At 72.2% G+C, this 56695-nt stretch carries 49 protein-coding genes and 1 pseudogene (1 of these 50 cut by a window edge); 27 read left to right on the top strand and 23 right to left on the bottom strand.

Annotated elements, in window-relative coordinates; all coding sequences use genetic code 11:
* Positions 1-251 precede the first annotated feature (251 nt).
* Positions 252-1325, top strand: coding sequence for a hypothetical protein (locus tag ACFYNO_RS37950; protein ID WP_388022485.1), 1074 nt, complete (start codon positions 252-254; stop codon positions 1323-1325).
* A gap of 125 nt (positions 1326-1450) precedes the next feature.
* Here ACFYNO_RS37950 and ACFYNO_RS37955 read toward each other — a convergent pair whose 3' ends face one another.
* Positions 1451-2005 carry a carboxymuconolactone decarboxylase family protein gene (locus ACFYNO_RS37955; RefSeq protein ID WP_388022622.1) on the bottom strand — a complete coding sequence of 185 codons (555 nt, stop codon included), beginning with the start codon at positions 2003-2005 and terminating at the stop codon, positions 1451-1453.
* A gap of 91 nt (positions 2006-2096) precedes the next feature.
* Between ACFYNO_RS37955 and ACFYNO_RS37960 the strand changes: the two genes are divergently transcribed.
* The 11 genes from ACFYNO_RS37960 (at position 2097) to ACFYNO_RS38010 (ending at position 15148) form a co-directional block, all read left to right on the top strand.
* Positions 2097-2570 (top strand): MarR family winged helix-turn-helix transcriptional regulator, encoded by a 474-nt coding sequence (locus ACFYNO_RS37960; RefSeq protein WP_388022487.1) that lies wholly within the window; start codon positions 2097-2099, stop codon positions 2568-2570.
* Positions 2571-3142: 572 nt separating this feature from the next.
* Positions 3143-3616 carry a hypothetical protein gene (locus ACFYNO_RS37965; protein WP_388022490.1) on the top strand — a complete coding sequence of 158 codons (474 nt, stop codon included), beginning with the start codon at positions 3143-3145 and terminating at the stop codon, positions 3614-3616.
* Positions 3609-4022, top strand: a complete 414-nt coding sequence (locus ACFYNO_RS37970; RefSeq protein WP_388022493.1) for a hypothetical protein — start codon at positions 3609-3611, stop codon at positions 4020-4022. The genes ACFYNO_RS37965 and ACFYNO_RS37970 overlap by 8 nt, the downstream gene beginning before the upstream one ends.
* Positions 4023-4330: 308 nt before the next feature.
* Positions 4331-5410, top strand: a complete 1080-nt coding sequence (locus tag ACFYNO_RS37975; protein WP_388022496.1) for a substrate-binding domain-containing protein — start codon at positions 4331-4333, stop codon at positions 5408-5410.
* A gap of 152 nt (positions 5411-5562) precedes the next feature.
* On the top strand, positions 5563-6153 hold the full coding sequence (locus ACFYNO_RS37980) for a hypothetical protein (protein ID WP_388022499.1): 591 nt from the start codon (positions 5563-5565) through the stop codon (positions 6151-6153).
* Between the two features lie 165 nt (positions 6154-6318).
* Positions 6319-9048 carry a hypothetical protein gene (locus ACFYNO_RS37985; protein ID WP_388022501.1) on the top strand — a complete coding sequence of 910 codons (2730 nt, stop codon included), beginning with the start codon at positions 6319-6321 and terminating at the stop codon, positions 9046-9048.
* 98 nt (positions 9049-9146) lie between these two features.
* Positions 9147-10154, top strand: a complete 1008-nt coding sequence (gene pstC, locus ACFYNO_RS37990) for a phosphate ABC transporter permease subunit PstC (protein WP_388022504.1) — start codon at positions 9147-9149, stop codon at positions 10152-10154.
* A gap of 39 nt (positions 10155-10193) precedes the next feature.
* Positions 10194-11351, top strand: coding sequence for a phosphate ABC transporter permease PstA (gene pstA / locus ACFYNO_RS37995; RefSeq protein ID WP_388022506.1), 1158 nt, complete (start codon positions 10194-10196; stop codon positions 11349-11351).
* 122 nt (positions 11352-11473) lie between these two features.
* Positions 11474-13372 carry a substrate-binding domain-containing protein gene (locus ACFYNO_RS38000; RefSeq protein WP_388022509.1) on the top strand — a complete coding sequence of 633 codons (1899 nt, stop codon included), beginning with the start codon at positions 11474-11476 and terminating at the stop codon, positions 13370-13372.
* Entirely contained in the window at positions 13369-14280 is a 912-nt protein-coding gene (locus ACFYNO_RS38005; RefSeq protein ID WP_388022511.1) for a sortase, read from the top strand. The genes ACFYNO_RS38000 and ACFYNO_RS38005 overlap by 4 nt, the downstream gene beginning before the upstream one ends.
* A 46-nt stretch (positions 14281-14326) precedes the next feature.
* A complete protein-coding gene (locus ACFYNO_RS38010; RefSeq protein ID WP_388022513.1) occupies positions 14327-15148 on the top strand; it encodes a phosphate ABC transporter ATP-binding protein in 822 nt (273 codons plus the stop codon).
* Between the two features lie 81 nt (positions 15149-15229).
* On the opposite strand, the gene ACFYNO_RS38015 is transcribed toward ACFYNO_RS38010, so the two are convergent.
* Positions 15230-16051 carry an HAD family hydrolase gene (locus ACFYNO_RS38015; RefSeq protein ID WP_388022515.1) on the bottom strand — a complete coding sequence of 274 codons (822 nt, stop codon included), beginning with the start codon at positions 16049-16051 and terminating at the stop codon, positions 15230-15232.
* Between the two features lie 348 nt (positions 16052-16399).
* Here ACFYNO_RS38015 and ACFYNO_RS38020 point away from each other — a divergent pair, with 348 nt between their 5' ends.
* The 3 genes from ACFYNO_RS38020 to ACFYNO_RS38030 all read left to right on the top strand — a co-directional run bounded on the left by ACFYNO_RS38020 (position 16400) and on the right by ACFYNO_RS38030 (position 18962).
* Positions 16400-16978 (top strand): helix-turn-helix domain-containing protein, encoded by a 579-nt coding sequence (locus ACFYNO_RS38020; RefSeq protein ID WP_388022517.1) that lies wholly within the window; start codon positions 16400-16402, stop codon positions 16976-16978.
* A gap of 203 nt (positions 16979-17181) precedes the next feature.
* On the top strand, positions 17182-17784 hold the full coding sequence (locus tag ACFYNO_RS38025) for a hypothetical protein (protein WP_388022520.1): 603 nt from the start codon (positions 17182-17184) through the stop codon (positions 17782-17784).
* The gene (locus ACFYNO_RS38030) at positions 17784-18962 is read left to right on the top strand and encodes an MAB_1171c family putative transporter (protein WP_388022522.1); all 1179 of its coding nucleotides are present in this window, start codon (positions 17784-17786) and stop codon (positions 18960-18962) included. The genes ACFYNO_RS38025 and ACFYNO_RS38030 overlap by 1 nt, the downstream gene beginning before the upstream one ends.
* Positions 18963-19022: 60 nt before the next feature.
* On the opposite strand, the gene ACFYNO_RS38035 is transcribed toward ACFYNO_RS38030, so the two are convergent.
* Together ACFYNO_RS38035 and ACFYNO_RS38040 are read right to left on the bottom strand one after the other, a co-directional pair.
* A complete protein-coding gene (locus tag ACFYNO_RS38035; RefSeq protein ID WP_388022524.1) occupies positions 19023-19415 on the bottom strand; it encodes a DUF4267 domain-containing protein in 393 nt (130 codons plus the stop codon).
* A gap of 54 nt (positions 19416-19469) precedes the next feature.
* Positions 19470-20147 carry a hemerythrin domain-containing protein gene (locus ACFYNO_RS38040; protein WP_388022526.1) on the bottom strand — a complete coding sequence of 226 codons (678 nt, stop codon included), beginning with the start codon at positions 20145-20147 and terminating at the stop codon, positions 19470-19472.
* Between the two features lie 82 nt (positions 20148-20229).
* On the opposite strand from ACFYNO_RS38040, the gene ACFYNO_RS38045 reads away from it, so the two are divergent.
* Positions 20230-23598, top strand: a complete 3369-nt coding sequence (locus ACFYNO_RS38045) for a BTAD domain-containing putative transcriptional regulator (RefSeq protein WP_388022625.1) — start codon at positions 20230-20232, stop codon at positions 23596-23598.
* A 137-nt stretch (positions 23599-23735) separates the two neighbouring features.
* Here ACFYNO_RS38045 and ACFYNO_RS38050 read toward each other — a convergent pair whose 3' ends face one another.
* Positions 23736-26408, bottom strand: coding sequence for an RICIN domain-containing protein (locus tag ACFYNO_RS38050; RefSeq protein WP_388022529.1), 2673 nt, complete (start codon positions 26406-26408; stop codon positions 23736-23738).
* A 234-nt stretch (positions 26409-26642) separates the two neighbouring features.
* On the opposite strand from ACFYNO_RS38050, the pseudogene ACFYNO_RS38055 reads away from it, so the two are divergent.
* Positions 26643-26882 (top strand): annotated as a pseudogene (locus ACFYNO_RS38055) (LLM class flavin-dependent oxidoreductase); the annotation flags it as partial.
* 83 nt (positions 26883-26965) lie between these two features.
* On the opposite strand, the gene ACFYNO_RS38060 reads toward ACFYNO_RS38055, so the two are convergent.
* From ACFYNO_RS38060 to ACFYNO_RS38070, 3 genes are all read right to left on the bottom strand, one after another.
* Complete coding sequence (locus ACFYNO_RS38060; RefSeq protein ID WP_388022532.1) at positions 26966-28336, bottom strand: hypothetical protein; 1371 nt, start codon at positions 28334-28336, stop codon at positions 26966-26968.
* A 222-nt stretch (positions 28337-28558) separates the two neighbouring features.
* Positions 28559-28960, bottom strand: a complete 402-nt coding sequence (locus ACFYNO_RS38065; protein ID WP_388022534.1) for a DNA-binding protein — start codon at positions 28958-28960, stop codon at positions 28559-28561.
* Positions 28957-29205 carry a hypothetical protein gene (locus ACFYNO_RS38070; protein WP_388022537.1) on the bottom strand — a complete coding sequence of 83 codons (249 nt, stop codon included), beginning with the start codon at positions 29203-29205 and terminating at the stop codon, positions 28957-28959. The genes ACFYNO_RS38065 and ACFYNO_RS38070 overlap by 4 nt, the downstream gene beginning before the upstream one ends.
* A 61-nt stretch (positions 29206-29266) precedes the next feature.
* On the opposite strand from ACFYNO_RS38070, the gene ACFYNO_RS38075 reads away from it, so the two are divergent.
* Entirely contained in the window at positions 29267-30154 is an 888-nt protein-coding gene (locus ACFYNO_RS38075; RefSeq protein ID WP_388022539.1) for an LLM class flavin-dependent oxidoreductase, read from the top strand.
* A gap of 54 nt (positions 30155-30208) precedes the next feature.
* On the opposite strand, the gene ACFYNO_RS38080 is transcribed toward ACFYNO_RS38075, so the two are convergent.
* Positions 30209-31195 (bottom strand): NAD-dependent epimerase/dehydratase family protein, encoded by a 987-nt coding sequence (locus tag ACFYNO_RS38080; RefSeq protein WP_388022542.1) that lies wholly within the window; start codon positions 31193-31195, stop codon positions 30209-30211.
* Between the two features lie 259 nt (positions 31196-31454).
* Between ACFYNO_RS38080 and ACFYNO_RS38085 the strand changes: the two genes are divergently transcribed.
* The 5 genes from ACFYNO_RS38085 (at position 31455) to ACFYNO_RS38105 (ending at position 35900) form a co-directional block, all read left to right on the top strand.
* Positions 31455-32264, top strand: a complete 810-nt coding sequence (locus tag ACFYNO_RS38085; RefSeq protein ID WP_388022627.1) for a putative hydro-lyase — start codon at positions 31455-31457, stop codon at positions 32262-32264.
* Positions 32265-32490: 226 nt separating this feature from the next.
* On the top strand, positions 32491-33216 hold the full coding sequence (locus ACFYNO_RS38090) for a hypothetical protein (RefSeq protein WP_388022544.1): 726 nt from the start codon (positions 32491-32493) through the stop codon (positions 33214-33216).
* 109 nt (positions 33217-33325) lie between these two features.
* Entirely contained in the window at positions 33326-34069 is a 744-nt protein-coding gene (locus tag ACFYNO_RS38095; protein ID WP_388022546.1) for a hypothetical protein, read from the top strand.
* Positions 34066-34968: a hypothetical protein gene (locus ACFYNO_RS38100; RefSeq protein WP_388022548.1), complete on the top strand. Its 903-nt coding sequence runs from the start codon at positions 34066-34068 to the stop codon at positions 34966-34968. Before ACFYNO_RS38095 ends, ACFYNO_RS38100 begins: the two co-directional genes overlap by 4 nt.
* Positions 34965-35900, top strand: a complete 936-nt coding sequence (locus tag ACFYNO_RS38105; protein ID WP_388022550.1) for a hypothetical protein — start codon at positions 34965-34967, stop codon at positions 35898-35900. The genes ACFYNO_RS38100 and ACFYNO_RS38105 overlap by 4 nt, the downstream gene beginning before the upstream one ends.
* Before the next feature lie 163 nt (positions 35901-36063).
* On the opposite strand, the gene ACFYNO_RS38110 is transcribed toward ACFYNO_RS38105, so the two are convergent.
* Positions 36064-37302 (bottom strand): CynX/NimT family MFS transporter, encoded by a 1239-nt coding sequence (locus tag ACFYNO_RS38110; protein ID WP_388022552.1) that lies wholly within the window; start codon positions 37300-37302, stop codon positions 36064-36066.
* 109 nt (positions 37303-37411) lie between these two features.
* The gene (locus ACFYNO_RS38115) at positions 37412-38146 is read right to left on the bottom strand and encodes a FadR/GntR family transcriptional regulator (RefSeq protein WP_388022554.1); all 735 of its coding nucleotides are present in this window, start codon (positions 38144-38146) and stop codon (positions 37412-37414) included.
* 491 nt (positions 38147-38637) lie between these two features.
* On the opposite strand from ACFYNO_RS38115, the gene ACFYNO_RS38120 reads away from it, so the two are divergent.
* Positions 38638-38880, top strand: coding sequence for a hypothetical protein (locus tag ACFYNO_RS38120; protein ID WP_388022556.1), 243 nt, complete (start codon positions 38638-38640; stop codon positions 38878-38880).
* Here the strand turns inward: ACFYNO_RS38120 and ACFYNO_RS38125 are convergent.
* Positions 38859-39764 (bottom strand): TniQ family protein, encoded by a 906-nt coding sequence (locus ACFYNO_RS38125; protein WP_388022558.1) that lies wholly within the window; start codon positions 39762-39764, stop codon positions 38859-38861. The genes ACFYNO_RS38120 and ACFYNO_RS38125 overlap by 22 nt on opposite strands.
* A gap of 715 nt (positions 39765-40479) precedes the next feature.
* Between ACFYNO_RS38125 and ACFYNO_RS38130 the strand changes: the two genes are divergently transcribed.
* From ACFYNO_RS38130 to ACFYNO_RS38140, 3 genes are all read left to right on the top strand, one after another.
* Positions 40480-40812: a hypothetical protein gene (locus tag ACFYNO_RS38130; protein ID WP_388022561.1), complete on the top strand. Its 333-nt coding sequence runs from the start codon at positions 40480-40482 to the stop codon at positions 40810-40812.
* 87 nt (positions 40813-40899) lie between these two features.
* Positions 40900-41619, top strand: a complete 720-nt coding sequence (locus ACFYNO_RS38135) for an ABC transporter ATP-binding protein (RefSeq protein ID WP_388022568.1) — start codon at positions 40900-40902, stop codon at positions 41617-41619.
* The gene (locus ACFYNO_RS38140; protein WP_388022569.1) at positions 41619-44225 is read left to right on the top strand and encodes an FtsX-like permease family protein; all 2607 of its coding nucleotides are present in this window, start codon (positions 41619-41621) and stop codon (positions 44223-44225) included. The genes ACFYNO_RS38135 and ACFYNO_RS38140 overlap by 1 nt, the downstream gene beginning before the upstream one ends.
* Positions 44226-44448: 223 nt before the next feature.
* On the opposite strand, the gene ACFYNO_RS38145 is transcribed toward ACFYNO_RS38140, so the two are convergent.
* The 11 genes from ACFYNO_RS38145 to ACFYNO_RS38195 all read right to left on the bottom strand — a co-directional run.
* Positions 44449-46143 (bottom strand): LCP family protein, encoded by a 1695-nt coding sequence (locus tag ACFYNO_RS38145; protein ID WP_388022571.1) that lies wholly within the window; start codon positions 46141-46143, stop codon positions 44449-44451.
* A complete protein-coding gene (locus tag ACFYNO_RS38150) occupies positions 46136-46747 on the bottom strand; it encodes a DUF6542 domain-containing protein (protein ID WP_388022572.1) in 612 nt (203 codons plus the stop codon). Before ACFYNO_RS38150 ends, ACFYNO_RS38145 begins: the two co-directional genes overlap by 8 nt.
* Before the next feature lie 423 nt (positions 46748-47170).
* Positions 47171-47974: an HAD family hydrolase gene (locus tag ACFYNO_RS38155; protein ID WP_388022574.1), complete on the bottom strand. Its 804-nt coding sequence runs from the start codon at positions 47972-47974 to the stop codon at positions 47171-47173.
* Positions 47971-49245, bottom strand: coding sequence for a serine--tRNA ligase (gene serS, locus ACFYNO_RS38160; protein WP_388022575.1), 1275 nt, complete (start codon positions 49243-49245; stop codon positions 47971-47973). Before serS ends, ACFYNO_RS38155 begins: the two co-directional genes overlap by 4 nt.
* Before the next feature lie 456 nt (positions 49246-49701).
* Positions 49702-50637 carry a prephenate dehydratase gene (pheA, locus tag ACFYNO_RS38165; RefSeq protein WP_388022576.1) on the bottom strand — a complete coding sequence of 312 codons (936 nt, stop codon included), beginning with the start codon at positions 50635-50637 and terminating at the stop codon, positions 49702-49704.
* Between the two features lie 147 nt (positions 50638-50784).
* Complete coding sequence (gene efeB / locus ACFYNO_RS38170) at positions 50785-51993, bottom strand: iron uptake transporter deferrochelatase/peroxidase subunit (RefSeq protein ID WP_388022578.1); 1209 nt, start codon at positions 51991-51993, stop codon at positions 50785-50787.
* A 34-nt stretch (positions 51994-52027) separates the two neighbouring features.
* Complete coding sequence (locus tag ACFYNO_RS38175; protein WP_388022580.1) at positions 52028-54001, bottom strand: copper resistance CopC/CopD family protein; 1974 nt, start codon at positions 53999-54001, stop codon at positions 52028-52030.
* A 7-nt stretch (positions 54002-54008) separates the two neighbouring features.
* A complete protein-coding gene (locus ACFYNO_RS38180; RefSeq protein ID WP_388022581.1) occupies positions 54009-54485 on the bottom strand; it encodes a copper chaperone PCu(A)C in 477 nt (158 codons plus the stop codon).
* Complete coding sequence (locus tag ACFYNO_RS38185) at positions 54485-55162, bottom strand: SCO family protein (protein ID WP_388022583.1); 678 nt, start codon at positions 55160-55162, stop codon at positions 54485-54487. The genes ACFYNO_RS38180 and ACFYNO_RS38185 overlap by 1 nt, the downstream gene beginning before the upstream one ends.
* Positions 55163-55249: 87 nt before the next feature.
* Positions 55250-55984, bottom strand: coding sequence for a YcnI family protein (locus ACFYNO_RS38190; RefSeq protein ID WP_388022585.1), 735 nt, complete (start codon positions 55982-55984; stop codon positions 55250-55252).
* Between the two features lie 107 nt (positions 55985-56091).
* A protein-coding gene (locus ACFYNO_RS38195; protein ID WP_388022588.1) for a hypothetical protein crosses the window boundary here: on the bottom strand, positions 56092-56695 show its 3' portion. The gene runs 224 nt beyond the window's last position; the window shows 604 of its 828 coding nt (coding positions 225-828); its start codon lies beyond the right edge, outside the window; the stop codon is at positions 56092-56094.

The raw sequence follows: 56695 nt of genomic DNA on the forward strand, positions 1-56695 counted from the left end.
ACACGGACCCGACCGCCACGAGATCCTGGAATCGAGTCCGTGCTACCTCGATCAAAGCCGGACAGTTGGGGGGAATCCCCTATCGAACACCCTCTGAGGCCGCCGGCGGCGCCGAGCTCTCGGACGAGGGGGCGTACGGGGCAGAACATCTTGACCAATTCACTTGGCAAAGCTGTCAGTTGACCTAGCGGGCTGGCTAGCGTGCTGGGTGCGGGCAACCCACTGGCCCGCCCCACCGGAGGTGACGCACCATGCGCAGCACCCTCGTCCGGATCCTCGCCCTCGCCACCGCCGTCACGGCGCTGGTCCTGCCCGCCGCCGCCCCGGCGGGCGCCGAACCGCCACCGGGCACCGTGCCGCAGGCGCACGACGTGGTCGGCGTGGGCGCGCCGCTCACCGGGACGCTCTTCGACCAGGCCTCCACCGACTACGACGCCTACGTGCTCAACAGCGGCACGGGCTACGGCTCGCCGCTGCTGTACAGCTGGGACAGCTGGGGCCTGACCGGCAGCTACCCGTTCACCGCGAAGAGCGGCGCCTACGCCATCCAGCGCCCCTCCAGCACCGACCAGGGGATCGCCGCGCTGAACAGCAGCACCTCGGCCGAGTTCGACTACGTCCGCGCCGAGCGCTCACTGCTGCCGACCGACCCGGCCACCGACTACTTCGTCAACCTGGCCGAGGATTCCGTCGGTTGGGCGGCCAACAGCAACGGGAACGCCCCGGCGGGCCTGAGTTCGGCGGACCTGGTCGGCATCTACACCTGCTCCATCCTCAGCTGGAACCAGATCACCGACGTCCCCGGCTACAGCGGCCTGAACGTCCCCATCGACCCGATGCTGCCGCAGCCGGGCCTCGAACTGCGGACCACCTTCCTCCGTCTCCTCGGCTTCACCGGCCCGGCCACCCCGGGCGCCTGCGTCAACACCAGTGACCGGGAGGACGAGGGCACCGGCCCGGTCATCGCCGGGAACCCGAACGCGATCGTCCCGTACTCGGTCGCCCACTGGATCGGGCAGGTCTACCGGGGCCGCGGCACCGGGCTCGACAACGCCGGCCGGCTGGTCCTCGGCAGCCTCGACGGCATCAGCCCGGTCGGCGCCGACCACGCGATGAACCCGGCCTACGTGAGGACCCGGTACGGCTACCTCGTCTCCGACGTGGTCCGCGCCGCCGACTGGAACGGCGGCACCCCGGCCCTGCAGAACGTCTTCGGCCCGCACGGATGGTTCTGCGCCAACCCCCTCGGCGAGGCCGACCTGGCCGCCTTCGGCTTCGCGCCGCTGCTGCCAGGTGTGTCCTGCGGCGCCGCCAGGCACAACTGACGGAACGTCATATCGACTGGAGGTGAGGCACCATGCGCAGCGGCCCGGCGCTGCGGGCCGTCCTCTCCCGCACCGGCCGGCTCCGCGGCAATGCCACCGCCAGGGCCGACCCGGCGAGCCACGCCTCACTCGAACGCGGCCACCTGCTCGTCCACCGGCGCCCCCGTCATCCGGTTGGCGAAGGTCGAGATGGTGTACACGCCGATCCCCAGCACCACCTCCAGCGCGTTCCGCGCCGTGTAGCCGTGGCCCAGGAAGGCCTCCATCGCCTCCGGGGCCACGGCGCCGCTGGTCGCCAGCACCTCCAGGGTGAAGAGCCGCAGGCCCTCCAGCCGCTCGTCCGGCAGCGGCGCCTGGGCGCGGAGGGCGGTGATCAGCGCGGCATCGGCGCCCTGGGCGGTCAGGGTGGCGGTGTGCATGGCGACGCAGAGGTGACACTGGTTGCGGGTGGCGATGGTGAGCACCACGACCTCGCGGGCGAGCGCGTCGAGGCTGGAGGCGGTGAAGGCGGCGTTGGCCTTCTGGAAGCCCTCCAGGGTCTGCGGGGAGGTGGCCATCCGGGCGACGGCGGCCGGCAGGTAGCCGAAGTGGCGGGTGACGCCGTTCATCGTCGGGCGGGCCGCCTCGGGGGCGGTCTCCGGGGTGTGGTCGGGGAAGTGGTACGACGCGGCGGTGGGCATGGCGGACATGGTCGGGTCCTTCTCGCTAGGATGGACAACGCGGTTGACCAAAAAGGTAAACCAGGTTGTCGATCCATGCAAGAGGTGACCCATGACCGACCCGAGGGAGAGCCAGGGCTTCGAGCTGCCCCTGCTGCTGTTCGCCGGCTTCCGCTCGATCATCGACGAGCTGCACGCCGAACTCGCCCGTCAGGGTCACCCGGAGGCGCGGCCGGCGCACGGCTTCGCGCTCCAGGCGATCGGACCGGACGGCGCCACCGCGAGCGAGGTCGGCCGCCGGCTCGGCATCTCCAAGCAGGCCGCCGGCAAGACCGTGGACCGGCTGCTCCAGCTCGGCTACGTCGAGCGGGTGGACGACCCCGCCGACGCCCGCCGCAAGCTCGTCCGGCTCTCCCCGTCCGGCCTCGACATGCTGGCCCGGTCCGCCGCGATCTTCGACCGGGTGCGCGGGGAATGGAAGGCCGCGCTCGGCGCCGACCGGGTGCGGGCGATGGAGGAGGACCTGCGGACCATGGTCCCGCAGGCGTTCTTCCGACTGGACGTGGCGGGATGGTTCGGAAGTTGACCAGTATTGAGCAACTTTGATCACTCAGGGTGTGGGGCGCGGCCAGAAATGGGAGCCGAATTCGTGCCGGATTGCCGGAGTGATGCCCTGTCCATTGTCAAGGCCTGATCGGCCGGAACTGTCCGGCGGACCGTCCGCACGCGGCCCGCGCGCGCCTTTCCGGGCCGTTGCGGTGCCTACGAAGCCATTGATCAGCCACGTTGCCGGGCGCTCGGGCGGGCCTGTGCGGCCGGGCCCGACGGCTCGCCGCGGTGAGCCCGAATCATGTTTGTACAACTGGGAGTTGGGAGCAAACCGGCCGCCGGTAGCGGACCGTGACGAGCCTGCGGAGGTGTTGCTCCGGGGGGTGCTGGGCACGCCTGTGCTGAGGCACCGTCAGGTCGCGTCAGCTCAGATTAACGAGGGGGAACTTCCCGGCCAATAGACCCGCTGATGGTCCCATCGGCACTATCAGTATCCACTTCTGCACACATACGGTTGACCCGCTCAAGTGCCGAGCACGAGATCTCTACGCGACACCCACGTGTCCCCGCCGTCGTGCCGGGCCGCGCCGGGGTCGGGGAGTGGGATGGGTGGGCCTGGTGGGTCAGGTGGGTGGGGGCCGGGCTGGGGCGGAGGCGGTCCGCGGCGGCTTCCAGATCGAGCGGGCGGCCAACGGGCGCTATCAGTGGCAGCTGAAGGCGCCGAACGGCCGGATCGTGGCGATCTCCTCGCCGGTCTTCGAGACCGTGCTGGAGGTCGGCCGCGCCTTCGACGCGCTCCGCGACGAGGCCGGTGAGCTGACCGCGCGGATCACGCACGTCCGCGACGGCATCGGCTGGATCTGGGTGGTCCCGGGACCACGGGGACTGCCGGAGGCGCGCAGCAGCCGCGCCTACGAGCGCTACGCCACGTGCCAGAACGCGTTCCGTCGGTTCGTCGCCCTGATGGAGCGCCAGCCGCCCTTGCCGGCGGACGAGTCACTGCTGCCCGAGTTACCCGTGCGGGAGCGCTCCCTGGCAGACCTGGTGGAGCCGGCCGTGCCGCGATCCGCCGACGATGACTGACCGCCCGCCAACGTCCCGAGGCCCCCGGCTGCTCGCCGTGCAGGGCGCCGGGCGGCTGGTCGGCTGGTCGCTCGCGGCCGGCAACGGCCGCCAACTCGCCGTCTCCGCACGGCTCTACCGCAACGAGGCCGAACTCGTCGCAGCCCTGCGCGAGCTGCTGATCGAACGCGGCTCGCTGCGCTATGCCTTCGGCCAGGACCAGTCCCGCGCCTGGAGCTGGGCAGCCTTCCTGCCCCCGCGCAGCACCCGGCCCGACCCGGCCGCCGAGGAGCCGGTGGCACGCAGTGCCAGAGGCTACCTCCGGCGCGACCAGTGCCGCCAGGGTGTTGCCGGCTTTCGTGCCGGACTCAACTCCCTGGAAAGGGAGTTGCGCACGTCAGGACGCGAGGGCCGGTGGCCCTGGTGACCTGGAGGTAGCCGAGTACGACCCGAATCGCCACCGCGAGAAGAACAGCAGGCGGCGCACGCTCCCACGGAACGGATGAACAGGTGTGCGAACCAGTGCTGCGGGCCAGCAGCTAAACCATCAAGTCGACAAAACTCCGAAGTTCACTCGACCCGCGGTCGCGGATCTCGGTCCTTCCGAGTCGGGCGCGGCCCGGACAGGATCGGTCCCGCCGCCAGGGCCGAGCGCAACGCAGGCCCGGGGCAAGCGGGTTCGAGTCCGTTCCCGCAGACGCCATGCAAAACCTCTCCCACCGGAGGAAGAAGCAAATGCGTACCGCTGGCAAGTTGTTCGCCGCTCTGGCGATCGCCGCGTCCCTCACCACCGTCGCCGCCGGTTCGGCCCTCGCCGACCCGCCGTCGGGCGTGACCCCGGCCTCCACCGACATCGTGGGCGTCGGCTCGGACACCACCCAGGCCGTCCTGGACCAGTTCTCGACGGACTACAACACCTTCCTGGGCACCTCCACCGCGCCGCACCTGTACAGCTGGGACGCGACCGGCAGCTCCCCGATCACCACCAAGTCGGGTGCCACCTCCATCGCGCGTCCGAACGGCTCGAGCGCCGGCATCACCGCGCTGAACAACTACACCAACGCGACCGTGAACTTCGCCCGCTCCTCGCGTGGCCCGCAGGCCTCGACCCCCACCGTCCCCGGTGACCCGAGCAGCGACGACTTCGTGGCCTTCGCCAAGGACGGCGTCTCCTGGTCGGCCCTGAGCGGCGGCAACGCCCCGGCGAACCTGACCACCGCCGACCTGCTGGCCATCTACACCTGCTCCAAGACCAACTGGAACCAGATCACCGACATCCCGGGCTACACCGGCCCGAACGCCACCATCGACGCCTACCTGCCGCAGCTCAGCTCCGGCACCCGCTCCTTCTTCCTGAAGGCGATCAACGGCGGCAGCACCGCGGCCACCCCGGGCACCTGCGTCGAGTCCTACCTGCCGGAGGAGAACGAGGGCACCGACTCGGTCTTCGCCTCGGACGCCAACGCCGTCTTCCCGTACTCCGCCGCGCACTACATCGGCCAGGTCTACGGTGGCCACCACACCAGCTCGTCCGACTACCCGGGCAGCCTGACCCTGCGCAACATCAACGGGGTCAACCCGATCAGCACCACCAACACCCTGAACCCGTCGTTCACCCGGACCGCCTACGGCCGCCTGGTCTACAACGTGGTCCGCGACTCCGAGTGGACCGCGAACGGCGGCAGCAACGCCCTGCAGAACATCTTCGGCACCTCCGGCTGGATCTGCACCAACACCACCGCCGCGGCCGACATCACCTCCTACGGCTTCCAGACCCTGCCGGCCGGCGCCTGCGGTGGCGTGAGCCACACCTGAGCCGTCTCCCAGCACCACCCGCACCACCCGCACCATCCGCACCACCCGTAGGACCCGCACCTGAGTAACGCCCGCAGCACCCCGGCGGCCAGGGATCATCCCTGGCCGCCGGGTCGCTCTCAGCCCAAGCCCGTGCACGAAGGAGATCAACCGTGAACCGCACCACCGTCCGCCTGGCCGCCGCCCTCACCGCCGTCGCCGCCCTCTCGCTGACCGCCCTGAGCGACTCCGCGACCGCCGCCACCACCGGCCCCTCCGGCAGCATGGTGATCCAGGAGGACAGCACCTTCCTGCAGAACGCTCTGCAGAACGGCGTCGTCGCCGTGGCCCTGCCCGCCGCCAGCGTCGCCTACAACAGCAGCACCGGCTTCTCCGGCACCTTCCCGGTCACGGGCGGCTCGGGCAGCCTGCCCCAGTACTACGGCAACATCACGGTCGGCGGCAGCCTGCTGCTGGTCGACGTGTTCACGGGCAAGACGGTGGTCTTCAACAACCTGGCCTTCGACGTGGACGACTTCGTCATCACCGGTGTTCCGCTGGGCTCCAGCACCCCGGTCAACATCTTCGACCCGCTGGGCACCGTCGACAACACGGTCAGCAACGGGACCCAGACGCTGACCGCGACCGACCTGCGGATCGACGCGGCCGGCGCCCAGTACGCGGACACCGCTCTGAACACCAAGTTCTTCGTGGCGGGCCAGCACACGGGTTCCTTCGCCTTCACCTACACCCCGGCCAGCTGAGCATCCTGAACTACGGGCGTCGGGGCCCAGTTGGGGTCTCGTACACCTGATCCGACATCAACTGTCATGTGGTCATGGGCGAATGGGCCCACGGGAATCCGTGGGTCCATTCGCATGCCCGTAGTCATCGCGCATCCGCACCGTGCACTGCCGGAGGTATCCCTGATGAAAGTCCGAGACCGGAGCCCGAGAGGCCTGGGGTGGTGGACCCGGGCCTGGCTGGCCGCAGTAGCCGCCTGGTCCGTGCCGGCCGTGCTGGCCGTGCTGCCGCTGGCAGCGGGCACGGTGCCCCAGGCGCACGCAGACACGGACTCCGTCACGGTGCAGGGGCCGTTGATCTTCAATCCGTCGACCAACACCACGGGTCCCACCCATGGTTCCGTCACCGCGTCGCCGGTGTCCAACCTGTCCGACCAGGTGGTGCACGTCTCCTGGAGCGGCTTCACCTCCACCGTTGACTTCAACGGGGTCCAGCAGACCTACACGCAGCCGAACAACCCCAACAACAACTACGCGGTGCGGGTGTACGAGTGCCGGGGTACCGATCCGGCGATCACCGACTGCTACGGCTCCTCGCAGTACAACGGCGACCCGGGCAAGGGTTTCCTGCAGGTGCCGAAGGCCGGTCAGACCACTCCCGACCTGCCGAGCAACGGCCTGATCGCGGTGACCGACGCGAGCGGCAACGGTTCGGCCGACATCGAGGTCTGGACCGCGCAGCAGAGCCCGAGCCTGGGCTGCGACGCGGCGCACCCCTGCTCCATCGTGGTGGAGCCCAACTACGGTGGAGACGCGCTCGGGGTCTACGCGCTGAGCCGGGGCGACAAGAGCGGTGCGCCGTCCTGCAACGACCACGACTACGACAACGACGGCATCTACGACGAGGCGGCCGACTCGGTCCTGCTGTCGCAGAACTACAGCGACTCGAGGAGCGTCTCCGGCGAGGCCTGCGCCTGGACCCAGCGCACCGTGATCCCGCTCACCTTCGCCGCGACCCCGAACAGCTGCCCCTTCGCCGCCAACGACTTCAGCACGGCCGGCGCACCGATGGCCGAGCGCATGATCCAGCAGTGGCGGGCAGGCGCCTGCCTCAGCAACAGCTCCCCGCTGAACGTGGGTTACAGCAGCGACTCCGAGACGTCGGTCCGCAACGAGTTCCTGCAGGGCGGTGGAGCCGACGTGGCCCTGGTCAGCCGCCCGGACACCGGTCAGGCCCCGCGCCCCTACGTCTACACACCGCTCGCCGACACCGGGATCTCGGTCGTCTACTGGGCCGACGACACGAACACCGGCAAGCCGATCGGCGGGCTGAAGCTGAACGCCCGGCTGCTGGCCAAGGAACTGACCCAGTCCTACGCCCAGAACCCGGCCGGCTTCGTGCCGGACTCGGTGAAGGGCAACCCGCAGTGCATCTTCGCCGATCCCGAGTTCCTGAGCCTCAACGATCCCAAGACCATCGCCCCGTCCGTCTGGCCGACCTGCGACGGCAGCACCCCCAACACCCTTCCGATCGTGTGGGGCGGCGGTACCGACCTGTCCTACCAGCTCACCCAGTGGATCGCCGCGGACCCGGAGGCCAGCAGCTTCCTGCACGGCCAGCCGGACCAGTGGGGCATGAAGATCGACCCCTTCTTCCAGCAGCCCACCTTCGCGGGCTACCCGACCGACATCCTGGCGCCCAACGACAGCACCGGCTTCCCGAAGGTCGACCAGAACAGCGGCAAGATCGTCAACCTGCACGAGAAGCAGTACGAGTGGAACCCGGTGACCAGCAGCCTGGACGACGCGATGCGCAAGTTCCAGCTGCTCACGCCGGAGTGCCTCTCCACGCAGGTCACCGCCACCGGGACGCACCCGGGCTGCTCGGCCGAAGCCGTCGGCCAGCGCCAGCTGTTCGCCATCATGGACACCGCCGACGCCAAGGCCTGGAGCCTGCCGGAAGCGGCCCTGCTCAACCCGGCCGGCACCTTCGTCACGCCGTCGCTCAGCAGCATGCAGTCGGCCGTCGACGACATGCCGGTCGACCCGGTCACCGGGACCCAGCAGCTGCCCTACACGGCGCCGACCAACGCGTACAGCAACGACCGGAACGCCTACCCGCTCACCGACGTGCAGTACGCGATGACGCCGACGGCCGGCCTGGGCAGCGCCAAGGCGACCGCCGTCAGCCAGTTCCTCCAGCAGGTCACCACCAGCGGGCAGAACTACGGGCGGTCCCCCGGGGCCCTGCCGCCCGGCTTCCTGGCCCTGACCCAGAGCCAGACCGCCCAGGCGCGGGCGGCGATCGCCCACGTGACCGCCCAGGACAGTGCGCTGCCGGGCAACCAGGTGGCGCCGCCCACCCAGAGCCCGACTCCGACCCCGGAGCCGAGCACGGCACCGAGCACCGCCCCGCAGGCGCCGAACGTGACCGTGGTGGTCACCCAGGCGGCTCCGAACAACGGCACCGGTGACTCCGGAACCACCGGCACCACGAACACCGGCACCAGCTCGAACAGCGGCAGTACCGGCACCGGCACCAACACGGACTCCGGGACCTCGGGCGGCTCCGGCGGTTCGGGAGGCTCCGGCGGCACGGGCGGCGGCACCGACTCCGGCACCTCGCCCGACCTCCCGGCGGCCACGGCCCCGGCCACCGCGCCGCCTTCGGCCGCCCCGGCCGGTACCCCGAAGCCGAACGCCGCGGGCTCGCCGAACCCGTCCAACCCGCCGATGCAGCAGGCCGCGGTGGGCACCCCCACCAGCGACCGGGCCGGCGCCGCCCGGCTGCTGCTGCCGGTGGTGCTGATCGTCGGCGCGGTCCTGCTCGTCGGCGGTCCGGCGGCGCTCCTGGTGAGCGGTACGGCCGGGGGCGCGCGGGTGCTCACCCGGTTCCGCCGCGGCGGAAAGAGCTGAGCAGGAGTCAGCAAACGGTCCGGGCCCCGTTCTCACGGGGCCCGGCCGTCCGCCCCTTCCGCCCTCATCCCTTCGGCGCCTCGGAGAGCTGACCCACCATGACCTCAGTACTTCCCGCACCTCCGCCACCTTCCGCGCCGGCGGACCAGGACCGGCCGCGATCCATCTCCGCCCCCGCCACCCGCGGTGACACGATCTTCCGCGGCGCGCTCCGGGTCGCCGGCTACTCGGTCTTCGCGATCATGGGACTGATCGCCTTCTTCCTGCTGCGGCGCGGCTACGACGCCCTGCGGGCGGCGGGCTGGCACTTCTTCACCGAGCAGCGCTGGAGCCCGCAAGGGCACCTCTTCGGCATCGCCGCGGTGCTGCCGGACGGCATCCTGATCGCGGTCATCGCGCTTCTCATCGCCGTGCCGGTCTCGCTCGCCGCCGCCCTGTTCATCTCCGAGTTCGCGCCGCAGCGGATCCGTCCCGCGCTGGTCTCCATCGTCGACCTGATGGCGGCCGTGCCCAGCATCATCTACGGCCTCTGGGGCTCCCGCTTCCTCCAGGACCGGATGGTCGGCCTGATCAGCTGGACCGCCCGGCACTTCGGCTTCATCCCGTTCCTCAAGGTGCGCACCGGCGACTACGGCACCTCCTACACCTCGTCGACCTTCCTCGCCGGCCTGGTGGTCTCGCTGATGATCATCCCGATCATCACCTCGCTCAGCCGGGAGGTCTTCTCCCAGGCTCCGCAGGGCGAGCGCGAGGGCGCCTACGCGCTCGGCAGCACGCGCTGGGGGATGGTCCGCTCGGTGGTGCTGCCGTTCGGCCGCGGCGGTGTGATCGGCGCCGTGATGCTCGGCTTCGGCCGCGCGATGGGCGAGACCATCGCCGTGGCGCTGATCATCTCGCCCTCCTTCACCTTCACCAGCCACATCTTCGAGGCCGGGGCCAACTCGATCTCCTCGCTGATCGTGCTGCGGTTCAGCGAGTCCGACGGACTCTCGATCTCCGCGCTGATGGCGGCCGGCCTGATGCTCTTCGCCGTGACCCTGGTGGTCAATCTGCTGGCGGGCATCGTGGTCAGCCGGTCCCGCTCCGGCGCCTCGACGGCGGACTGACGCCATGACCGACTCCGTCAACTCCCAAGGGGGCCACCCGTGACCACCGTCGACCTGACCGCGACCTCGGCGCCGCCGGCGACGGACCAGCCGCCGGCCCACGGTCCCGAGGAGCGCAAGCGCCGGCTCGGCGGGGTGACCTGGGCCGAGGTGGTGTCGCTGCTCGGCGCCCTGGTGGGCTCCTTCGGCCTGGACTGGCTGCTCTACGAGCGGGTGCTCCCGTTCAGCGGGGCGCAGGGCTTCCTGCTCTGCTGGTACCTGCTCTTCCTGGCCTTCAGCTACACCATCGGGGTCACCCAGTGGCCCGCGCTGCACGTGCGGGAGCGGCTGGTCACCCTGGTCGCCTGGTCCTCCGGACTGCTCCTGCTGGGCCTGATCATCGGGCAGCTCGTGTTCATCGCCAACCGCGGCAGCGAGGCCATCCAGCACTCCAACTTCTTCACCCAGACGATGTCCGCCACCTCGGCGGTCTCGCCGATCACCTCGGGCGGCGCGCTGCACGCGATCATCGGCTCGCTGGAGCAGATCGGCCTGGCGACGCTGTTCGCGGTGCCGCTGGGCATCGGCGCGGCGGTCTTCCTCTCCGAGATCGGCGGCCGGACCGCGCGCCCGGTGCGCACCCTGGTGGAGGCGATGACGGCGCTGCCGTCCATCGTCGCGGGCCTGTTCATCTTCGGCGTGGTGATCCTGGGACTGGGCCTGGACGCCTGTGGTTTCGCGGCCTCGCTGGCGCTCACCGTGATGATGATGCCGATCGTCACCCGGGCCGCCGAGGTGGTGATCCGGCTGGTGCCGGGCACCCTGCGGGAGGCCTCGTACGCGCTCGGCGGCAGCCAGTGGCGAACGGTGTGGAGCGTCGTGCTGCCGACCGCCCGGCGCGGCCTGTCCACCGCGGTCATCCTGGGCATGGCGCGCGGCATCGGCGAGACCTCGCCGGTGCTGCTGACCGCCGGCTTCACCGCGGGGATGAACGCCAACCCGTTCAGCGGCCACCAGGTCAGCCTGCCGCTCTACATCTGGAACTACGTGCGCCAGCCCTACGGCCTGATGAACGCCAGGGCGTTCGGTGCGGCGCTGACCCTGATGGCCCTGGTGCTGATCCTCTTCATCAGTGCGCGCCTGATCGGCGGGCGCAAGCCCGGCGAGCTGAGCCGTCGCCAGCGCCGTCGCCTCGCGCAGCAGGCGGCCGCCCGATGAACACACCCCTCTCCCCGCCCCACCGTCCTGGAGGAACCGTCATGTCGTGGGCCGAGGCTCACCGCCCGAGGGCCGGCCGGGGCTTGGCCCTGCTGGTCTCATTCGCCGTCACCCTCTTCGCCGTGACCCTCGGTCAGGCGACCACGGCATCCGCCGCCACCTCCACCCTCAACGCCGACGGCTCCAGCTGGGCCGGCCCGGCGATCGAGAAGTGGCGCACCGACGTGGCCAACCAGGGCATCAACATCAACTTCACCCCCAACGGCTCGGCGGCCGGCCGCAACCAGTGGGAGGTCGGCCAGGACGACTTCACCGCCTCGGACGTCCCGTTCCGCAGCACGCCCGACACCGGCGCCTCGTCGTCGGTCCAGACCAGTGGGAACGCCGGTCTGGAGAACCCGGTCTACGGGTTCTCGTACGTGCCGATCACGGCCGGCGGCACCGCCTTCATGTACAACCTGAAGCTGGCCGGCCGGCAGGTGACCGACCTGCGGCTGTCGCCCGACACCCTGGTGGACATCTTCACCGGGAAGATCAACAACTGGAACAACCCCGAGGTCACCCGGGACTACGGCCAGCAGCTGCCGGACCTCCCGATCGTCCCCGTGGTCCGCTCCGACGGCTCCGGCGCCACCGCCCAGTTCACCCGCTGGATGGAGCACACCCACAAGAGCCAGTGGGACGCCTACTGCAGCAGCATCAACAACGTCTCCTGCGGCGACTACACCGAGTTCTACCCGCCGATGTCGACCGACGACCCGACCCACCACATGATCGCGCAGTCCGGGTCCGACCAGGTCGCGCACTACATCGAGCAGTCCTCGGGCCTCGGCTCGATCGGCTACGACGAGTACGCCTTCGCGCTGACCTCGCACTGGCCGGTGGTCAAGGTGCTCAACCCGGCGGGCTACTACACGCTGCCGACCGCCTCCAACGTGGCCGTCGCCCTCACCGCCGCCCAGATCCGCGGCGTGAACGACAGCACCCCGCCGAGCGACCCGAACTACCTGCAGCAGAACCTGGACGGCGTCTACACCAACAGCGACCCGCGGTCCTACCCGGTCTCCAGCTACAGCTATGTGATCGTGCCCCGGGCCAACGTCCCCAACATGTCGCCGCCGCCGAAGTTCACCAACCAGAAGGGCGCCGCGCTCAGCCAGTACCTGGACTACGTGCTCTGCTCCGGCCAGGCCACCGGGGTGGGCGGCATCGACTCGATCGGCTACTCGCCGATCCCCAAGGGCCTGGTCCACGGCGGTCTGCTCCAGGTGGCGCAGATCCCCGGGTACGCGGGCACCGTCAACCCGGACACCCTGGCCGGCTGCAACAACCCGACCTTCGACTCCAGCGGCCAGCTGATCATCCTGCAGAACGCGCCGCAGCCCAACGCCTGTGACAAGGCGGGTACGCCGCTCACCTGCAACCGCAACAACCCGAGCGCGAGCTCCTCCACCACCGGCAGCGGCACCTCCGGCGGCAGCGGCACGGGCGGCTCGGGCAACGGCACCACGGGCGGCAGCGGCACCACCGGCGGCACCGGCACCAGGGGCACCGGCACCGGGGGCAAGAGCTCCGGCACCACGGGCGGCAGCGGCACCTCCGGCGGTTCCGGCACGTCCGGCGGTTCCGGCACCTCGGGCGGTTCCGGCACCTCGGGCGGCAGCGGCACCACCGGCGGCAGTGGCACCACCGGCGGCTCCGGCACGACCGGCGGCACCGGCAACGGCGGCACCAACACCGACGCCAGCGGCTCGGGCGGCGCCGTCGACCCGCAGACCGGCGAGGTCATCCCGAACGGCTCCGGTGACGGCTCGGGCGACGGTTCCGGCTCGGGCGGCGGCACCGGCACCGGCACCACCCAGGTCGCCGCGAACGTCGTCAACGTCGGCGGGCGCCCGGACAACTGGGTGCTGACCGTGCTCACCGCGGTCGAGCTGCTGGCCGTGGTGGCCGTGCCGCCGGTGCTCGGCGGCTGGCTGCGGCGCCGCCGGGCCGGCGCCACCTCCGGGGGGCCGCGGTGACCGTCACCACCGCCGCCTCGGCCGGCGACGAGACGGTGGTGCTGCCCAAGCCCGCCGCCGAGCCGGAGCCGTCGCCGACGCCCGCCCCGCCCTCCAAGGCGCGCCGGATCGCGGTGCAGGCCGCCTGGGTCGCCACCCTGCTCTCCGGGCTGCTGCTCGGTTTCGTGGTCTTCCTGCTGGCGCTCTCCCCGCTGCAGGAGATGCACTACCAGGCGGCCGCCTACCGCACCTTCCAGGACCGGCTCGCCAACGCCGTCGCCCCGACCGGCTCCGCGCCGGACGGGCAGCCGGTGGCGATCATCGACATCCCGAAGATCGGCCTGCGCCACGAGGTCGTGGTGGAGGGCACCACCGGCCGCGACCTGATGCGCGGCCCGGGCCACCGGCGGGACACCGCGCTGCCCGGACAGGACGGGGTGGCGGTGCTCTTCGGGCGCGGCGCCTCATTCGGCGGCCCGTTCGGGCGGATCAACGAGCTGCGGGTCGGCGACAAGATCCAGGTGACCACCGCCCAGGGGCAGTTCAGCTACACCGTGAACGCCTACGGCACCAGCAGCCACCCGATCAGCGACCCGGACCGGGACCGGATGGTACTCACCACCAGCAACTCCGACTGGGTGCCGAACGGCACCGTGCTGGTCGGGGCCCGGCTGGACGGCGACCCGCAGCCCAACCCCCACGGCCGGGCGGCGATCGTCGCGGCCGACCACGCGCTGGCCCAGGACACCGGGGCGCTGGCCGCCCTGCAGCTCTGGGCGGCGGCGCTGCTGGGCACGGTCGCGCTGGCCACCCTGGCGGTGCGCTACTGGGTGCGGCGGGCCGCCTACCTGGCCTTCGCCCCGGCGCTGGCCGCGCTGCTCTGGGCGGTCTACGAGAACGCCGCCGCCCTGCTCCCGAACCTCTACTGACCTCAGCACAAGGACAACTGACATCACGTCAGGAAGGACCGGCCTGATGACCACCATCGTTCCCCAGCAGAGCGCCGCGGCCCAGCCGCCGCGGCTCTCCGGGCTGGAGACCAAGGACATCTCCGCCTGGTTCGGCTCGCACAAGGTGCTGGAACGCGTCTCGCTGACCATGACGGCCGGCGAGGTCACCGCACTGATCGGGCCGTCCGGCTGCGGCAAGTCCACCTACCTGCGCATCCTCAACCGGATGCACGAGATGGTCCGCGGCGCCCAGCTGGCCGGCGAGGTGCTGCTGGACGGGGAGGACATCTACGAGCACGGCCGCCGCCCGGCGGAGGTGCGGCGCCGGATCGGCATGGTCTTCCAGCGGCCCAACCCGTTCCCGGCGATGTCGATCGCGGACAACGTGGCCAGCGGCCTCAAGCTGGCCGGGATCAAGGTGAGCAGGGAGTACCGGGAGCACCTGATCGAGGACAGCCTGCGGCAGGCCGGCCTGTGGAACGAGGTGAGCAGCCGGCTCGGCACCCCGGGCGGCTCGCTCTCCGGCGGCCAGCAGCAACGCCTGTGCATCGCCCGCTCGTTGGCGGTCGAGCCGGACATCCTGCTGATGGACGAGCCCTGTTCGGCGCTGGACCCGACCTCCACCCGCCGGGTGGAGGAGACCATCGCGGAGCTGCGCGGGCGGCTGACCATCGTCATCGTCACCCACAACATGCAGCAGGCGCAGCGCGTTTCGCAGTCCTGCGCGTTCTTCCTGGCGACCCACGACACGCCGGGCCGGATCGTCGAGACGGGCCCGACCGAGCAGCTCTTCAGCAGCCCGGCCGACCAGCGGACCGCCGACTACGTCAACGGCCGCTTCGGGTAAGGACGGCGGTTCGCACGGGACGAGGCCGGCCGGGGCGATCCGCCCCGGCCGGCCTGCGTCCGTCCGTTCAACCACCCCGGATCACAGTGAACCGACGAGCCGTTCGATCACCCGGGCCACGCCGTCGTCCTCGTTGCTGACGGTGTGCTGGGCCACGGCGGCCAGCACCTCGGGGTGGGCGTTGGCGACGGCGTAGGAGGTGCCGGCCCAGGCCAGCATCTCCAGGTCGTTGGGCATGTCGCCGAAGGCCACCACCTCCTCGCGGGCGATGCCGTGCCCGGCGCACCAGCGGGCCAGCGTGCTGGCCTTGGTGACGCCGGCCGCGCTGACCTCTATCAGCGCGATCGGGCTGGACCGGGTGATCTCGGCCAGCGGGCCGACCGCGGCCCGGGCCCGGGCCAGGAAGTCGTCGGGGGCCAGTTCGGGGTGCTTGGCCAGGATCTTGTAGCAGTCGGCGGCCTCGGCTGCCAGCAGTTCCTCGGCCGGGGCGACGGAGTGCGGCTCGTCGTCGCCCCACATGCCCACCTGGTAGCCGGGCTCCCGGGAGAAGCCCGCCGGGTATTCGAAGGCGAAGGCCGTGCCGGGCAGCGCCGCGCGCACCCGGTCGACCACCTGGGCGGCGGCCGGGGCGGTCAGCGGGAAGCTCTCCAGCAGCCGCTCCTGCCGGACGTCCACGATGGCGCCGCCGTTGGAGCAGATCGCGACGCCGTGGCCGCCGATGTGCTCGCTCAGCAGCTGCATCCAGCGCGGCGGCCGGCCGGTCACGAAGACCACCTGCAGCCCGGCCCGCTCGGCGGCGGCCAGCGCGGCGGCGGTGCGCGGGGAGACGGATCCGCCCTGGCAGAGCAGGGTGCCGTCGAGGTCGGTGGCGATGAGGCGGGGGCGCGGGGCAGGCTGCGTCACCCGTCCATCCTCGCAGGTGCCCCCGGGGCGCCGACCCCGGTGTGCACGGGACGGCCCGGGTGTACGGAGGACCGGCCCCGGAAAAGGCGGACGGCGCGCGGTCAACCCCCGTCTGACCGCGCGCCGTCCTGGCGTCCGTCTATTTTGTTGGACGCTCGAAGCTGAACATACGCTGAACCCTCCCCAGGCTGTCAACCGTGTTAGGGATGGGGGCAGAGCGGTCGGAAGTGACGATTCGGGCAGAAACTTCACGATCTCCTCGATTTATTCGTCTACTTCAGTGGATACTGGATCTACAGCCCGACATGACCGGCCCGCAGGACGAGCCGACGAGACGAGGGAGCGGCGATGCAGTCGGCTGAGCAGACCCCGGCCCGCCGCTCGTTGGCGCAGAAGCTGGACCACCTCTTCCAGGTGATCCACCCCACCGACCGCGGCCCGTTCAGCTACCACGAGGTGGCCCAGGCGATCCGCGAGCAGGCCGGGCCGGACGGGCCGACGGTCTCGCACGGCACCCTGCAGCAGATCCGCACCGGGGCCAAGACCAACCCGACGATCAAGACCCTCGAGGCGATCGCCGCCTTCTTCGGCGTCCCGGCGGCCTACTTCCTCGACGACACCGTGGCCGAGCGGGTGGACGCCCGGCTGGACGAGCTGCGGGCGGCGGCCGAGGGCCGGCCGGGGGAGCGCTCCAAGCAGCCGTCCCGGTCCCGCCGGGAGGCGGAGCCGGCGGCCGACCGGTCCCCGGGAGCCGGGGTCGACGACGAACTCGCCGACGTGCTCGCCGACAGCAACATCCGCGCCGTCGCCTTCCGGCTGGCCGGGCTCTCGCCGCGGGCGCTCAAGGGCCTGCGGGCGATCGTCGACCAGGTCCGCGCGGTCGAGGGCCTGCCGGCGGTCGACCGCCGCAAGCGCCGTGCCGGGTGACCCCTGTCACCCCGCCCCACCTGCACAAACATCGCTCCACCCGCCCCACCTGGCCGATCGGCCGACCGATCGGTCGGTGTGAAGAGCGCCGTGCACGGAACACACCGGACCCGCACCCGCGCGGCCGGAGCCACACGTGACCGGTGTGCGACCGAGCGCTTATGCTGCTTGCTCGAACGTTTAGCGGAGAGGGCAGGGCGGCCATGGGGTGGCGCAGGAACCCGCGCGCCGATCTCGTCGCCCTGGTGGCCCGGATCGACGTCCCGCACCCGTTCCGGCTGGACCGGTTCTGCACCTCGATCGCCGAGCAGCGCGGCCGCCCGCTGCACCTGGTGCCGCTGACCGACGCCGCCGGCCAGGACCTGCCGTGCGGACTCTGGATCGGCCTCCCCGACGCCGACCTGGTCTTCTACGAGTCCGGCGCCGCCCCCATCCTCAAGGCCCAGATCGTGCTGCACGAGGTCTCGCACATGCTGCTCGACCACGGCACCGGCACGGCCACCGTGCCCGCCCAGCGCTCGGCGCGCCCCGCCCGGCCCCGGGACCCCCGGCTGGACGCCGTGGCCCGCAGCGCCGCCGAGGCCGCCACGGCCCGGCTGGCCGACCGGGAACTCGGCCTGGACACCGACCGGGTGCTCGCCCTGCTGGCCCGCAACGGCTACACCGACCGCCAGGAGGCCGACGCGGAGTCGCTGGCCACCCTGCTGCTGGAACGGGCCACCCGGGCCGCCTCCGGCAGCGGGCACGCGGCCCGGGTGCTGGCCCGGCTGGACGACGCCTTCGGCCACCCGACCCGGCTGGGCTGATGGTCCCGCTCGCCCTGCGACTGCCCGGGATCGAGTTCTCGCCGGTCAAACTGCTCATCCTGCTGGCGCTCTGGGGCGTCACGCTCTGGCGCCTGCCCACCGCCCTGCGCACCCCCGGCCAGCGCCCGCTCTGGACCGCCTTCGCCGGAGTGGCCGGCCTCGCCACCCTCGGCCTGCCCGGGGTCGGGCCGTGGCTGGACCGGGCCGCCGGCGTGCACAACCTGGTGGTGCTGCTGGAGCACCTGCTCGGCCTGATCGCCTGCTCGGCCGGCCTGACCTTCTGCGGCCAGACCGCCCGGCCCGAGCTGACCGCCCGGCTGCGCAACCGGCACCGGGCCGCCCTGCTGGCCTCCCAACTCGCCCTGGTGCTCTGCTTCGCCGCGCTGCGCCGGCCGGTCGAGGTGACCGACTTCTACCAGGCCTACCCGCACTCCTGGGCGGCCTGCCTCTACGCGCTGATCGTGGTCGGCTACCTCGGCGCCGCGATGGCCGCCGGCACCGTGCTCTTCGGCACCTACGCCCGCCGGGCCGGCGCCCGCGCGCTGCGGACCGGCCTGGCGGTGCTCGCCCTCGGCACCGGCACCGGCTTCGCCTACGCGGTGCTGCGCGGCTGGCAGATCCTGCTGGAGACGGCCGGCCGGCCGATGTTCCTCAGCGGCCGCTCGCTCTACCGGATCGAGTGGACCGCGACCGCCCTGGTGCTGCTCGGCAGCCTGATCCCGGCCCTCGGCGCCGCCTGCCGCGGCCTGCGCGACCGGCGCACCGTCCGCCGGCTGCGCCCGCTCTGGACCGAGCTGACCGCCGCGGTGCCCGAGGTGGTGCTCGGCGAGCGCCTCGGCCGGGGCCCGCGGCTGCGGCTGCACCGGCTGGTCATCGAGATCCGCGACGCGGCCCTGGTCCTGGCCCCCTACGCGGGCCCCGCCGTCCGCGACCACGCCGCCGCGAAGGCCGCCCGCAGCGCCACCGCCCCCGCCCAGCGCGCGGCCCTCACCGAGGCCTACTGGCTCCGCACCGCCCTGGCCCGCCACGCCGACGGCACCCACCCCGCCGACCCCGCGCCGCCCCCGCCCCCCGACACCTGCGTCGACCTCGACTTCGACCGCGAGACCGAGCGCCTGCTCTCCCTCGCCGCCGCCTTCGCCCGCGCCCGCCCGCTGACCGGGGCCTGCGGGAGGTGAGCCGCGCTCGCGTGGGCGTGGTCCTCCCCGGCCAGGTCCGCGGCCTCGTGCGCGGCTCGTTCAGGCGTCGGCCGGGGTGGGGCGTTCGCGCAGGAGGAGCAGGGCGGTCAGCGCGACCGTCGCGGCGGTGAGGCCGTGGACGCCGAACGCGGTGGCGGTCGAGCCGTGGTTGCTCAGGACCGTCAGCATGTCGGTGAGGGGCGAGACGGCCATCGCCAGCGTCGCCCAGCCGAGGGCCTTGCGGTTCCCGGTCAGCAGGAGTGCGAACGTGATCAGGCCGAACGAGATGTCGCGCCCGCCCTTGACGGTGAGGAAGCCCGTGCCTTCGTGCTGGGGCCAGCTCGGCAGGCCGAAGCCGGACGCGGCCCTCTGCGGGGTGAACAGGTAGAGCAGGCCTACGTAGATGATGAACGCGCCGCCGAGGGCGGCGAGGACGGTGGCGAGACGCTTCATGGCTTTCCTGTCTTTCGGGGAGAAGGGATGGTCCGGGCGGAGCCGGTGAGGTGGTCAGCCGCGGACGCGGCGCGTCCTGCGGGCGTACTGGGGCCGGCCGACGGCGTACCAGAGCAGTCGGGCGGGAAGCGGCATGGCGCCGAGGATCTCCGCGCGTTCGGCCGCGTCGGCCTCCTCCAGGACCATGCCGAGGAAGAACAGCAGCTTGGGCTTGGGCGTGTGGGCCAGGAAGTGCTCGCCCATCGCGTTCCACTCCTCCAACCGCAGATGCTTCGCGGCGAGGGGCAGCAGCGACGTCTCCTCGTCGTCGAAGTGCTCGACGAGAACCGCGCGGTGCTCGGCGAGGGTGGCCACGAGCGCGTCGCGCTCCTCCTCCCCGGCCGCCGACTCCCAGGCGGGAACGGCTGTTTCGGCCGCCGCGAGGGTGGCCGCGATGCGCTCGTGCTGGGCCTCCATCCGCAGGACGACGTCGGCTTCGAGGTCCGCCCGGGCCAGCAGGGGCGGCCAGATGTGCTCGTCCTCACCGTGGTGGTGGTTGTGCAGACCGAGCCGGTAGTCGCGGAAGTGGTCGGCCAGCACCCGGGCACGGGCCGTGTCGCCGGGTGCCACGGCGGCGATCAGTTCGAGGAGCAGCCGGGACTCGCGGCGGATTCCGCGGTGGATGACCACCATGCCGTGGGTATCGGGCCGGGACTGCGTGGTTGCCTGCGTGGTTGCCTTCGTGGTGTTCATGCGAGAAGCCTCGCCGAGGGCTCCTGGAGTGCATTTGGAAACGACTTGGAGGGGGACCAGGGCCTCTACGATGTGCCGGGTGATGGTGTCCCTACGGGTGCTCGGGTCCTTCGCGGCCGGGCGGAACGGCGAGCCCGTCCCGCTCGGTGGCCGACGCCAGCGCGCGGTACTGGCCCTGCTGGTGACGGCGCGCGGCGGGGTCGTGTCGGTCGACCGGATGGTCGAGGAGATCTGGCAAGGAGCGCCGCCCGCACAGGCGGTGACGTCGCTGCAGGCGTACGTGTCGAACCTCCGCCGGCTGCTGGAGCCCCGCAGGGCGCCGCGCACTCCGGCGAAACTCCTGGTCAGCGAGCCACCCGGGTACGCGTTGCGGCTGTCCGACGGCGCCGTCGACGCCTGGCGGTTCGAGCGCCTGCTGCGCGAGGCACGCGAAGTCGCGCAACCGCGGCCGGACACCGCCCGGCGCCTGCTCGGCGAGGCGCTGTCGCTGTGGCAGGGCACGGCGTACGCCGAGTTCGCCGACGACTCCTGGGCCCGGGCCGAGATCGCCCGCCTGGACGAACTGCGGCTGGTCGCGCGGGAACTGAGCGTCGCCGCCGGGCTGAGGTCGACGGATGCCGCCGTGACCGTCCCGGAGGCCGAACTGCTCACCCGTGACGAGCCGTTGCGCGAGGAGGGCTGGCGCCTGCACGCGCTGGCACTGTGGGCGGCGGGCCGGCAGGCGGACGCACTGGCGACGCTGCGCCGTGCCCGCGCGCTGCTCGCCGCCGAGGTCGGTCTCGACCCCGGGCCCGCGCTGAACGAACTCGAAGCGGCCATCCTCGGCCAGCACACCGAACTGCTGCGCAACGCGACGGCCGTTCCCCCGCACCGACCCCCGAGCCCGCCGGCGGGCCGACGGCCTTCCCAGCAGCCTGCCACCGATCAACCTCCTCTTGGTGCGGGCCTGTTCGTGGGCCGCGAGGCCGAACTGGCCCGGCTCCTGGAGAGCGCTCGGCGGGCGGCCGCGGCAGGACCGGGCGTCGCGCTGGTCACCGGCGAGGCGGGCCTGGGGAAGTCGGAGCTGTTGGAACGGCTCCGTGAGCGCCTGCTCGCGGACGGCTGGCTGGTCGCGGTCGGCCGGACCACCGACGACGAGGGCGCGCCGCCCGCCTGGCCCTGGGTGGAGGTGCTGCATACGGTCGCGGCCACCGCGCCTCCCCCGCCCGAGTCGGCCGGGATCCTGGCCGCGCTGCTGGCGGAGGCCCCGCCGTCCCTGGACCGCGCGGCCGGCAAGGAGCTCCCCGCCCGTCAGGACGCGGCGGCCGGCCGCTTCCGGTTGCATCGCGCGGTGTGGCGGTGGCTCGCGGAGGTGGCAGGCGAGCGGCCGTTGGCGGTGCTGCTGGACGACCTGCACTGGGCCGACGACGAAACGCTCGCACTGCTGGCGGGCCTGGCCGAACTGCCCCTGGAGACAGCGGTCCTGGTCGTGGCCGCCTACCGTCCGAACGAGATCGAAGGCCCGCTTGCCGACCAACTCGCCGTGCTCGCACGACGGTCGCCGCTGCGGCTGCCGCTGCAGGGGCTGCCCGCGTCGGCCGTCGCGGAAGTGATCCAGGCGGCAGGCGCCGGGCCGGTGGACGCCGACACGGTCGCCGCGCTCACCGAACGCACCGGCGGCAATCCCTTCTACGTCCGGGAGAGTGCCCGACTGCTGGGCAGCGAAGGCGCATTGGTGGCACTGTCCGAGGTGCCCGAAGGGGTGAGGGACGTGCTGCGCCGCAGGCTCGGCCGCCTCCCCGAAGCCGTGGTGGCACTCCTGCGGCTGGCCGCGGTCGTCGGGCGTGAGGTGGACGTCGAGGCGCTGGTCAGCGCTGCGGACACCGACGAGGACGGAGTCCTGGGCGCGTTGGACGCCGGTCTGGTCGCCGGTCTGCTGACCGAGCCGGCACCGGGCCGAGTCCGGTTCACGCATGCGCTGGTGCGCGACACGCTGCTCGCCGACCTCAGCAGCCTGCGGGCCATGCGGATGCACGGGCGGATCGCGGCCGGCCTGGAGCGGCTCGGCTCGAGTGACGTGTCCGCCCTGGCCCACCACTTCGCGCGGGCGGCGGCTTCGGCGACGGCCGCCAAGGCCGTCCACTACTGCCTGCGCGCCGCCGACCTGGCGGCCGGCCGATACGCCCACGACGCGGCGGCCGATCTGCTCGCCACCGCGCTGGACTGCTTCGACCGGATCCCGGCCGATCCGTCGCAGGACCGGGAGGCGGAACGCATCGACCTGCTGGGGAGGCTGCTGCGCGCCCAGCTGCGGGCCGGGGCGGTCATGGCCGCCCGCGAGACCCGGCAGCGGGCGATCGAGTGCGCGGTCGGCACCGGGCGCAGCGAGCTGCTGATCCGGGTGCTCACCGCGTGGTCCGAGCCCACGCCGTGGCAGACCCGGCCGTACGGCGAGGTCGACGAACCCGTCGTCGCGCTGCTCGGCCGGTCGCTGCACCGCCCGGACCTGGCCCCCGCCGCGCGGTGCGGGCTGCTGCTCGCCTACTGCGCCGAGCTGTCCGACGTACAGGACCCGAGGGCGCGGGCCGCGGCCGAGGAAGCCGTGGGGATCGCAACGGCCCTGGGGGACACCGGCCTTCGCGCGAGGGCGCTCGCGGCGCTGCTCCGCGAGTTCGACATCGAGCGCGAGGAACGCGAACAGCGGGAGCGGAGCGAGGAACTCGTCCGGCTCGCCACCGAGCACGACCTGCCGGCCTTCCGCTGGTTCGGCCTGCTCTGCCTGTCGACTGCTGCCGCTGCCGCCGGCGATGTCGCCGGTGCCTACGGCCACATCGACACCTGCATGGAACTGGCCCGGGCCTACCGGATGCCGGGCCCCGTCGTGGTGGGTCAGACGGCGCTGGCGACCCGGGCCCTGATCGAGGGGCGGAGCGAGGACGCCGAGGATCTGTACGCCGAAGCCACCGCCGCGATGGCCAGGCAGGGCTCTCCGCACGCCGACGGCTTCCTGCAGATCGCGCTGGCGACGATCCGGGCCGCTCAGGGAAGGCTCGGCGAGTTCGTCCCGCAGGCCCGGCAGCTGACCGAGGAGTACGGCCCGCCGATGGCGGACCTGCTCGCGGCAGCCCTGTGCGCCGCCGGGCAGCAGGACGAGGCCCGCGCCGTCCTCGCCCGGGTCGTGCCGCTGCGCACGGACTACCTCCTCAAGGTCTTCGCGACGTTCCGAGCGATGGCCGCGGTGGCACTCGGCGAGCAGGAACGGGCCGACGAGCTGTACACGATCCTGCTCCCCTACCGCGACGCGCCGCCGCCCTCCTCGGGCTTCACCCTGGCGATCCGCCCGGTCGCGTACACGCTCGGCGAACTCGCCCGCCTGCTCGGCCGCGAGGCCGAGGCCACCGCCCACTTCGCGCGCGCGACCGCCATCGCCGACCGGTGGAGCACCACGCTGGGGCGCGGCGGCAACGGCTGACCGGGGTCATGGACGTCCGACGACGTAGTGCCGCGGGTATCCCGCGCCGCCGCCGGAGTGGTGCGGACGCTGGGCGGTCCGTCAACCACGGCGGGGCCGCAGGCCCTTGTGCCTGCGGCCCGCTCAGGGGGTCGGGATCAGGAGGGGTCGCCGTACTGGAGACCGCGACCGTTGGTGCCGATGTACACCCGGCCGTAGGTGTCGGGGTCACCGGTGATGACGCCGAGGCTGCCGATGGCGCCCCACTGGTGGGCGTCGTCGTTGATACGGATCCAGGTGGTGCCCTTGTCGGTGGAGCGGAAGACTCCGGTGACGTTGTTGACGGTGCCGATCAGGTAGAGGGCCTGGTAGTCGGTGCCGGGCTTGGCCTTGCCGAAGCCGAGGGCAGAGGCGGACTTCACCGTGGTGAGGGTGGTGAAGGTGCGGCCGCCGTCGGTGGAGTGGAGCAGTCCCCGGTCGCCGCCGGAGATCCAGAGGTCGCCGCTGATGCCGGGGACAGCCACGAGCCGGCCGGAGGGGAGGTTGGCGGTGCGGGTGGTGAAGGTCGCGCCGCCGTCGGTGCTGGCGCTGAGGGTGCCGTTGTTCAGGGAGTAGAAGGTGTTGGCGGTGGAGCGGTCGGCGAGGACGACGGCGTCGGTGCCCAGGCCGTTGACCTTGGTCCAGTGGGCGCCCTTGTCGGTGGAGCGGTAGGGGGCCTGGCCGTCCTCGGCCCAGATGATGGTGGAGCCGTCGGCGGAGAGGGCGACGTGGCCCATGTTGGCGCTGGGGACGGGCTTGGCGGTGAAGCCGTTCCAGTTGAGGCCGCCGTCGGTGGAGTAGGCGCCGTCCTGAGCGCCGCCACGGCCGACGCGGACCATCACCGAGGGGTTGGACTCGGCGTAGTCGATACTGCTGCTGCTGCTCATCAGCGGGTTCGCGATCCGGCCGGACGGCACCTGGTCGAGGGAGTCGGAGGAGCCGTAGCGGAAGCCGCCCTGGTCACCCATGGAGGTGATGAGGGTGGCGCCGCCGGGCGGGGCGATCGCGGCCGCCAGCGAGGTCTCCTCCAGTCCGCGCGCTCCGGAGACCCAGTGGCTGGTGGCGCCGGAGTCGGAGGCGTTGGCGTCGTTGGTGGTCCAGATGGCGTTGCCGGTGCCGTAGAGGGCGTGGCCGGAGTTGAAGGGGTCGATGGCCAGCGCGGTCATCCAGTGCCCGGTGTGGGTACCGACGTAGGGGGCGCCGGAGGCGTCCCGCTGCGAGGTGTCGGCGAGGGCCTTCCAGGTGGAGCCGCCGTCGGTGGTGCGGTAGATCTCGTCCTGGGGCCACCACTTGTCCAGGGTGGTGACCATCACCGTGGAGGGCTTCTGCGGGTCGACGGCCAGACCGGAGAACCCGTAGCTGCCCTGCGGGGGCGTGATGTTCTTCCACCCGCCGCCGGACGGGGTGTACTTCCAGACCGCGCCGGCCGTCGCGTCCATGGGGCCGATGCTGTTGCTGTAGGACAGGTACAGCGACCCGTCAGCGGTGACCACACCGTGCTGCGGCATCTGCCCGGTGGGCTGCCCCGCGACCGCCTGCCAGCTGCTGCCGCCGTCCGTCGAGCGGTACAGGGGCGTGGAGGTGTCGTTGACACCGACGTAGACGGTGTTGCTGCCGGCCGGGCCGTACGTCACGAAGGAGATACCCGCACCACTGCCCGCCCCGTCCTTCACCGGGAACGCTGAGACCTGACGCCACGTCGAACCGTAGTCGGTGCTGCGCCACAGGCCGTTCTTCCGGCTGCCCAGCAGGAGGTTGGCGTGGTTCGCGGGGTCGATGACGAGCCGCTCGCCCGCTCCGCGGCCGGGTTCGTTGCCGCCCAGCTTGAACGGCAGATCGATCCGCTCGAAGGAACGGCCCTGGTCGGTGGAACGCAGGATCGCCCCGTTGCCCGCCCACTCGTTGGTGTAGGTGCCCGCTGCGAGGTAGAGCCGGTTCGGGTCGGCCGCGTCGGTGGCCAGCGAGTCGATACCCAGCAGGTTCCAGTCCTTCTCACCGAGAAAGTCCGTCAGCGGGATCCACTGCTCCGCCCCGGTGTCCCACCGGTAGGCACCACCCATGTCGGTGCGTGCGTACAGCAGGCCCTTCTCCTTCTGGTTGAACACCAAGCCGGTGACATAACCCCCACCCACCACCTGCGCGTTCTTCCACACATACGGTCCGGAGCCGTCTGCGCCGCCGGACCCGGAACCGGACTCGGGCACCGCCGTGCCGGTGCCGGGCACCTTCACCAGCTTCCACTGCTGGTTGGCACCGCCCCAGCCGGACCACTGGATGATCTGCGTGCCCCGGGCCGTGGAGTCGCCCGTGACGTCAAGGACCTGACCGCTCCTGCGGGAGGTGAAGGTGACGGCGTCGGACCCGCTCACGCTGTCCATGCGCCACTGCTGGGAGGGGGCGGACCGGTCCGTCTGCTGCTCGGCGGCAGCCGCCTGGCTGGTCGAGTCGCCCACGATGCCCAGCACCTTGCCGCTGTTGCGGTTCACCAGCTCGTAGTAGCCGTCCCCGGTGGACTTCAGTTTCCACTGCTGGTTGGCGGTGTTCTGGTCGGTCCACTGCTGGATCCGGGTGCCGTCGGCGGTGGAGAAGGCGTCGACGTCCACCACCTGGCCGCTGTGGACCGAGACCAGCCGGTAGTAGGCACCGGCGTCGACCGTCACGGCGGCCTGGGAGTTTTCGTGGACGAACACGAAGTACGACCCGACGGCGAGGGACACACCGACCGCCAGAGCGGTGACGCTCTGGCGACGGCGGTGACGCCCGCGGCGCCCGCCGTTCGTGGGGTTGCTCATGAGTAGACGTTCTCCTTGCGAACTGTGCACGAGGGGACGGGTGGATCCGGCCACCGGGCCGGCCGGATCCACCCCCTTGTGGTCGCAGGGGCCGCAAAAGGTTGCCGCGAGCCGGGAACCTCCTGACGGGACTTTTCTCCCGCTCACGGCAACCCTTCTGCGCACAGCGGCAATTGGCTCACCATGTGTTGCGAAGGCCGCCTCCCGACGGTGAGTACGCGTAGGGTCGGAGCCATGCGACTGAGCACCGTGATCCTCCCCATCCACCGGTGGAGCGAGGGGCAGAAGATCTGGCGGCGGGCCGAGGATCTCGGATTCCACGCCGCGTACACCTATGACCACCTCTCCTGGCGCTCGTTCCGGGACGCGCCCTGGTTCGGGGCGGTGCCGACCCTCACGGCGGCGGCGACGGCGACCGAGCGCATCCGGCTGGGCACGCTGGTCACCTCGGTCAAGCCTTTTTCACCTCTCACAGCCTGACCTGCGAGAACGCGACGTCGGGGTCGAGAAGACGCGATGAAGGTGGCAGATCGGCTCGCCCTGTATCGGCAGCGCGATCAATGGACGGCGCGGCAGTGTTCGGCAGCCCGGTGGCCGCCCCCGGACACGGTGGCCAGCGTCGCGAGGGCGGCAGCGGTCGCGGTGTCGGGGATGTCCGCCCGCTGGGCGAGGAACCGCACCCATTGCGGCAGCAGCCGCTTGGCCCCGATGGTGGCCGGGTGGTCGGGGATCCAGTCGTTGATCAGGCCGAGTTGGTGCTCGATCCGATGTGGTGACACCGAGTCGGCGGTGTCGGGCAGGGCGCCCTCCAGCCACTCGCCGACCAGTGCGTCCACGGCCTCCGGATCGGTCTCCTCGCCGTGCTCCTGCCGCAGCCAGGTGGAGAACGCCTCCACCGTCGGCGCGACGTCGATGTCCTGGTAGAGGTTGAGGGGTGGCGGCAGTGAGCTGCCGTGTCGCTGCAGGACGTCGGACAGGTCGTGGATGCGCCGCAGGGCACGGAACCACTCGTCCCACACTGCCCGCGACTCCGTCCCGCGGATGGTGATCTCACTCAAGTCCACCTCGATGAGGCAGCGCAGCGCTTCCGTGTGGGCCTTGTCGAGTGGTTGCGGGACGCATTCGGCGGCCGCCGCTCCGACTGCGGTGCGCCAGGCTGCGGCAGCCTGCTGCACATCGTCGAAAGTGCCGCCTCCTGCGAGCACGACGAAACCGCAGGCGTCGATGTCGAAGAGGTAGACAGCAGGGTCGGCGCCGTTCGGGTAGCTGGTGGTTGCGATGACGCCGAGCCGGCTGCCGTACACGTCGCGCATCGTCCACACGTCTCCGGTCATCTGCGGCTTCGCTGCCGAGCTGAGCCAGTCCGGCCAGTCCTCCCCGGTGTCCGTGCTGTGCACGACCGGGTACAGCCGGGACAGTGCGGCATCCGCCATGTGCGCGACTGCGGGGGAGCCGACCGAAGTCAGGCCGTGCAGGAGCAGGTTGGCGGCCCGGCTGCCGGGCGCCCCGGCGATCAGCCGTTCCCGGGCTCGTCGCTCCGTCACGTCGATCAGTTCCTCGACCCAGTTGCCGAGGAAGAGGGAGTGCTCGTCCTGGACGGCCTTGTGGACGTGAGCTCCCAGCAGGCGAGCCGTCATGTCCTCCAGCTGACGCGGGCCTTGGGCGTCGAGCAGCACCTCGGCCTCGTCGAGGATGCCTTCGATGGACGGCTCGAACCAGTCGGGTCGTGCCGACCCCGGGCCCGCGAGCCGCTGCAGGAACGACAGGCCGGACGGATCCCCGAAGGGGTTGCCGGCGAGGAGGCCCGACAGGTTCAGCCGCTCGGGCGGGGTGGGGATGTTCTTCGGGGACTCCGGGTTGCCCGAACGCTTCTTGTTGCCCTGCTGCTTCTTGGTGTTCGACCTGCGGTTGCGGGATACGGGCGACATGGCGGACCTTCGCGGAGAACAGACACCGGTGTACTGCGGGGGCAGGCTATCGCCATCGCCCCGGACAGTGACGGCGGACCAGGAGTACTGCGCTCGATCGGGTTGATCGGTGCGGATTCGGCCACAGGCTGGTGCAGAGCGGCCGGTTGCCAGCGCGCGGGCAGGGCTGTCTCGGGGGCATCCATGCCATCGTGCGGCACGTATCGGTAGCTCCGCCGGCGCTCAGACCGCGATGAGCCGGACGCGGCTGCCGCAGAGTTTGGCCATGTCGTCGACATCCGAAGTCAGCATCGCCACGGGCCCCGGCTGACGAAGTGCCATCTCGGCGACGGTCGCGTCGATCGCGTACTTGTGGCCGTGCAGCCCGGCTTGCTTGAGCAGCTCCGCCGATGCCTTGGCGGCCTGCTCGGTGACCGACATGACCTTGACCCGCGAGAGCGTCCAGCTCAGACGCGGCATGTTCGCACGTGCGTGCGTGACCTCCACGATGGTGTTGGCGCAGACCACCAGATCAGCTGCCATCGAGTGGAAGACCTGAAGCATCGCGAGAACGCCTCGGTCCTGGGCGATCCAAGCGGACAGGCCCTGTGAGTCCAGCACTACCGTCTCGAAGCGGTCACTCACGCGGCGCTCGCCGCACCCTTGGGCTCCGCGGAGCCGAAAATCCTAGCGTGGGCTTCGGACAGCTCCTTATCGGTAAATGTGCCGTGCTCATCCTGGTGCCGGCGCAGGTCGTCACCGAGCAGTTGATGCCGGATCTGACGAGCGACCGCCTCGGCCACGTAGCCGGAGACGTTGTCGGTGAGCTTCTTGAGCTCGGCCACCTGCTCAGTCGGGAGGGTGACCGTGATGCGGGTCGTAGCGGACATAGAGAAAGCATACTGCGGTATGCGCCGAGTGTCCGGCTCTTCGACACGTAGGGTCGGAGCCATGCGACTGAGCACCGTGATCCTCCCCATCCACCGGTGGAGCGAGGGGCAGAAGATCTGGCGGCGGGCCGAGGACCTCGGGTTCCACGCCGCGTACACCTATGACCACCTCTCCTGGCGCTCGTTCCGGGACCAGCCCTGGTTCGGAGCCGTCCCCACCCTGACCGCTGCCGCGGCGGCTACCGAGCGGATCCGGCTGGGCACGCTGGTCACCTCGCCGAACTTCCGGCACCCGGTGACGCTGGCGAAGGAGCTGATCACCGTTGACGACGTGTCGGGCGGACGCCTGACGGTCGGCATCGGCGCCGGCGGGACCGGGTTCGACGCGACGGCGATGGGGCAGGAGGCTTGGCCGCCGAAGGAGCGGGCGGCGCGGTTCGCCGAGTTCCTGCCGCTGCTGGACGAGTTGCTGACCCAGGACGCGACGACCCGGGCGGGCACCTACTACTCGGCGGTGGAGGCACGGAACATCCCCGGGTGCGTGCAGACGCCGCGGGTGCCGTTCTACGTGGCGGCGACCGGGCCGCGCGGGCTGAAGCTGGCGGCGCGGTACGGGCAGGGCTGGGTGACCTACGGCGACCCGAAGGGGCCGGCCGAGGTGCCGGTGGAGCAGGCGCCCGGGGTGGTCGCGCAGCAGCTGGAGAAGCTGACGGCCGCCTGCGAGGCGGCCGGGCGGGACGTGGGCGAGCTGGCGAAGGTGCTGCTGCAGGGGTCCACGGCGGAGAAGCCGCTGCAGTCCGTCGACGCCTTCGTCGACTGGGCCGGCACCTACCGGGAGTTGGGCATCACCGAGCTGGTGGTCCACTGGCCGGTGCCGGACTCGATCTTCGAGAACGACCTCGCGGTCTTCGAGCGGATCGCCACCGAGGGGCTGGCCCAGCTCGGCTGAGGCGCTGCTGAGGCGCTTCACGCCGGTCCGGGCCCGGCCCGTTCGGGCTGCTGCTCACTTCGCGAGCACCGCTGCCTCCACCTCCGGGCTCACGCCGGGGGCCGGGCGGTCGGTGCGCTGCGGGGCGGGGCCGTCGAGGGAGCGCAGCCAGGCCCAGGTGTCGGCGACCGTTGCGGCGATCGGGCGGCAGGCCAGACCGGCGGCGAGGGCCTTGTCCGACCGGCGGCGGTGGGCGAACTCGTGCAGCTCGCCCGGCGGGGCCCAGATCGGCAGCTCGGTCCACGGGGCGATGCCGGCCGCCGCGATCCGCTCGGGGGAGGTCCAGCGCAGCTCCGCGTCCGACCCGGTGGCGGCGACGCAGGCGGTCAGCAGCTCGCCCATGGTGGTGTGGCCGGGGCGGCTGATCAGGTTGTACGGGCCGCTCAGTCCGCGCTCCGCCGCGTCCAGCGCCCAGATCGCGAGGTCGCGGGTGTCGATGAGCTGAAGCGGCAGGTCGCTCGGGCCCGGGGCGAGCACGGGGCCGCCGCGGGCGATCCGGTTCAGCCACCAGGTCAGCCGGCCGACGTCCTCACCCGGGCCGAGGATCAGGCCCGCGCGCAGCAGCAGGGAGCGGTCCGGGCCGAAGGCGGCGGTGGCGGCGAGCTCGCCGCCGCGCTTGGCCTCGGGGTAGGGCACCTCGCCGTCGTCCGGCGAGGCGTCCACGAGGGGGCCGTTCTCGGCGGCTTCGTACGCCGCCGGGTCGGCGTAGACCGAGCAGCTGGAGACGTAGACGTAGCGCCCGACCCGGTCCGCGAGCAGGCCGGCGGCGTCGCGCACGGCGGACGGCCGGGCGGACCAGGTGTCCACCACCAGGTCCCACTCGCCCTCGCCGAGCGCGGCCAGCCCGCCCGGGGCGGTGCGGTCGCCGTGCAGCACGGTGGCGCCGGCGGGCGGGCGGCGGGTGCCGCGGTGCAGCATGGTCACCTCCCAGCCGCGCTCCAGGGCCTCGTCCACCACGGACCGTCCGACGAAGCCGGATCCACCAAGCATCAGAAGTCGCATGTCCGCACTCTGCCCAGGAGGGGGTGGTTCGTGCCACGGTGCTTCGCCAGCGGCGGAACGGTCAGCTGACGGCGGAACGGTCAGCTGACGGCAGAACGGTCAGCTGACGGCGAAACGGCGGTGGGACGGGGCAGCGGTGGCGGGAGCGGTGGCTGACGTCCGGATCCGCCGATTCCCGGGCCGCACGTTGGGCGCTCCGACGACAACGGGTATCAGCAGAGGAGTGGTCGGTAGCCGATACGAGCAGACGGAGGATGCCATGGTGCCGGAGCGGGCGGGGTGGACACCGGAGCGGGCGCGAGCGGCGTTCCGGGACGGGTTGGCGGTGCCGACCGCCGGGGTGGCGCTGGGGTACGCGCAGGCGAACCTCCTGGTGGTGCCGCGCGACTGGGCGGCCGACTTCCGGCTCTTCGCGGAGCGCAATCCGCAGCCGTGCCCGGTGCTCGAGGAGACGGCGCCCGGCGCGTGGCGCAGCCGGCTGGCGCCGGGGGCGGACCTGCGCACCGACCTGCCCGGCTACCAGGTGTGGGTGGACGGCGAGTTGGTGGACGAGCCGGGCTCGGTCGCCGGGCTCGCGCAGGTGCGGGACGGGGTGGGGGAGGGGGAGCTGGTCGCCTTCCTGATCGGGTGCAGCTTCACCTTCGAGGCGGCACTGCTGGCCGCGGGCGTACCGCTGCGCCATGTCGAGCAGGGGCGGAACGTGGCGATGTACGTGACCGACCGCTGGTGCCGGCCGGCGGGGCGGGTGCGCGGCCGGCTGGTGGTGTCGATGCGGCCGGTTCCGGTCGGGCTGGTGGAGACGGCGCGGGAGGTGACCGGGCGGATGACCCGGATGCACGGGGCGCCGGTGCACGTCGGCGACCCGGCGGAGCTCGGCATCGCGGACCTGGACCGGCCCGACTACGGTGACCGGGTGGTGATCGGCCCCGGCGAGGTGCCGGTCTTCTGGGCCTGCGGGGTGACCGGGCAGCAGGCGGTGATCGGGTCGCGGCCGCCGTTCGCGATCACCCACGCGCCCGGTCGGATGTTCATCACCGACTGCCGGGACGAGGACGAGCAACTGCGCTGAAGCACCTGTCCTGAACCGGGCCGTCTCGGTTCGATCACAGCGTGTCCGATTGGTGGAGCAATGGGGGAGTGCGGGAGGAATGCTGGATTGGTTGTCAGGCTGACGATCTCTCATACTTCCTGCTGATCGGTGGTTCACTCGTTGGGGGAGTCCTTTGTCGGTGCCTGACGGCCTTCTTGATCCCGCGCCCGGTGGTGGTCGGCCGTCGCGGGGCGCGACGGTCTCGGTGGCGACCTTCGCCCTGCTCGTCGTCGCGGCCGCGAGCGCGACCGTGACGGTGGCGGTCGGTTCGCCGGACCGCGGGCAGACGGCCACGGCCTCCGCCTCGCCGGCCGGCCCCGCTGCCCCGGCCGCCCCGGCGGCGGTGCCGCCCGCACCGGCCGCGCCCACGTCGGCGCCGCTGCCGACCGTCACGCTCGCCCCGCCGGCGGGCGCCGGACTGCACGGCACGGTGGACGGCGCCACGCACGGCGGCGACCTGCGGTACTTCCTGCTCCCGGTGCCGGACGGCGGTCAGCCCTACGGCTCACCGGACGGCATCGCGATGAGCATCCCCGACCTGGCCAAGCAGTACGACTCCGCGACCGACATCGGCGGCGTCCTCGGGTCGTACGGCTACCAGGAGGCGGCCACCCGCCGGTACCGCACCGCGGACGGTCGGCTCGAGGTCAGCACCCGGCTGATGCGGTTCTCCTCGGAGAGCAACGCCCAGGCCTTCGGCGACGGCGAGACCTTCCACAGCAGCACCCCGGTCGACGTTCCGGGCGACGGCGCGGCGAAGGGCTTCCTGATGAAGCCCGAGCAGCAGGCCTTCACCGGCCACGTGATCGGCATCTCCCACGTGGGCGACGTCGAGTACGAGGTGACGGTGTACGTGAAGGGCGACCCGGACCCGTCGCTCCTGACCGATGTGATGAAGCGTCAACATGATCGGCTGACCAGTGGCGGATGATTCGGTGACTGAACCTGTGAATTCGGTCAATGAACCTGATGGTCCGATGGCCGAACCCGCCGGTGCGGTGAACGAACCTGCCGGTGCGGTGATCGAACCCTCTGGTTCGGTGAACGAACCCGCCGGTGCGGTCACCGAACCGCTGCCGTCCCCCCGCCCGGTCCGGACCTCCCGCACCGTGCTGCTGCTGGTCGCCGCCCTGGTGCTGGGCCCGGCGATCGGCGGCGGCATCGGCTACCGCATCCAGGCCTCCCGGCCGGCCGAGGCGCTGCCGCCGCTGGTCCCCACCGCGCTGCCCGCCTACCCGGTCGGCGCGCTCGACCCGAAGGCCGTCACCACGCCCAAGCCACTCCCGATCGACGGCGACCTGCGCAAGCTGCTGCTGCCGAAGCCGGACGGTGCCCAGGACTGGGACGACTTCAACTATGCCGTCTCGGGCGACTGGGAGACGGTCGGTCAGATCGCCCGTCAGCGGTCGCGCAGCGCGGACAACTTCGAGCAGCTGCTCGGCGCCGGCTTCCGCCGAGCGGCGATCGCGGCCTGGCAGCAGGACGGGGTCAAGTACAAGGTCGAGCTGATCCAGTACGCCTCCGACAGCGCCGACTCGGCCGAGACGATGGCCCAGAGCGCCACCGCAAGCGGCTACACCACCCTGCCGGACGGCCTGGAGGGCGGCTGCCGGGCACCGGACCAGCAGGACAACTACGCCGACGAGACCACCAAGTACTACCCCGGCATCGCCATCACCCGCCGCGGCGACGTGGTCGTCCGCGTCCAGGCCTTCGGCGACCACCGGGTCGACCTGACCACCATCTGCGGCCTGGTCAAGAAGCAGTGGGAGCGGCTGGGATGAGCAGCACCGAAGACCACACCCCGGACACCGTCGAGGCCCCGGGCGGGATCTCCGCCGTGGAGGCCGCCCCGACCGCGCCGCCCGCCCCGTCCGCCCCCACCCCGCCCACTGCCCCCCAGCAGGACCCCACCCCCGAAGCACCTGCCACCACCCGCTGGCTGCCCCGTGCCGCAGCCGCCGCTACCGCCGGTGTCCTGCTCGCCGCCCTCGCCGGCGTCGGCATCGGCTACGGCATCCGCCAGGCGCAGCACGACGACGACCACACCAAGCACGACGCCATCGCAGTCGCCCCCACCCCCGCCGCCCCCGCGCCCGCCCCGAGCGGCAAGCCGGCCACCGGGACGATGAGCGATCTCCTGCTGCCCGTCCCGGCCGGCTTCTCGCTCGGCCTGAACGGCGGCGACCTCGGCGCCGACACCGAGAACGGCCCCGACCTCACCAAGGAGCAGCAGGCCGCCCAGCTGGACGCCGAACTCGACGTGCTCCCGCAGGACCAGCGCGCACACGCAAAGGCACAGCTGCCGGCGGCCGGACCGAAGGCCCTGGGCACCCGCGGCTACCGCTCCGACGACCACCAGTTCGTCGCGACGATCTGGCTTGACCAGTTCGCCTCCCCGGCCGACGCCGCCACCGCGAGCCAGGCGTTCGACGGCGCCTGGAGCGCCGACGCGACCGGCTACCGGGTGGGCCCGGTGGTACCGGGCCACCAGGACGCGGTCTGCGTGCTGCCGCGCTTCCAGCCCGGCGAGCCGATCGACGAGATGGACTGCACCGCCACGGTCGGCGGCCTGCTGGTGGCCATGCGCGTCGAGGGCGTCATCCCGGAGCCCACCAGTGAGGCCGTGTCCCTGTTCCGTCAGCAGCTGGAGCGGCTGGCCCTTCCCGGAGCGTCCGCATGATCGAGCAGCCCGAGCCGACCGACCAGCCCCAGCCGGCCCCCCCATTCGCGCCCGCACTCACCCCTGCCCCCGCACCCGCCGCCTTCAACCCGTGGGCCGTGCCCGGGCAGGAGCAGCACCCGGGCAGCACCGCCTACGCCCCCGACCTGCTCTTCAGCCCCGAGGAGCCCAAGCCCCGCCGCCCCAGGCCGGGCCCCGCCACGGTGCTGCGCTGGACGGCCTTCGCCCTCGTCCTGGCCGCCTCCGCGACCGCCACCGCCTTCGCGGTCACCGCCCTGCCCCGCCACGAACTGCCCGGCCTGGCCACCCCGGGCGACGGACGCTACAGCTTCAACCAGCTGAGCCTGCCCCGGCTGCCCGCCGGCCGCCCGGCCCCGTCGGCCACCGGCGCCGGCAAGCGGCACTACGCGCAGCTGCCCGCGCTGCTGCTCCAGGCCCCGCAACAGGCGCCCGGCGCGGCACCGGCGGCAGCCGCCACCTGCACCGACTACGCGAACCTGCACGAGGACTCGGCCCACCTGCCGGCCGTGCTCGCCACCAACGCCTGCCGCGACGCGGCGAGCCGGGTCTGGACGGCCAAGGACGGCACCCGCACCGAGCTCTGGCTGCTCCGCTTCGGCTCCCAGGACGAGGCCCACCTCTGCTACGCGGCCCTGGGCGCCACCGGCGCGGTCAAGCTGGTGCCGGACGAGATCAGCGGAGTCGACGACTTCACCCTGGCCCCGGACCAGGAGGTCTTCATCCGCACCGCCTCCCCCGCGGCCAGCACCGACAGCGCCACCGACACCGCCACGGGACCCCAGCCGACCGGAAAGGTCGCCTACCTCCTCGCAGGCGACGTCGTGGCCACCATCGTGATGACCAACGCCGCCGGAGTCCCCAGCCAGCCCTTCCACCAGGTGGTCGCACTCCAGTCCGACCTGCTCGGCTGACGACCGAGGGGCCCTGACCACACGTCAGGACCCCTCGATCACGATCACCCGATCACGATCACCCGATCACGACCCCTCGATCACGACCCCTCGATCACGACCACCCGGTCACGACCACCCGGTCACGGCCGCCGCCGCGGCCACGAGCGCCCCCATGCCCTCATCACAGCGTGCGGTTGCGCCCCGCGCCCCACCCGGCCACGGCCACCACCCCGGCCAGCACCAGCAGCACCACCAGCACCGCGGTCCACCCGCCGGTCAGCTGATGCAGCGCCCCGGCGCCCACCGGACCCGCGGCGGCGATCAGGTACCCGATCGCCTGCGACATCCCGCCCAACTGCGCGGCGGCACCCGCCGAGCCGGTGCGCAGCACGATGAACGCCAGGCCGAGGCCGAGCGACCCGCCCTGCGCCACGCCGAGCACGGCCGCCGAGATCCAGGCACCGGAGACCGGTGCGATCAGCAGACCGGCGATGCCGACCGCGTTCAGCCCGGCCATCAGCACGGCGAGCCCGCGCTGCCGGGTCATCCGGCCGGCCAGCAGCGGCACCAGGAACGCGCCGGCCACCTGCACCAGGTTGGAGAACGCGAAAACGAGCCCGGCCTGGTCCCGGCTCATCCCGTGGTCGGCCAGGATCGTCGGCATCCAGGCGACCAGCGTGTAGACCATCAGCGACGAGATGCCCATGAAGAGGCTGATCTGCCACGCCATCGGCATCCGCCACAGCCCGGCGATCGGCTTCGCCGGGGAGCCGGCGGCGACGGCCGGAGCCCCGCCGCCCACCTGACGGGCCCGCAGCACCTGCGGCAGCCAGGCCACCGCCGCCACCAGCGCCAGCAGCGACCAGGCCCCGAGCGAGGCCCGCCACCCACCGCCCAGCGCGTGCTCCAGCGGCACCGAGGTGCCGGCCGCCAGCGTCGCGCCGACCAGCATCGTGGTCGAGTACACGCCGGTCATCGTGGCCGCCCGCTCCGGGAACTCCCGCTTGACCAGCCCGGGCATCGACACGTTCAGCACGGCGATCGCCACCCCGATCACCACGCACCCCAGGTAGAGCGCGGCCACCGAGGGCAGCACCCGCAGCAGCACCCCGGCGCCGAGCACCAGCACCGCGCCGAGCACCACCCGCTCGGTGCCGAACCGCCGGGTCAGCCGCGGGGTGAGCGGCGCGCCGACGCCCTGGAAGAGCACCGGCACGGTGGTGATCAGACCGCTGGCCGTGGCCGACAGGCCGAAGGTGCGCTGGATCTCGCCGACCATCGGCGAGATGGCCGCCAGGCAGGCCCGCATGTTCAGCGCGACCAGCACGATGCCGGTCAGCAGCAGGGCGGGGTGGGCCAGCTTGCTGCGGACCGGGGCGACCGAGACGCCCAGCGACTGCTGGGCCCGGGTGACGGACATGGTGGTGCGGCTTTCTGCGCAAAGGGTGAAGGGCAAAGGCAAGGAGTGGGCGCCCGGCCGAGCCGGGCAGCCGACGAGGAACGAAGAGAGAGGGGACCGCGCCGCCGCACTACTTGCGGGCGGCGAACTCCGCGAGCAACTGCTCGACGGCGGCGGTCGGCTCGGCCAGCAGCGCGCGACAGGCGTGCTCGGCCAGCTCGGGGTCACCGGAGGCGATCGCGTCCACCAGCGCCTGGTGGGTGGCGACCACCACCTCGGGCATGTCGTGGTCGCCGAACGCGGTCCGCATGGCCTCGCGCACGGAGGCGCCGAAGTAGCGGTAGACCTCGGTCAGCGCCGGGTTGTGGGCGGCCTCGACGACGGCGGTGTGGAACTCCAGGTCGTGCTCGACGGTGGCCTCGCGCCCGACCCGCTCGGGGTGGGCGGCGATCACCTCGGCCTCGCGCGCCAGCGCGGCCCGCATCCGCTCCAGGTCCTCGGGAGTGTGCCGGACGGCGGCCAGCCGGGCCGCCTCGGCCTCCAGCGCGGCCCGCACCTCCAGCACGTCACGCACCCCGGAACGCTGCACGCCCCGGAGCACGGCAGCCGGATCACTGGTGCTCCGCACGAAGGTGCCCTCACCCTGCCGGGTGGCGAGCATCCCGGCGTGCACCAGCACCCGCACCGCCTCACGCACCGTGTTGCGCCCGACCCGCAGTTGCTCGGCCAGCTCGTGCTCGGTGGGAATCCGCTCACCCACCGCCCAGTCCCCGGCAGCCAACCGCTCCCGCAACTGCTCGATGGCGGCATCCACCAGCGACCGGCGCCCAGCGGCCTGCAAGTTCCCCGCACCCGTGCCGGTCACCGCGCCACCTCCGCTCCCGCTCGCCGTACCAACGCCGTCTGCCCGGTCATCCTACAACCTCTTGCCCGGTCATCCTACAACCGCCCCCGAACAGGGACGACACCCGAAACAGGCGCTGTAGGGCGCCCCTGAAAGTGATAGCGAGCCCATGCGGCCGGTCGTGCTCACCGACGAGCACTTGCTCGCCTGCCAGGAACGCATCGTGGCGCTCGCCATCGTCCCACCGTCCGAAACGGTCGTTCACCCTGACACCACCGTGCCCGGGGCCAACTACCTCGCCAACCGATTCGGCGGTCGCTGCCGCCGCAGCGGATGCAAAGCCTGGATCCGCCCTGGGCAGGGCGCCTTGCTGCGGTGGCGCTCGCAGGAATCTATGTTGTGCGCCGAGCACGCCGCCGACGCGGCCCTGCCCGCCCAGCCCCGTGCCACCTTGCACCCCAGGCGGGACCTTCCTGCGCGAGCGCCTGGCCGAGGAAGAGAACGGCGTCGAAGTGAGTGACACCGCGCACCACGAACGGATCCTGAGTCTTCAGCTGGTTCTGTCCGCCTATGAGGCCAGTGATCTCCGGAGCAACGCTGGGAAAGCCCTGCAGTACGCGGTCCGCGCGCTCACCATCCCCTACGCCGGCCACACCGACCACAACCCGCACTGGCTGCCGCGCCGAGGCGAGTCCCTGCGCGACGGCGCCGATCCCCGCAGCCTGCTCGCTGATCAGACCGCTTGGTCCCGTTGACGGTTCGCCTTTCTGGAAGGCAGCGGCTCCTCGGGGAACAGCGCGGCCAGACGGGGATAGTCCCTCGCAGCGAGGCGGGCATCGGACAGCGGCCGGAGCTGGAACCCCTCCGCACGCTCCCGGAACCACGCGGCCCCTGCGACGCAGTCCTCCACACGAAGGACGCGAGCGGCGATCCGCACCATCACGGAGATCGCCAGCGGCTCTCCCCGGCTGAACATCCAGGCGTACCCCGCCCGATGCGCGCGACTTCGGCCATCGAGCAGGGCCCGGCTCACGGCGTCCTCCATGCCGTCCGCATGGGCACGAGAGCCCACGACCCCGATCACGCGGACCAGGGCGTCGAGGTCCCGCAGAGCCTCACGAGCCCGGATATTGCTCGCGTCGTCCGCCGGCGCGAGCAGGCCATCGATGCGCCTCTGAACATGGACGGCCTCCTCGTCCTCGACGGGCACGACCGGCAACTCCTCCATCGGAAAGCCGCATCGGGGAAGTCCTCGGGGCCATGGCCCGGTCCTGGGCGGATTCAGCGGCTGGGTGCAGAACGTCCGCTGCTGGGCGTTGGTCGCCGACGGCCGCCAATACAGTTGCATCCCGCAGCGCGGGCACCGGTTGACCAGGTAGACCAAAGCGTCCGGACACAGGAACGTCCACTTCAGACGCCAGCTCAGCAACCACCTTCCCTGCGAGGCCCGTAGGCGCAGGGGGCAGGCCGTCGAATGCTCCCGGCGGGCCCACGGCTCCGAGGCTTGCCAGACCTTGTGGGCCGGCTGCAGAAGGGAGGGAAACGCGGTCGGCGCGTAATGGCTGTAGAGCATCCGCCGCACCTGCGCGGGTCGAAGCCCCGTACGCCGGTGCATCATCTGCAACTGCTCGTCGCTCATGAAGTTGTAGAAGCCGGTGGCGGCCCGCCGGGAGCCCGAGAGCGTTCACGGTCCTCTGCCGGGACAAGCGAGTCGTCGCCGCCAGATGATCCACCCAACTGGCGAACGCCTCGCCGGGAAACGGGGCGGGAACGAATGCAAGCCGCCGGTCATCGCTCACGCTGCCGCACTCGCGCATCGACTCGGCCGCCCCGGAAGGCTGGAAACCCCCATGGACCAGACGATACCGGGCATCGGTCGGGCAGTCCGGCACCTCGGTCGGCGAAGCAGGCGTTTGAATCGCGCGGCCGAGGAAGACGTGTGCACGATCATCTGGGACTTCAAATCCGGTCGGTGCTATGGGTTGTCGGAATGCCCGACTCCGAATGGAGAAAAGAGTTCCGAATTGACAAGCTCCGCTTGGGATTTCCCGGAAGGGGAGGATCCGAATCCATATTCGCCGATCCGACTTTTCCCAGGGGGTAAATGTGACTATGTCGCACACGCGATGTTCGAGCCGGGGGTGACTTTCAGCCAGAGGCGCATCAGGATCTTGATCGCTAGTCGGCGACGATGCAGGTGGTGCTGCTAGCTGTCGAGGGGGCCGAGCGAAGCCGTGAGTCTGTTTCTAGCCGCACGGCATTAAGGTGTTGAATTTTTCGTGCAGCTCTGGATATGTTCTCCGTGCACGACAGAAGTTCCCTGTTTCTTCTACGTGAGGGGGAGAATCGAAGTGTTGGGCAACCAATTCGGCAAGAAGCTTGCCACCGTGGGCGCGGGGGCGGCGCTGGTCACGAGCGTGCTCATGGCCATGCCGGCGGCAGCGTCCGCGGCTCCGGCCCAGCCGAACATGGTGTACGCCGACTGCGCGGTGGGCACGTACGGGAGCAACAACGACGGCGTGACCATCTCGTGCGGTGACGTCGTGGGTGGCCAGGCTCGGGGTCGCGGGGACTGCGCGTTTGCCCCGGATGTCTACACGCCCTGGATCGGCTCCTGGTACGACGCGTGGAGCGGGTTCTGCCTGTTCAGCCTGCGCGGGCCGGTCTTGGAGACCAAGGCCGCATAGGGGCACAGTAGTCAGACAACAGCACCAGGTATTAGCGTCGGACGGGCTGGATCCAACTGACCGACCGAGGAAAGGTTGAACCCAGAAATGTCCGTCGTTGCACCATCCTTCGAGGCGGAGCGCCCCAAGAACCCGGTACTCCGCCTCGAAGGCGTATCCAAGATCTACGGGAGCGGGGCGGCCAGGAAGATCGCCTTGGATGCCGCCACCCTGGAAATTCATCCCGCGACTGTCACAGCCCTGGTCGGTCATAGCGGTTCCGGCAAGTCGACCTTACTGAACATCGCCGGCGGGCTCGAACAAGCGACCTCGGGGACCGTGATCCTCGCCGGCGAGGTGCTGAGCAGGCTGGGTGCTCGTCAACTGACTGCTCTGCGAGCCAGGGCGGTGTCCTATGTCTTTCAGGAATACAACCTGATCCGGACCATGACCGTTCTGGAGAACGTGTGCCTGCCGCTCGAACTGGCGGGCACTGGAGCGAAGCAGGCTCGACAGCGGGCAGGTGAGGTGCTGGAACAGGTCGGCACAGCCCAGCACCGGGCGAAGTTTCCCGACCAACTGTCCGGAGGCGAGCAGCAGCGAGTCGCGATCGCCCGTGCGATCGCCGACCATCGTCCTCTGCTGCTGGCAGACGAGCCCACGGGTGCGCTCGATTCAGCCAACGGCGAGCGGGTGGTCGAGCTGCTCAAAGGCATCGCAGCCACGGGAGTTGCTTGTGTGATCGCCACACACAACAAGGACGTCACCCGGGCTGCCGATCGGATCGTGCAGATGCGGGACGGGAAGATCACGGCTGGTGCCGCCTGATGACCTCAGAGAGTCGCATCGCCTGGCGGCTCGGCTTCCGCCTCGCTACTCGTCACCGTGCTCGCTCCTTGCTGGTCTGCCTGGCCATCGCTCTGCCGGTGGCGGTGGGCGTGGCGCTGGCTGCAGTGAGCGTGACCGCCCAGATCTCGCTGCCAGAAGCGAAGGCCGCTGCCTACGGCTCCGCCGCCGGCGTCATCACGACCACGGGCGACGCCTCGACTGTCCTACCGCCGCAACAGGCCGCCCAGCAGATCACCCCGCTCCTGCCCCCCGGCAGCACCACGGCATTCGACACGGACGTGCTCGGCCTCCGCCTGACCGGAACCGGTGGTCTGGAAGCCACCGTCAACGGCCGGATCATGGACCTGAGCAGCCCGATCATCCACGGCGTCTACCGCGTTGACACCGGTACACCAGCGAACAAGCCCGGCACGATCATGCTGTCCACCGCACTCGCCACCGCCCTGCACGTGTCCGGCCACGACGCCCAAGTGGACATCGACGGGCACCCCTGGGCGGTCACCGCGCTGCTCAGCGATCGCACAGACACCAACCACCGCTTCTTCGTCCTTCCACCCGATGCGGCGTTCGACGCACAGGGTCAGGCCGTGCTGTCGGGCGCCAAGACCCTGGGCGCGCCGCGCTGGTTCGTCACACCGCCGCCGGCAACGGACATGACCGCGCTGTCCGGCCGCCTGCAGGAGGCCGGCTACTCCTACAGTCCCAACGCGAGGGCAGCTGCGCTCGCGGACCCGGACGTCACGGCCGACTCGACGGCGCTCCTCGTTTCGTTCGGGCTCCTCGCCGAGATCATCCTGCTGGTCACAGCGGTATTCGCGGTCGTGGTCCGCACCCAGCGCCGGCACATGGGCCTGCTGGCCGCCATCGGCGCCCCGACCAGGATCACGTCGTCGTTCTTCCGCGCGCACGCCCTGTGTATCGCCGTCGCCGGCAGCCTGCTGGGTCTGGGCCTGGGGCAAATCGCCGCGCGTCTCCTCGTCGGTCCGCTCGCCCGGAGGGCCGCCCAGGACTGGGGACCGGTCGACGGGGCCTGGAGCACCGACGCCATCCTGATCGCCGTCACCGTCGGCGCCGCGGTCGTGGCCGCTGCCCTGCCGGCCCGCAAGGCGGTCCGCACCGAGCCGATGCAACTGCTCAGCACCGTGGTTCCGCTCTCGGCGGGCAACACGATCCGCGTGCGGAAAGCAGCCACCTGGTGCCTGGCAGCGGCGGTCGCCGCCGCCGCGATGGCCATGGCCGCCAGCGACGGTCCGGCCCTCGCCCTGGCCGGGGCCCTCGTGTTCGTCTGCGGCATCACCGGCACTGTCCTGGCCGCAACCGCGGTAGCATCCCGACTCCACAAGGTGCCCCACCTCCGGGGCTCGCTGCCCCTGCGCTCCGCCACCCGGTCGCTGATGGCCTTCCCCGCGCGTGCCGCCGTGAGCATCACCGCTCTGGGCGTCGTGGTGGCCGTCGCCGCCACCGTCCTCATCACCGTCTCCTCCGTCTCACAGAAGCAGAAGGACGAGTACCAGCCCGCCATCCCCCGCGATGCCGCCCTCGTGCTCTCACCGCGCCCCCTGACTGATGCTGAGGCACAGTCACTGGCCAACGCCACCAAAGCTGACAACGTCTCCACGGGGTACCGCCGCGCCGTCACCTTCGACAAGGGCCACAACGTCGCCGTCCTGCCCTTGACCGACTTCGAGGCCTGCATCCGTGACAAGGGGCTTCTGCGATATGGCACCAACGACTGGCACGGCTGCTTCAACTCCTCCGCGTCCCACCTGCCCTCGCCAACGGTCGGCATCGCGGACACCCAAGCGGTTCAGGCCATCGCGGGACAGCTGACACCCGCGCAGGCCGAGGCGTACCAGCAGGGTGGCCTGGCCGTCGCCTTGAGCCCTGCCGGACTCAATCTCACCGGGCCCGACCCGACCGTAACGCTCACGGCCATGGCGCACGGGAACGGCGGCTTCGACCTCAGGACGGTCGGCACCCTGCCACTGGCCGCTGGCGCGAGGTCCGGCCTCGGGGAATACCTGGCTCTGCCGAAGGTGATGATCAGCCCGACTGCTGCACGCGCCCTCGACATGGTCCCGATCGGAACCACCACGTACTTCGTCCACTTCCCCGCGAAACCAGCGTCCGCTGAACAGTTGCGACGCGCGCTGCCCGTCGACGCGCAAGCTGAGGCAACCATCTCGATCGAGCAGGGGCCCAGCATCGTTCACACCCTCGAACGGCTGCGGGTGATCGTCGCCGTCGCCGCCATCGCGACGACCCTGCTCATCGCTGCCGCAATGGTCAGCCTGTGGATCACGGACCTGCGGGGTGAGTACCAGATGATCGGCGCCATCGGCGCGTCCGCATGCTGGCAGAGGCGAGCCGCCGCGACACTCGCGGCGCTGATGATCGCGGCCGGCGCCATCGCCGGTCTGATCTGGGGCATCACTGGGATGACCGCCTTCCTCGCCAGCGTCAGGACTCCGATGGTCATGCCGTACGCCTGGCTGGCCGCTGTCGCGCTAGGGGCCCTCGTCGCCGGTGCGGCGGCCGGTGCGGCAGTGGCTCCCCGACGTGCCCGGGCGCTGCGCCAGATGTAGGCGGATGGGAGACGGCGACCGGTCACCCGGGTGCTGCGGGTTGCTCACGCATCCGCTTGGTGGCCGGCGCTCTCATCTTGCTTGGCCGACCACCGTGCCCGGCTATGACGTCAGGAATGAGAGCTGCCTGGTCAGCGGCGCTGTCAAGTCTCATGTCCGCTGCCTCCCTACAGCGCGGGGCCGCGCCCTCCGGCCCGGCCCCCAGCACACCCGCGCCCCACCCCTAGTCCACGCAGGCGATCCCGCCCATCTGCACCGCCGGCCCGACCTGCTGCACGCTCGCAGGGTCCGCCGCGGGGGCGCTCGCCCCGGCGGTGCCCGCCGTGCTCGGGGCGGCCGAGGCGGCGCCGGAGCCGGCCGGGGCGGTGTAGTCGGCGCCGAGCAGCACCTCGATGTGGCCGGCCTTCACGGTGCTGCTCGGGGTCGCGGTCACGTTGTAGCGGGCGGCCACGAGGGAGGCCGCGTCCTTCTCGCCCGTGCCGTAGAGCACCGTGGTGGTGCCCTGCCTGGTGCCCTGGCCGACCCTGCCCGGGGTGAAGCCGAGCGCGACCAGGGCCTTGGACTCACTGCCGGCCGCGCCGGAGACGGTGGAGGTGTTGACGACGTCCACGGTCCCGGTCGCCTTGGCACTCGCGCCCGCGCTCGCACTGGCGCCCGCACCCGCGCTCGGCGCCGCGGGAGGCGGGGCGGCCGGGGACGGCGCGGCCGTGGAGCCGCTGTCCACGGTGTTGCCCGCAGGCGCGTCGTGTCCGGTCAGCTGGTCGACGATCTTCTTGACCTGCGCCGGGTCGACCTTGTTGACGTCCTCCTTGGTGCCGCCCACGTCCACCGTGGCGAACCCGGCGATCGGCAGGGTGATCGCGGTGACGTGACCGCCCGCCAGGTTGGGCGCCTGCTGGGCGAAGTCGAGCACGTTCCACCGGTCGTCCAGCACCACGTCCTGCTTCACCACGCCGAACAGGCCCTGCATCTTGTTGAAGTCGCCCACCACGCCCTGGTCCTTCAGCTTCTTGATCACCGAGGAGATGAAGGCCTGCTGGCGGTGGGTGCGGGCGAAGTCGCCGAAGTCGCTGGGGTCGTTCGGGTTGACCAGGTTGTGGCGCTGGCGGACGAAGGAGAGCGCCTGGGCGGCGTTCAGCGTGTTGACGCCGGCCTGGAAGTCGGCGCCCGAGCCCTGGCCGGTCATCGCCGGGTCCTTGGTGGCCCGCTTGAGGCAGACCTGGATCGGGCCGACCGCCTGCGCGATGTCGTAGAAGCCCTTGAGGTTGACCTCGGCGAAGTGGTCGATCGGGATGTCGAGGAACTTCTGCACGGTGGCCAGGGTGGCCTTGCGGCCCGCGTCCCGGCTCTGCTTCTCCATGTCCGCCTTGGAGAGGCCCTTGCCCGAGTTCCTGGACTCGAACATCGACTTGGCGATGCCGTAGGCCTCCTTGATCTTGTGCATCCGGCCGTCGGCCTCGTACGTCTGCACGTAGTCGTCGCGCGGGATGGAGATCGCGGTCACCTGGCCGCCGTTGGCCGGGATGTGCATCACCATCAGGGTGTTGGTGTTGTAGCCGCCGACGTCGCTGCTGGAGCCGGCGTGCAGCTCGTCCTGGACGAACTGGCCCGGCAGGTCGTTGCCGTTCATGTCCTTGCGGCTGTCCAGGCCGATCAGCAGCAGGTTGACCGAGTTGTCCAGGTGCGGCGGGGCCGCCTTCTTGATGTCGTCCAGCGCGTTGGACGTGGTCAGGCCGTCGGTCAGCGAGGTGTAGGCGTACCAGCTGAAGCCGCAGGTGCCCAGCACCGCCAGCGAGGTCGCGCAGGCGGCCGTGCGCCCGGCCATCACCAGCGGCTTGGGACGGCGGCTCGACGCGGGCCCGGACCCGGACGCGGACTTGCGCCGGCCGGCGGCCCGGGGGCCGTTCTGCTCAGCCACGGGGGCTCCTTCGGTCTCGGACGGTGCGCACCAGGATGACCAGCAGCGCCGCGCCCATGGCGTACAGCATCACCGGGAACCCCTGGATGGCCCACTTGGCGGCGCCGGTGGCGAGCTTCTTGCTGCCCTTGTAGTCGTCCGAGTGGGCGAGGTAGGCAGTGGCGGCCGTGACGAGCAGCACTATCGGCGGCGGCGCGGGCAGCACCCACCACCAGCCGGCCCGGCTGCAGGTCCAGGCCGCCCCGGCGGTGCCGAGCACGCTGCACAGCAGCAGTCCCCAGCCCGCCATGCCCAGGCCGAGGAGCTGGTCCGCGAGTCCGCCGAGCACCGGCAGGCCGACCGCCAGCAGCAGCGCCGTACCGCTGAACGGGCGGGCTTGCGCCGCACCCCCGCGCGCCGTCCGGCGCGCGTCCGCGCGGCGCTGCTGCGCCCGGCCGCCCTGCTGCGGGGCGGCCGCCCGCCGGTCCTCCTCGCGGTGGCCGGCCGCCCGGTGACCGGCCGGCTGCCCCTCCGGGGCCCGCCGCTGGGCAGGCGGACGGCCATGACCGGCGGTCCCACGTCCGGTGGCCCCGCCCTCGGGTGCGCGTACCCGCTGTCCTGCCATGCTTCCTGCCTCTGTGATCGGCCGGCAACGCCGGAAGCCGCCTCGGGCGACCGTCCGCCGTTCGCCGGTCGCACCATGGTGCCCCAGCGACCCCCCGGTCCGGTTCCGCCGTCGGAGCGCGGCTCGTGTCGTCCTCATACTGAAGACGGCCGAGCACGCTGAGTGGTTGCAACAGTTGCGCAGCTTAGCAAGTGTTCCGTGATTGTCATACGGCCCCGGCGGCCCGCTGGCCGCACTGGCCGCGGCCCCCGGGCGGGCCGGAGCGGGAGCCGGGAGCGGAGCGGCCCTGAGGGGGCGTCAATCACGCGGCAAATCGCCCTGGAACAGGCGATTCCATCGGCCGCACAGGGCCGGGAACGCGACGGAGGATCCGGGGGAGTGCTCCCCCGGATCCTCCGTTCGTGCGAATCCTTGCGGGCCGCCTCAGCGGAACAGGCGCTCCAGCACCACGGCCACGCCGTCCTCGGCGTTGCTCAGCGTCACCTCGTCGGCTATCGCCAGCAGCTCGGGGTGGGCGTTGCCCATCGCCACGCCGTAGCCGGCCCAGCGGAACATCGGCAGGTCGTTGGGCATGTCGCCGAAGGCGATGGTGTCGGCCGCGGCCAGGCCGAGCCGGCGGGCCGCGACGGCCAGGCCGGTGGCCTTGGACAGGCCCAGCGGAAGCAGCTCGACGATGGCCGGACCGGCCACCACGGGGGTGACCAGCTGGCCGACCACCCGCTGGGCGGTCTCGCAGAGCTGGTCGTCCGTCAGCTCGGCGTGCTGGACGTACATCTTGCTGATCGGCTCGGTCAGCAGCTCGCGCGGCTCCTCGACCCGTAGCACCGGCAGGTCCGGGTTGGAGAGCCGGTAGCCGGCGGTGGCGACCACCTCGCCCTCGACGCCGTCCCGGCTGGCCGCCAGGGCCAGCGGGCCGACCTCGGCGGACAGCTTCTCCAGCGCCAGCGCCGCCACCTGCCGGTCCAGGGTCATCGAGGTGAGCAGCCGGTGCTCACCCGAGTCGTAGACCTGGGCGCCCTGGCCGCAGACCGCCAGGCCGGTGTAGCCGACCCGGTCGAGCACCGGCCGGGCCCAGGAGGCCGACCGGCCGGTGACCACGATGTGCACCGCGCCGGCCGCCACGGCGGTGGCCAGTGCGGCGACGGTGCGCTCGGTGACGGTGCCCTCGGGCGTGAGCAGCGTGCCGTCCAGGTCGGTGGCGACCAGCCGGTACGGCAGCGCGGTCACTTGACCGGGTCCAGCGTGGTCCGGCCGCCCATGAAGGGCCGCAGCGCCTCGGGCAGCACCACGCTGCCGTCGGCCTGCTGGTGGTTCTCCAGCAGCGCGACGATCAGCCGGGGGATCGCCGCCAGGGTGCCGTTCAGGGTGGCGAGCGGACGGACCTGGCCGCTCTCGCGCATCCGGATCGACAGCCGGCGGGACTGGTACTCGGTGGTGTTGGAGGTCGAGGTGACCTCGCGGTACTTGCCCTGGGTCGGGATCCAGGCCTCGATGTCGAACTTCCGGGCGGCGGAGGCGCCCAGATCGCCGGAGGCGACGTCGATCACCCGGTAGGGCAGCTCCAGCGCGTTGAGGAAGTCCTTCTCCCACTGGAGCAGGCGGCGGTGCTCGGCCTCCGCCTCCTCCGGCGTGGTGTAGACGAACATCTCGACCTTCTCGAACTGGTGCACCCGGATGATGCCCCGGGTGTCCTTGCCGTAGGTCCCGGCCTCGCGGCGGAAGCAGGAGGAGAAGCCCGCGTAGCGCAGCGGCAGCTGGCCGGCCTCCAGGATCTCGTCCATGTGGTAGGCGGCCAGCGGGACCTCGCTGGTGCCGACCAGGTAACGGTCCTCCTGGGGCAGGTGGTAGACGTTCTCGGCGGCCTGGCCGAGGAAGCCGGTGCCGTCCATCGCCGCCGGGCGGACCAGCGCCGGGGTGATCATCGGGATGAAGCCCAGCGCGGTGGCCTGGGCCATCGCCATGTTCACCAGGGCCAGCTCCAGCAGCGCGCCGGCACCGGTCAGGTAGTAGGACCGGGAGCCGGCCACCTTGGCGCCGCGCTCCATGTCGATGGCGCCCAGCAGCGAGCCGAGCTCCACGTGGTCGCGCGGCTCGAAGCCCTCGGCGGCGAAGTCGCGCGGGGTGCCGATCTCCTCGAGGGTGACGAAGTCCTCCTCGCCGCCGATCGGGGCGGCGGGGTCGAGCAGGTTGGCGAGCGAGCGGAGCAGCCGCTCGGCCTCCTCCTTCGCCTCGCTCTGCTCGGCGTCGGCGGCCTTCACCTCGGCGGCCAGCTCCTTGGTGCGCTGCAGCAGGGCGGCCTTCTCCTCGCCCTGGGCCCTGGCGACCTGCTTGCCGAGGCCCTTCTGCTCGTTGCGCAACTCGTCGAAGCGGCTGCCCGACGAGCGGCGGCGCTCGTCGGCGGCGATCAGGGCGTCGACCAGGTCGACGTCCTCTCCACGGGCGCGCTGCGAGGCGCGCACTCGGTCGGGGTCCTCACGGAGCAGGCGAAGGTCAATCACGGGGCCAGCCTACCGGGCAGCCGACCGCCCTGTGGATAACCTGTGGATAACCGCGCCGTGAAGATCGCCGTCGCGCTTCTGTCCACAGGCGGTTCGGGAACCCTGTGGATTTCCGGGCTGTCGGGAAACTCTCAGGCCATTTCTGCGATATCCGGGTTTCAAACCCGGATTCGCCTGCACAGTCGAGGGAATTAGTCCACTCGGACGGGTGATTTGTCGGCACAAGGGTGACTCTGGTGCCATGAGTCCGATCTACGGCGCTTCCCGATGATCCGACCGGACCTGGGAGTGGCTTAGCCGTTTTGTCGACTCATCCCCAGACCTGTGGATAACTACCGGGTCAGCGCCCCTGTGCACAACTGTGGATGACTGTGGACAGCCGACCGCCCCGGGCGGTGGATCCACCCGGGGCGGCGAGCAGCCTGTGGACAACTCGGCGGTCGCCCGCCGACGGGTTCAGCGTTCGCCGCGCCCGTCCAGGCAACGGGACAGCCAGTCGGCGGCCTGGTCGAAGTCCTCGTCCGAGGTGCCCGGCTGCCGCGCCGTCGGCTCGCGCCCGTCGGCCCGCGGATAGGAGCCGAGGAAGCGGATCTGCGGGCAGATCCGCTTCAGCCCCATCAGCGTCTCGCTCACCCGCCGCTCGGTCAGGTGCCCCTCGCAGTCCAGCGAGAAGCAGTAGTTCCCGAGCCCCTGCCCGGTCGGCCGGGATTCGATCCGCATCAGGTTGACCCCGCGCACCGCGAATTCCTGCAGCAGTTCCAGCAGCGCACCGGGGTGGTTGTCACCGAGCCAGACCACCATCGAGGTCTTGTCCGCCCCGGTCGGCGAGGAGACCCGCCCGGGCCGGCCGACCAGCACGAACCGGGTGGTGGCACTGGCCTCGTCGTGGATCTCGGTGGCCAGCGCCTCCAGGCCGTAGAGCGCGGCGGCGAACTCGCCCGCGAAGGCGCCGTCCGCCTGCCCGTCCTGGACCAGCCGGGCCCCCTCGGCGTTGGAGGAGGCCGGCTCCCAGACCGCGTCCGGCAGGTTCTCGGCGAGCCAGCGGCGCACCTGCGGCTGGGCCACTGGGTGGCTGGTGACCCGCTTGACGTCGGCCAGGCCGGTGCCCGGGCGGACCAGCAGCGCGAAGGTGATCGGCAGCAGCACCTCGCGGTAGATCATCAGCGGCGCGCCGGTGGCCAGCTCGTCGGCGGTCGCGGTGACCGCGCCCTCCACCGAGCTCTCGATCGCCACGAAGGCGCCCGCCGCCTCGCCGACCCGCACCGCGTCCAGCGCCGCCTGCACCGAGGGCAGCGGGACCAGCTCCCGGGTGGCCGCCTCCGGCAGGGTGTGCAGCGCGGCCTCGGTAAAGGTGCCGGCGGGTCCGAGGTAGGTGTAGCGGGTGGCCGACATGTCCGAGCCTCCGTTGCGTCGTCCGTCGCCGTTCTGGCCTGCCACCTTAGTCAGTCCGCGGCGGCGCCGGGGCGCCGTCCCGGACTGCGGGCAGGACTCCAGCGGCCCTGCCGCCGGGGCTCCGGCCGGCCTCGACGGGCGCTGCGGTCAGGACTCCAGCAGTGCCTGCCCCAGGTAGCCCCCGTCCGGCACCCCGGGCAGCACCGCGTACAGCCCGCTCGCCTCGTGCCGCAGGAAGGTGGTCAGCACGTCCCCGCGCGAGAGCGAGCGCTGCACCGGCACGAAGCCGTGCGCCGGGTCGGCCTGGAACGCCAGGAAGAGCAGCCCGGCGTCCGGCGCGCCGTCCGCCCGCACCCCGTCCGCGTACGAGAAGCCGCGCCGCAGCATCGCCGCACCGCCGTTGGAGGCCGGCGCGGCCAGTCGGACGTGGGCGTCCGGCGGGACCGCCGGCCCGCCGTCCGGGCCCTGCTTGGCCAGGTCCACCGGGGTGGTCTCGGTACCGCCGGAGAGCGGCGCGCCGTCCGACTTCCGCCGCCCGACGATCCGCTCCTGACGGTCCGTCGACAGCTTCTCCCAGTTGTCCAGCAGCATCCGGATCCGGCGGAAGACCAGGTAGCTGCCGCCGGCCAGCCAGTCCGGGCCGGTGGCGAAGACCTTGGCGGCGAAGTCGGGGTCGGTGGGCTTGGGGTTGTTGGTGCCGTCGACCTGGCCCATCAGGTTGCGGCCGGTGCGCGGCTGCGCGGTCGCGCCGGGGGAGCGCGAGAAGCCCGACATCTGCCAGCGCACGGTCGCGGTGCCGGCCGCCTGCTGCTGCAGTACCCGCAGCGCGTGGAAGGCGACCAGCGCGTCGTCGGCGCCGACCTGGAGGAAGAGGTCGCCGTCGCTGCGCGCGCGGTCGATCGCGTCCTGCGGGAAGTCCGGCAGCGCGGCCAGCTGGGGCGGCCGCCGCGCGGTCAGGCCGAGCCGGTCGAAGAACGCGGCACCCAGGCCCAGCGTCACGGTCAGCGAGCTGGGGCCGGCGTCCAGCGCCACCTGGTTCTCGTCCGGCCCGGCCGGCTCGCCGAGCGCCAGGCTGCCCGCTGTGGCGGTCCACCGCCGGAACAGCTGCTGCACCGACTGCCGGGTGGCGCCGGGGGCCAGGTCCAGCGCGGCCAGCTCCACCCGGGCCTGCTGCGGCTGCAGGATGCCCGCCTGGTGCGGCCCGTGGAACTCCACCCGGGCCGCGCCGAGCCGCACCGGGTGCGGCTGCGCGGGCACGGCCACGGCCCGGCCGAAGGCGCCCGCCGCGGCCCCGGCGGCCAGGCCGGCGCCGGCCCCGCCGATCAGGGCGCGGCGGGAGAAGCCGGCGTACTTCATCGGGTGCTCCTGCCTTGGCGGCGGTGACGGTGCGTCACCGGACGGTCAGCTGCTTGGTCTCGGTGTCCTGGTCGATGTCGTCGGACCGGACCACCACGGCGGCCACCCACTCACCGGCGATCGGCAGCTGGGCGGTGCCGGTCCAGGTGCCGGTGCCGTTCTTGACCAGGGCGACCGGCAGCGGCCCGAGGTCGCGGTCCGGCAGGGTGAACGAGACCTGGGTCTCCGGCACGTCGACCGGGGCGCCCGAGGAGTCGGCGACCACCAGGGTCAGCTGGTTGCCGCCGACCGCCGCCGGACTGACCGTCAGGGTGGCGGTGCCCTTGCCGCCCGGGCCCTTGCCGCCGGTGTCGTAGGGCAGCTTCAGCTGGACCGGCTGCCCGCCGCCGGGGGCGGCCGTGCCGGCGGCCGCCGGAGCCGCGGCCCCGGTCAGCTGCCCGGCCACCCGGCCGGGCGGGGAGTTGGTCAGGATCGTGGTCACCACCAGCACGCCGACCGCGATCGCCGCCTCCACCAGCACCGAGCGCCGCAGCCCGGCCTGCACCGGGGAGCCCTCCTGGGCCCGGCGCACCTTGGCCCGCTCCAGCGCGGCCCGCTGCCGCTCCAGCTGCGCCCGCCGCTCGGGGGCGGTCTCGTCCTCGGCCCCGGTTTCACTCCCGGTGTCGCCCTCGGTGACCGGGACGTCGGCCGGCTCGACTTCCTGCGCGCCCGCGGCCGGCCCAGCCGTCCGCAGCAGCCCGGTCCAGCGCCGGGAGAACCAGGCCGTGCCCACCATGAGCACCACCAGCCCGACCTTGACCAGCACCAGCTGCCCGTACTCCGTGCCGGTCAGCGCCGACCAGGAGCCGACGCCCCGCCAGGCCTGGTAGATCCCGGTCCCGACCAGCACCGCCACCGAGACCATCGCCACCGTGGAGAACCGCGCCGCCACCGCGGCCCCGGCCCCGTGCCGCAGCCCGACCAGCAGCGCCACCAGCCCGCCCAGCCAGCAGGCCATCGCCACCAGGTGCAGCAGGTCGAACGGCAGCGCCAGCCCGACCTGGATGCCCACCGCGGCGTGGTCCGCCGCCGCCCAGGTGGCCGCCAGCCCGAAGGCCAGCAGCAGCCCGCCGACCCCGAGCGCGATCCGCGCCTCGCGCTGCGGCCGCTCGGCGGCCCGCCGCTCCAACTCGCGCAGCTCCCGCTCCTCCGGGTCCAGCGCCTCCCCGTCCTCGGGCCGGTCCGTGCTCTCGGCGCCCAGCTGCCCGACCAGCAGCGAGAGGAAGACCCCGCCCGCCGCCAGCAGCAGCAGCCGGGCCGCCAGCGCCGTGCCCAGCCGCTCGTTCAGCGTGGACCGCACCAGCGTCAGGTCCAGCACCTGCCCGAGCCCGGTCCCGCGCTCGTACGGCCCGCGCAGCAGCAGCACCGCCACGGTGGCGGCCAGCAGCGCCACCCAGCCGCCCATCAGCAGCCGCTGCACCGCCCGCACCGCGGCCCCGCGCGGCCAGCAGACCAGCACGAACGCGGCCACCCCGACCAGCAGCGCGAACGCCCCGTAGGCCACCGCCCGCCCGGTCCCGTACAGCGCGGCCACCGTGGAGTCGGCGTTCTCGCCCTGCACCGTGGCCGGGTTGACGCTGGTGTCGGAGGGCGCGCCGATCGAGAAGGTGAACGCCCCGCCGACCGGGTGGGTGTCCTCCGAGACCGCCCGCCAGGCCACCGTGTAGGTCCCGTTGCCCAGGCCCGGCCGCAGCCCGACGGTGGCGGTGTCGCCCTTGCCGTCCGCGTGGCCCGGGCTGCCGGTGTCCACCTGCTTGCCGGCCGGGTCGAGCACCCGCACCGAGTCGCCGGAGAGCGTCACGCTCTCGCTGAAGGTGAGCGTGACGGCGGCCGGCTCGGTCGCCACCACCGAGTTCTGCTCCGGATCGGTGCGCAGCAGCGCGGCGTGCGCGCTGGCGGCGCCGGCGCTGCCCAGCAGCAGGAGCAGCGCGGCCGTCAGGGTGGTGAACCAGGCAAGGGCTTTGCGCATCGGTGGGTCAGCTCCCGGGACGGTAGGTGAGCGGCTTGACCGGAACCCGGACGGCGATGGTGCCGCCCTTCGCGAAGGTGAGGTCGAGTTCGAGCTGGTCGCCGACGGCCGGCGGCTTCTGCCACCCCATGATCATCAGGTGCGCGCCGCCGCGGGCCAGCGTCAGGGTGCCGCGGGCCGGCACGTCCATGCTCGCCACCTCGGCCATGCTGGTGTCGGTGGAGCGGTGCAGGGTGACCGAGCTGGCGCCCGGGCTGCTCACCCCGACCAGGGTGTCCTGGCTGGAGCCGGTGTTGCGGACCGTCAGGTAGCCGGCCGCCATGCCGTCGCCGGGCGGCAGCGGGATGTAGGAGTCGGCGACGCTGAGCGCCACGGCCGGCCCGGACCGCGCCGAGCCGCCGTCGGCCACGGCTATCGCCCCGGCCGTCAGCACGGCCGCCAGGCCGGCGCCGGCCAGCGCCAGTCGGTTGAACCGGAGGGCCATCAGGCCGGCACCCCCTTGGCGAGCAGCGGCAGGTCGTGGGCGAAGACGTCCTGGCTGGTGTTGCTCAGGTAGAGCACGTGCGCCTTGTCGTCGGACGGGAAGAAGGCCAGCACCTGCGCGCCGTGCGAGGAGGTGACGGTGCCGTCCTTGTTGACCACCGGGTCCTCGACCAGGACGCCGAGCGACTTGGCGGCGGCCTTCACCTTGTCCAGGTCGCCGGTCATGCCGATGAAGTCCTTGTCGAAGGAGTCCAGCCAGGTGCGCAGCACCTTGGTGGTGTCCCGCTGCGGGTCGGTGGAGACGAAGACCACGTCGATCTTGGCCCGCTCCTCGGCCGTCAGCTTCTGCATCGCCACGCCGATGTCGCCCATGGTGGTCGGGCAGACGTCCGGGCAGCTGGTGTAGCCGAAGAAGAGCAGGGTGGTCCTGCCGGCGGTGCGCTGGCGCAGGTCGAAGGGCTGGCCGCTGGTGTCGCTCAGGGTCAGGTCCGGCTTGTCGAAGTGCTTGCCCAGCACCGTGCCCTGGTACGGCGAGTTGCTGGCCTCCTTGGAGACGACGGCGGCGGCGCCGGAGTTCGACGGCGTGCCGGAGCCGCAGGCGGTCAGCGAGAGCGCGGCGGTCAGGGCGAGGGCGGCGGCCGCGGCGAGGCGGCGGCGCGGGGCGGTCGGCAGGGGCATGGCGTGGGTCCTTCGGGATCGCGTGCGGGTGCGCGGGAGGGGGCCCGCCGGGGCCGCCGGTCGGCGGCGGCCCCGGCGGGCGGCGGATCAGGAGGCGGAGCCCTTGCGGCGCAGGCCGAGCACGCCGAGCCCGGCGCCGATCACGCCGACCACGATGCCGACCACGCCCAGGGTGCGGGCGGTGGAGTCGTCGGACTTCGCCGAGGCGGTGCCGGCGGCCGCGCCGTCCTGGGAGGCCGTCACCTGGCCGGCCGGGCCGGGCGAGGCGGTGGCCGCGGCCTTGGTCAGCTTCAGCACGGGCGCCGGGTGGGCCGGCTCGGGCTGGCCCTCCTTGGCCTCGTCGATCCACCGGACCACGGTGCCGTCGTCCTTGGTCTGCAGCGCCTTGAAGACCAGCTGGTCGGTGTCGCCGGGCAGCGGGCCGAAGGAGACCTTGAACTCCTGGAACTGGCCGGGGCCGATCTTGCCGGTGGCGTCGGCGGTCCAGGTGATCTTGGAGACGGCGGTGGTGATGCTGCCGTCGTCGGTCTTGATCGGGTTGGGCAGCTGGCTCTTGTCCACCTGCACGGTCCAGCCCGGCAGCGGCTGGGTGGAGACCGAGGCGATCGGGTGGTCGGTCGGGAGGCTGACCTCCAGCTTCACGGTGCTGGCGGTGTCGCTCTCGTCCGGCACCCGGAAGGCGACGGCGGTGTAGCCGCCCTGGGTGGCGGTGCCGGGCTGCACGGTGACGTGCGCGAAGGCGGGCACGGCGGTGGCCAGCACGGTGCCGGCGGCGAGCAGGACGGCGCCGGCACTGAGACGGCGGGCGGGAAGCGAACGCATCGTGGCGATCTCCATCTGGGGCGGGGCACACGGGTGCCCCGGGACTGTGGGGTGCTGCGGTCAACGGCGCGTGGCGCGCCGGTGCCGCCCCCGCAGTCGGGTGTGGCTCAGCGCGCCCAGGCCGGTGCGGGCGGCCCGCGCCGGATCACGCTGTGCCGCAGCACCACTGCCAACGGCAGCCGGTGCCGTTCGGTGCGCCGCCGCGGCCGGCTCGGCGCCCCGGACGGCCGCAGGCCCAGCAGCGCGCTGAGCAGCGCCAGCGCGCGGTAGAGCGGCGCCGTCCAGCGGGTCAGCTCGCGGGCCGCCCGGCCGGTGCTGCGCACCGCGCGCCAGACGGCCGCCTCGCCGCACCGCAGCCACCAGCCCGCGACGGCCGCGGCCAGCAGGTGGCCGAGCAGCATCAGCGGGGTCAGGCCGAGCAGCCACCACGGTCCGGCGTGCGCCATCGGGGCGCCCGCCTGGTAGGCGTGCGGGTCCAGGCCGGCCGCGCCGACCAGGGCCGCCGCGTCGGTGCCGGCCGGCAGGGTGCCGCGCATCCCGGGCATGTCGTTGCAGACCAGCCGGCCGGCCACCTGGTCCACCGTCAGGCCGGCGCCCATCGCGGCGTGCCCGGCGGCGTGGAAGAGCAGGTGCAGGCCGAGCTGGCCGAGGCCGAGCACGGCCGCGATGCCGCCCAGCGAGCGCTCCCGGCCGCCGAGCGCGGCGGCGGGC

This window comes from Kitasatospora sp. NPDC006697 (assembly GCF_042869935.1).
Lineage (GTDB): Bacteria > Actinomycetota > Actinomycetes > Streptomycetales > Streptomycetaceae > Kitasatospora.

What these genes read in the sequence shown, in the direction of transcription:
- ACFYNO_RS38150 (WP_388022572.1), bottom strand. Translation starts at nt 46,747, where the DNA reads ATGGCAGGACAGCGGGTACGCGCACCCGAGGGCGGGGCCACCGGACGT.
- ACFYNO_RS38105 (WP_388022550.1), top strand. Translation starts at nt 34,965, where the DNA reads ATGATCGAGCAGCCCGAGCCGACCGACCAGCCCCAGCCGGCCCCCCCA.
- ACFYNO_RS37950 (WP_388022485.1), top strand. Translation starts at nt 252, where the DNA reads ATGCGCAGCACCCTCGTCCGGATCCTCGCCCTCGCCACCGCCGTCACG.
- ACFYNO_RS38100 (WP_388022548.1), top strand. Translation starts at nt 34,066, where the DNA reads ATGAGCAGCACCGAAGACCACACCCCGGACACCGTCGAGGCCCCGGGC.
- ACFYNO_RS37975 (WP_388022496.1), top strand. Translation starts at nt 4,331, where the DNA reads ATGCGTACCGCTGGCAAGTTGTTCGCCGCTCTGGCGATCGCCGCGTCC.
- ACFYNO_RS37955 (WP_388022622.1), bottom strand. Translation starts at nt 2,005, where the DNA reads ATGCCCACCGCCGCGTCGTACCACTTCCCCGACCACACCCCGGAGACC.
- ACFYNO_RS38110 (WP_388022552.1), bottom strand. Translation starts at nt 37,302, where the DNA reads ATGTCCGTCACCCGGGCCCAGCAGTCGCTGGGCGTCTCGGTCGCCCCG.
- ACFYNO_RS38075 (WP_388022539.1), top strand. Translation starts at nt 29,267, where the DNA reads ATGCGACTGAGCACCGTGATCCTCCCCATCCACCGGTGGAGCGAGGGG.
- ACFYNO_RS38190 (WP_388022585.1), bottom strand. Translation starts at nt 55,984, where the DNA reads ATGCGTTCGCTTCCCGCCCGCCGTCTCAGTGCCGGCGCCGTCCTGCTC.
- pheA (WP_388022576.1), bottom strand. Translation starts at nt 50,637, where the DNA reads ATGTCGGCCACCCGCTACACCTACCTCGGACCCGCCGGCACCTTTACC.
- ACFYNO_RS38070 (WP_388022537.1), bottom strand. Translation starts at nt 29,205, where the DNA reads ATGTCCGCTACGACCCGCATCACGGTCACCCTCCCGACTGAGCAGGTG.
- efeB (WP_388022578.1), bottom strand. Translation starts at nt 51,993, where the DNA reads ATGAAGTACGCCGGCTTCTCCCGCCGCGCCCTGATCGGCGGGGCCGGC.
- ACFYNO_RS38035 (WP_388022524.1), bottom strand. Translation starts at nt 19,415, where the DNA reads ATGAAGCGTCTCGCCACCGTCCTCGCCGCCCTCGGCGGCGCGTTCATC.
- ACFYNO_RS38080 (WP_388022542.1), bottom strand. Translation starts at nt 31,195, where the DNA reads ATGCGACTTCTGATGCTTGGTGGATCCGGCTTCGTCGGACGGTCCGTG.
- ACFYNO_RS37970 (WP_388022493.1), top strand. Translation starts at nt 3,609, where the DNA reads ATGACTGACCGCCCGCCAACGTCCCGAGGCCCCCGGCTGCTCGCCGTG.
- ACFYNO_RS38025 (WP_388022520.1), top strand. Translation starts at nt 17,182, where the DNA reads ATGGGGTGGCGCAGGAACCCGCGCGCCGATCTCGTCGCCCTGGTGGCC.
- ACFYNO_RS38020 (WP_388022517.1), top strand. Translation starts at nt 16,400, where the DNA reads ATGCAGTCGGCTGAGCAGACCCCGGCCCGCCGCTCGTTGGCGCAGAAG.
- ACFYNO_RS38140 (WP_388022569.1), top strand. Translation starts at nt 41,619, where the DNA reads ATGACCTCAGAGAGTCGCATCGCCTGGCGGCTCGGCTTCCGCCTCGCT.
- ACFYNO_RS38135 (WP_388022568.1), top strand. Translation starts at nt 40,900, where the DNA reads ATGTCCGTCGTTGCACCATCCTTCGAGGCGGAGCGCCCCAAGAACCCG.
- ACFYNO_RS38010 (WP_388022513.1), top strand. Translation starts at nt 14,327, where the DNA reads ATGACCACCATCGTTCCCCAGCAGAGCGCCGCGGCCCAGCCGCCGCGG.
- ACFYNO_RS38030 (WP_388022522.1), top strand. Translation starts at nt 17,784, where the DNA reads ATGGTCCCGCTCGCCCTGCGACTGCCCGGGATCGAGTTCTCGCCGGTC.
- ACFYNO_RS38050 (WP_388022529.1), bottom strand. Translation starts at nt 26,408, where the DNA reads ATGAGCAACCCCACGAACGGCGGGCGCCGCGGGCGTCACCGCCGTCGC.
- ACFYNO_RS38040 (WP_388022526.1), bottom strand. Translation starts at nt 20,147, where the DNA reads ATGAACACCACGAAGGCAACCACGCAGGCAACCACGCAGTCCCGGCCC.
- ACFYNO_RS38045 (WP_388022625.1), top strand. Translation starts at nt 20,230, where the DNA reads ATGGTGTCCCTACGGGTGCTCGGGTCCTTCGCGGCCGGGCGGAACGGC.
- ACFYNO_RS38175 (WP_388022580.1), bottom strand. Translation starts at nt 54,001, where the DNA reads ATGCGCAAAGCCCTTGCCTGGTTCACCACCCTGACGGCCGCGCTGCTC.
- ACFYNO_RS38060 (WP_388022532.1), bottom strand. Translation starts at nt 28,336, where the DNA reads ATGTCGCCCGTATCCCGCAACCGCAGGTCGAACACCAAGAAGCAGCAG.
- ACFYNO_RS38125 (WP_388022558.1), bottom strand. Translation starts at nt 39,764, where the DNA reads ATGAGCGACGAGCAGTTGCAGATGATGCACCGGCGTACGGGGCTTCGA.
- ACFYNO_RS37985 (WP_388022501.1), top strand. Translation starts at nt 6,319, where the DNA reads ATGAAAGTCCGAGACCGGAGCCCGAGAGGCCTGGGGTGGTGGACCCGG.
- ACFYNO_RS38085 (WP_388022627.1), top strand. Translation starts at nt 31,455, where the DNA reads ATGGTGCCGGAGCGGGCGGGGTGGACACCGGAGCGGGCGCGAGCGGCG.
- pstC (WP_388022504.1), top strand. Translation starts at nt 9,147, where the DNA reads ATGACCTCAGTACTTCCCGCACCTCCGCCACCTTCCGCGCCGGCGGAC.
- ACFYNO_RS37960 (WP_388022487.1), top strand. Translation starts at nt 2,097, where the DNA reads ATGACCGACCCGAGGGAGAGCCAGGGCTTCGAGCTGCCCCTGCTGCTG.
- ACFYNO_RS38180 (WP_388022581.1), bottom strand. Translation starts at nt 54,485, where the DNA reads ATGGCCCTCCGGTTCAACCGACTGGCGCTGGCCGGCGCCGGCCTGGCG.
- ACFYNO_RS38185 (WP_388022583.1), bottom strand. Translation starts at nt 55,162, where the DNA reads ATGCCCCTGCCGACCGCCCCGCGCCGCCGCCTCGCCGCGGCCGCCGCC.